Annotated in this window: 37 protein-coding genes and 2 riboswitches (1 of these 39 running past the window's edge); of the genes, 16 read left to right on the top strand and 21 right to left on the bottom strand. The window is 41.7% G+C overall.

Going from position 1 to position 57,671, the window contains the following annotated elements:
* The 10 genes from BSCG_RS11820 to mutA all read right to left on the bottom strand — a co-directional run.
* Positions 1-1,400, bottom strand: partial view of a hypothetical protein gene (locus tag BSCG_RS11820; RefSeq protein WP_004312406.1) — the 5' portion only. 640 nt of this gene lie to the left of the window's left edge; 1,400 of the gene's 2,040 nt are visible here — the first part of the coding sequence; its start codon is at positions 1,398-1,400; its stop codon lies off the left edge, out of view.
* Positions 1,401-2,177: 777 nt separating this feature from the next.
* Positions 2,178-4,352, bottom strand: a complete 2,175-nt coding sequence (locus tag BSCG_RS11825; RefSeq protein ID WP_008776282.1) for a DNA topoisomerase 3 — start codon at positions 4,350-4,352, stop codon at positions 2,178-2,180.
* A gap of 256 nt (positions 4,353-4,608) precedes the next feature.
* A complete protein-coding gene (locus BSCG_RS11830; protein ID WP_004312404.1) occupies positions 4,609-6,168 on the bottom strand; it encodes an endonuclease/exonuclease/phosphatase family protein in 1,560 nt (519 codons plus the stop codon).
* 24 nt (positions 6,169-6,192) lie between these two features.
* Positions 6,193-7,950, bottom strand: coding sequence for a RagB/SusD family nutrient uptake outer membrane protein (locus BSCG_RS11835; protein WP_004312403.1), 1,758 nt, complete (start codon positions 7,948-7,950; stop codon positions 6,193-6,195).
* 19 nt (positions 7,951-7,969) lie between these two features.
* The gene (locus BSCG_RS11840; protein WP_004312402.1) at positions 7,970-11,491 is read right to left on the bottom strand and encodes a SusC/RagA family TonB-linked outer membrane protein; all 3,522 of its coding nucleotides are present in this window, start codon (positions 11,489-11,491) and stop codon (positions 7,970-7,972) included.
* A 179-nt stretch (positions 11,492-11,670) separates the two neighbouring features.
* Complete coding sequence (locus tag BSCG_RS11845; RefSeq protein ID WP_008776280.1) at positions 11,671-12,816, bottom strand: hypothetical protein; 1,146 nt, start codon at positions 12,814-12,816, stop codon at positions 11,671-11,673.
* 32 nt (positions 12,817-12,848) lie between these two features.
* Positions 12,849-13,832 carry a FecR family protein gene (locus BSCG_RS11850; RefSeq protein ID WP_032849561.1) on the bottom strand — a complete coding sequence of 328 codons (984 nt, stop codon included), beginning with the start codon at positions 13,830-13,832 and terminating at the stop codon, positions 12,849-12,851.
* Positions 13,833-13,951: 119 nt separating this feature from the next.
* A complete protein-coding gene (locus BSCG_RS11855; protein ID WP_004312400.1) occupies positions 13,952-14,572 on the bottom strand; it encodes an RNA polymerase sigma-70 factor in 621 nt (206 codons plus the stop codon).
* A 227-nt stretch (positions 14,573-14,799) separates the two neighbouring features.
* Positions 14,800-16,947 carry a methylmalonyl-CoA mutase gene (gene scpA, locus BSCG_RS11860; protein WP_004299440.1) on the bottom strand — a complete coding sequence of 716 codons (2,148 nt, stop codon included), beginning with the start codon at positions 16,945-16,947 and terminating at the stop codon, positions 14,800-14,802.
* Position 16,948: 1 nt separating this feature from the next.
* Positions 16,949-18,850, bottom strand: a complete 1,902-nt coding sequence (gene mutA / locus BSCG_RS11865) for a methylmalonyl-CoA mutase small subunit (protein WP_004312399.1) — start codon at positions 18,848-18,850, stop codon at positions 16,949-16,951.
* 269 nt (positions 18,851-19,119) lie between these two features.
* Between mutA and BSCG_RS11870 the strand changes: the two genes are divergently transcribed.
* Positions 19,120-20,784 carry a putative transporter gene (locus tag BSCG_RS11870; RefSeq protein WP_008641106.1) on the top strand — a complete coding sequence of 555 codons (1,665 nt, stop codon included), beginning with the start codon at positions 19,120-19,122 and terminating at the stop codon, positions 20,782-20,784.
* A gap of 94 nt (positions 20,785-20,878) precedes the next feature.
* Here the strand turns inward: BSCG_RS11870 and BSCG_RS11875 are convergent, their stop codons facing one another.
* Both BSCG_RS11875 and BSCG_RS11880 read right to left on the bottom strand, forming a co-directional pair.
* On the bottom strand, positions 20,879-21,511 hold the full coding sequence (locus BSCG_RS11875; protein WP_004313556.1) for an AAA family ATPase: 633 nt from the start codon (positions 21,509-21,511) through the stop codon (positions 20,879-20,881).
* Positions 21,512-21,563: 52 nt separating this feature from the next.
* A complete protein-coding gene (locus BSCG_RS11880; RefSeq protein ID WP_008776276.1) occupies positions 21,564-24,320 on the bottom strand; it encodes an outer membrane beta-barrel protein in 2,757 nt (918 codons plus the stop codon).
* Between the two features lie 136 nt (positions 24,321-24,456).
* Here BSCG_RS11880 and cobU point away from each other — a divergent pair, with 136 nt between their 5' ends.
* The 14 genes from cobU (at position 24,457) to BSCG_RS11950 (ending at position 42,211) form a co-directional block, all read left to right on the top strand.
* Positions 24,457-24,966 carry a bifunctional adenosylcobinamide kinase/adenosylcobinamide-phosphate guanylyltransferase gene (cobU, locus tag BSCG_RS11885; RefSeq protein WP_008024847.1) on the top strand — a complete coding sequence of 170 codons (510 nt, stop codon included), beginning with the start codon at positions 24,457-24,459 and terminating at the stop codon, positions 24,964-24,966.
* 2 nt (positions 24,967-24,968) lie between these two features.
* The gene (gene cobT, locus BSCG_RS11890; RefSeq protein WP_008776275.1) at positions 24,969-26,006 is read left to right on the top strand and encodes a nicotinate-nucleotide--dimethylbenzimidazole phosphoribosyltransferase; all 1,038 of its coding nucleotides are present in this window, start codon (positions 24,969-24,971) and stop codon (positions 26,004-26,006) included.
* Between the two features lies 1 nt (position 26,007).
* A complete protein-coding gene (locus BSCG_RS11895; RefSeq protein ID WP_004321880.1) occupies positions 26,008-26,754 on the top strand; it encodes an adenosylcobinamide-GDP ribazoletransferase in 747 nt (248 codons plus the stop codon).
* Between the two features lie 8 nt (positions 26,755-26,762).
* Positions 26,763-27,296: an alpha-ribazole phosphatase gene (cobC, locus tag BSCG_RS11900; RefSeq protein WP_004312393.1), complete on the top strand. Its 534-nt coding sequence runs from the start codon at positions 26,763-26,765 to the stop codon at positions 27,294-27,296.
* A gap of 681 nt (positions 27,297-27,977) precedes the next feature.
* Positions 27,978-29,111: an ABC transporter substrate-binding protein gene (locus BSCG_RS11905; RefSeq protein WP_008776274.1), complete on the top strand. Its 1,134-nt coding sequence runs from the start codon at positions 27,978-27,980 to the stop codon at positions 29,109-29,111.
* Positions 29,108-30,124, top strand: a complete 1,017-nt coding sequence (locus BSCG_RS11910; protein ID WP_004321883.1) for a FecCD family ABC transporter permease — start codon at positions 29,108-29,110, stop codon at positions 30,122-30,124. Before BSCG_RS11905 ends, BSCG_RS11910 begins: the two co-directional genes overlap by 4 nt.
* Positions 30,121-30,876 carry an ABC transporter ATP-binding protein gene (locus BSCG_RS11915; protein WP_004299412.1) on the top strand — a complete coding sequence of 252 codons (756 nt, stop codon included), beginning with the start codon at positions 30,121-30,123 and terminating at the stop codon, positions 30,874-30,876. The genes BSCG_RS11910 and BSCG_RS11915 overlap by 4 nt, the downstream gene beginning before the upstream one ends.
* Before the next feature lie 78 nt (positions 30,877-30,954).
* Positions 30,955-31,166, top strand: a riboswitch (cobalamin riboswitch).
* 213 nt (positions 31,167-31,379) lie between these two features.
* Complete coding sequence (locus BSCG_RS11920) at positions 31,380-33,065, top strand: putative transporter (protein WP_004312390.1); 1,686 nt, start codon at positions 31,380-31,382, stop codon at positions 33,063-33,065.
* A gap of 131 nt (positions 33,066-33,196) precedes the next feature.
* Positions 33,197-33,415, top strand: a riboswitch (cobalamin riboswitch).
* A gap of 136 nt (positions 33,416-33,551) precedes the next feature.
* The gene (locus BSCG_RS11925) at positions 33,552-35,615 is read left to right on the top strand and encodes a TonB-dependent receptor (protein ID WP_022199253.1); all 2,064 of its coding nucleotides are present in this window, start codon (positions 33,552-33,554) and stop codon (positions 35,613-35,615) included.
* Complete coding sequence (locus BSCG_RS11930) at positions 35,612-36,769, top strand: DUF5074 domain-containing protein (protein WP_004312388.1); 1,158 nt, start codon at positions 35,612-35,614, stop codon at positions 36,767-36,769. Before BSCG_RS11925 ends, BSCG_RS11930 begins: the two co-directional genes overlap by 4 nt.
* 34 nt (positions 36,770-36,803) lie before the next feature.
* Positions 36,804-38,423: a PL29 family lyase N-terminal domain-containing protein gene (locus BSCG_RS11935; protein WP_004312387.1), complete on the top strand. Its 1,620-nt coding sequence runs from the start codon at positions 36,804-36,806 to the stop codon at positions 38,421-38,423.
* Positions 38,423-40,135 (top strand): PKD-like domain-containing protein, encoded by a 1,713-nt coding sequence (locus tag BSCG_RS11940; RefSeq protein WP_004312386.1) that lies wholly within the window; start codon positions 38,423-38,425, stop codon positions 40,133-40,135. The genes BSCG_RS11935 and BSCG_RS11940 overlap by 1 nt, the downstream gene beginning before the upstream one ends.
* A 128-nt stretch (positions 40,136-40,263) precedes the next feature.
* Complete coding sequence (locus BSCG_RS11945) at positions 40,264-41,619, top strand: MATE family efflux transporter (protein ID WP_004312385.1); 1,356 nt, start codon at positions 40,264-40,266, stop codon at positions 41,617-41,619.
* Between the two features lie 13 nt (positions 41,620-41,632).
* Positions 41,633-42,211 carry a Crp/Fnr family transcriptional regulator gene (locus BSCG_RS11950; protein WP_008776272.1) on the top strand — a complete coding sequence of 193 codons (579 nt, stop codon included), beginning with the start codon at positions 41,633-41,635 and terminating at the stop codon, positions 42,209-42,211.
* Positions 42,212-42,320: 109 nt separating this feature from the next.
* On the opposite strand, the gene BSCG_RS11955 is transcribed toward BSCG_RS11950, so the two are convergent.
* From BSCG_RS11955 to BSCG_RS11990, 8 genes are read right to left on the bottom strand one after another with little or no spacing between them, the layout of a single operon-like run.
* A complete protein-coding gene (locus BSCG_RS11955; protein WP_008776271.1) occupies positions 42,321-45,059 on the bottom strand; it encodes a GH92 family glycosyl hydrolase in 2,739 nt (912 codons plus the stop codon).
* Between the two features lie 10 nt (positions 45,060-45,069).
* Entirely contained in the window at positions 45,070-46,254 is a 1,185-nt protein-coding gene (locus tag BSCG_RS11960; RefSeq protein WP_004312382.1) for an MFS transporter, read from the bottom strand.
* Between the two features lie 5 nt (positions 46,255-46,259).
* Positions 46,260-47,363 (bottom strand): DUF4185 domain-containing protein, encoded by a 1,104-nt coding sequence (locus tag BSCG_RS11965; RefSeq protein WP_004312381.1) that lies wholly within the window; start codon positions 47,361-47,363, stop codon positions 46,260-46,262.
* A gap of 16 nt (positions 47,364-47,379) precedes the next feature.
* Positions 47,380-48,873, bottom strand: a complete 1,494-nt coding sequence (locus BSCG_RS11970) for a RagB/SusD family nutrient uptake outer membrane protein (protein WP_004312380.1) — start codon at positions 48,871-48,873, stop codon at positions 47,380-47,382.
* 13 nt (positions 48,874-48,886) lie between these two features.
* On the bottom strand, positions 48,887-51,988 hold the full coding sequence (locus BSCG_RS11975) for a SusC/RagA family TonB-linked outer membrane protein (RefSeq protein WP_004312379.1): 3,102 nt from the start codon (positions 51,986-51,988) through the stop codon (positions 48,887-48,889).
* Positions 51,989-52,012: 24 nt separating this feature from the next.
* Positions 52,013-52,885, bottom strand: coding sequence for a hypothetical protein (locus BSCG_RS11980; RefSeq protein ID WP_004312378.1), 873 nt, complete (start codon positions 52,883-52,885; stop codon positions 52,013-52,015).
* Positions 52,886-52,906: 21 nt separating this feature from the next.
* On the bottom strand, positions 52,907-54,007 hold the full coding sequence (locus BSCG_RS11985; RefSeq protein ID WP_004312377.1) for an ROK family protein: 1,101 nt from the start codon (positions 54,005-54,007) through the stop codon (positions 52,907-52,909).
* 29 nt (positions 54,008-54,036) lie between these two features.
* Positions 54,037-55,767: a class I mannose-6-phosphate isomerase gene (locus BSCG_RS11990; protein WP_004312376.1), complete on the bottom strand. Its 1,731-nt coding sequence runs from the start codon at positions 55,765-55,767 to the stop codon at positions 54,037-54,039.
* Positions 55,768-55,908: 141 nt separating this feature from the next.
* Here BSCG_RS11990 and BSCG_RS11995 point away from each other — a divergent pair, with 141 nt between their 5' ends.
* Positions 55,909-56,637, top strand: a complete 729-nt coding sequence (locus tag BSCG_RS11995) for a GntR family transcriptional regulator (RefSeq protein WP_004312375.1) — start codon at positions 55,909-55,911, stop codon at positions 56,635-56,637.
* 119 nt (positions 56,638-56,756) lie between these two features.
* On the opposite strand, the gene BSCG_RS12000 is transcribed toward BSCG_RS11995, so the two are convergent.
* Positions 56,757-57,548 (bottom strand): hypothetical protein, encoded by a 792-nt coding sequence (locus BSCG_RS12000; RefSeq protein WP_004312374.1) that lies wholly within the window; start codon positions 57,546-57,548, stop codon positions 56,757-56,759.
* Positions 57,549-57,671 lie beyond the last annotated feature (123 nt).

Genomic DNA, 57,671 nt, shown 5'->3' with positions numbered 1-57,671 from the left:
TCGTTATTGAAATCCTGACGGATAAGTACACGACACTGATGCTGATAAACCTCATGCGGCAAGTTGAGCCCTAATGAGAGACTCAAATCGGGATCATGCACACAAATAGCCACTGTAAGCATACAGTGTTTATTTTGTGCCCATTGTTGTAAACGGGTGCGCATAGCAGTACTACAAATGTCGTCATGGCAATATTCGACCTCTATGTCGTCTATCTGACTCTCTATATAAGGAAATTGAGCTTTGAAGTAGTCTTTCTGTGACTCCATCTCTCGATCTACTAAAGTGATGCGGGTACGTATGCGTTCATCTGTCGGCAGACGGTCATCGTAATTGGCATAATGGCAGATACGTAGTGCTTCAAGCAGCAACGAGCGTCCCATCCGATTGAATCCCACAATAACCAGATGCACATAGTCTTGGCTAGTAGCATTCCAGCTTCCATCAGGTTGTTGCGTTATGCTTATGGGGCGATAGTCTAGCGGATCATAATACCTTTCACTATCGGCAGCATAGAGACTCCATAGTTGCCGTGCCAAATTCTCGTGGAGGTTAAAGGGACGGAAAAAGATATTAGGTTTCCCCTCAATGCAAAACACCTCCGGCGGCAGATTCATTTTCTGTATGTTAGAGTATGAAGGGATACTGTCAAACTGCACATACACAGGCATCACCTTGCCATCGGGGCATTTGCCACGCAGAGCACTTACCAAATGCACAATCGCTATATTTTTAGCATCGCGTCCGCAACGTTCTTCATCACCCAGTACATACACTTCACTCGCGCTCGCTATGTTCAACCGCTGAAGTTCTTCGATCGACTCTATGTTGCCAAAGTAAACAAGCACTTGCCGCTCTATTTCGATGGGCAAGGCAGACTGTATGCGATGACGTACCGTTGCCGCCTCTATACCGCTCATCAGTAAGATACGTGCCGAAGAACATTCGTTATATAGTTCGCGTATCATATTGATAGATAGTTCATTGAAGCCTATCAATACATAATGTTGAGTTATGTTGCGGTAAGTCATTCGCCCCGTGTTTACTACATCCACACGCCGCTCTATAATGTTGGAAGTGGTAGAGATGAGCACACCGCCCAATAAAATGGATCCCGAAAAGCTAACAATTCCCAGCAATAGCCTGCTGGACCAAGCTGTCTCGTTCATTTGGTTACCAGGATCCACAAAGTTGTTGTACACCACCCAGAGCCTTTCGCCCCATTCCTCATGTCCATACAATTGGATAGAAAAGAACATCACGATGATAAAGAAGATAGCCAGCACCGTAGCAATAGTAACGAGTAACAGGGTGAGCTGCGACTTGATACCTCCCGAAATGGTGCGATCCATATACTCTTGTGAGAATATCTTCTTGTAGTAGTTTATAAAACGGTTCATGCTTATAACTTATTGATAGCAAAACATACAAGTCCTGCCCATATTGTGTACATTTCGAGCTATTTGTTCTGATAATCGTACCATATCATGCACCAATACCATATAATCCGTATCAATGGGATTTGGTTGACAGTCGTGTTTCATAAATAGAATATTTAGAGTTGTGTACAAATATAGTATTTTTCAACAAATCAAATAGTTTTTCACTTAACTATTTTCAGCAGTGTACTTTACCTTGTTATCGTATGGCAGTATATAAAATGAAATTCACCAGTACAAGAAGACATTAATCGCAAGATAACAGCTATGGAACGAAGTAAAATTCGTATAAAAATGGAGTAAGATATTCTACTTCCATAAAGTAATATCTCCATAATCTTTATTGTATTTAAGATTATTCAGTGCATAGATTTAAGATTTTCTATGCAGAAAACTAGAATCTTTTATGCACTCAAGTAGTTGTCACCTTACAACGGGATAATAGTCACCTTATAGAATGACAAACGTCACTTTATAAGGTGATATTAATCATTCTATAAGGTGACCATCTATCTCTGAAAGGATGAAAACCACTAAAGATACAAAATAAATCAGTAAAAAGCAATAGTAAGATAGGAAATTTGCCTGGAATGCAAACATACTTAATTTATTTCAATACAGCATAATAAAGAGGCCGCATTCATATCATGCAGATTAAATCTAACCTGCTAATTGCAGCACCTCCATCTCTCACTCTCTTCGTGATATGACGGACTTTTTACTTTTATCCCTTTTCTATTAGAAATTTTTCCGGAAAGTACATCCATTTCTCCATTCCGAACATCCGTAAGCGGTTTTTCCTTTAATAATAATTCCCTTACCACAAAGCGGACATGGCTGACCTACAAACGTATCTACATCACCTGTAGCAGAAGGAATTGAAGCAGGAGTAGTAACCGGAGCCGGAGAAGGTGCCGAATTAGAACTCACTTCACTTACCGCTTTTTCTGTTTTCGGTTTCTTTTCTTTCGGTGCACTCGGTTTACGTTCTCGCTTTTTAGTTTCTTTCTTTTCTTTCTCTTCAGCCTTTGCAGCTACTGCATCCTGAATAGTAATGCGTCGGTTTGTATTATCAGAAAGTACACTCATCACTATTTCCGAAACCATCTGTTTCAGTTCTTCGAGAAACTGGCGGGCATCGTATGTCTTCTTTTCAATTTCGCGAAGCTTCTTTTCCCAAATACCTGTCAGTTCCGCCGATTTCAATAATTCTTCGTGAATGAGCTGCACCAACTCCACTCCTGTCGGGGTGGCAATCAGGTTCTTTCTCTCCTTACGGATATAATTTCGTTTGAACAGTGTTTCAATGATGGCAGCACGGGTAGACGGCCGGCCGATACCATTCTCCTTCAAGGCATCACGAAGTTCATCATTATCCACCAGTTTTCCAGCTGTTTCCATTGCACGAAGCAAGGTCGCTTCGGTATAAGGTCTAGGCGGCTGCGTCCATTTTTCATTCAAGTCCGGAATATGAGGACCACTTTCGCCCTTCACAAAAGCAGGAAGTACATTTTCATCCTCTTCTTCTTTTTCTTCGGTAGAGTCTTTTACTTCCTTGGCAAACACGACACGCCATCCCGGTTCCAGGATTTGTTTTCCGGTCACCCGGAATTCTATCTTATCCACTTCTCCCATGACGGTAGTAGTAGAAATCTTACAGTCCGGATAGAATACGGCTATAAAACGACGGGCTATCAAGTCATAGACACGACGTTCCATATCCGTCAGGTTTTGAGCATAGACTCCGGTGGGGATAATGGCGTGGTGATCCGTCACTTTCGAGTTGTCAAATACCTTTTTCGATTTAGGAAGTGTAGTGCCGGCTAACGGAGCTGTCAAGACTTCGTAATCACGGAGTCCTTTCAGGATAGCAGGACATTTCGGGTAAATATCGTCACTCAAGAAAGTAGTATCAACACGCGGATAGGTAGCTACCTTCTTCTCATAAAGAGACTGAATCAGTTTCAGCGTTTCATCAGCCGAATAAGCGAATTTCTTATTACATTCTACCTGAAGAGAAGTCAAGTCGAACAAACGTGGGGCGAACTCTCTCCCATCTTTCTTGCCAACACTAGTGACTACAAACGGAAGATCCTTTATGCGTTCTACCAATGCCTCGCCTTCTTCCCGGTTAGAGATAGGGTCGATACCCGGATTATCTATTTTCTTTTTTCCACCGTTCTTTTCTTCTTCCGCAGCAATTTCTTCATCACTTTTGCGGATAAGTGCGGAAAAAGTGGTATCCCGATAGTTGGTTTTCAGTTCCCAGTATTGCTTGGGTTCGAAATTGGCTATTTCCAACTGACGGTTGACAATCAGTGCCAGAGTCGGTGTCTGTACACGACCGATAGAGAGTACCTGTTTATTTTGACCGTATTTAATGGTGTAAAGACGGGTGGCGTTCATTCCTAATAGCCAGTCACCCATCGCACGAGAAAGTCCGGCTTCATAGAGTGACTGAAAATCTGTCTGATCTTTCAGCTTCGCAAACCCTTCCCGGATAGCTTCTTCTGTCAATGAAGAAATCCACAGACGTTTCACCGGACAGCGTGCACCTGCTTTCTGCATCACCCAACGCTGAATCAATTCTCCCTCTTGCCCGGCATCACCGCAGTTGATGATTTCATCTGCGTTCTGCATCAGTCCCTCGATAATGTGGAATTGTTTTTCGTAGGTAGGATTCTCTATCAACTTGATGCCGAAACGTGGAGGAATCATTGGCAGGCTACCTAAATTCCATGATTTCCAGTTAGGCGTGTATTCATGCGGCTCTTTCAGGGTACAAAGATGCCCGAATGTCCAGGTCACCTGGTATCCGTTTCCTTCTATATATCCTTCTTTTCTGGTATGAGCGCCGAGTACTTCGGCTATATCGCGTGCTACTGATGGCTTTTCGGCTATGCAAACTATCATTTTTTCTCTTCTTGTTTTTACACTAACAGCTTACAAAGTTACACGATTATTTCTCATTGACCGCATGAAGAGAGAAAAAAGTCCATAAAGGCATAGATCGGAGAAAGAATGATAACTTCAACTGAATAGTTTTCAAGATGTACCGCTTTCTCCTTTTTTATACCACTCCATTTGATGTTTGATAAGCTATATAATGAAGCTGCACAGTTCTACACACGATATGTGCATAGCTCTGTGCAGCCTCTCTATAACGTTTCTATTTTAAACCGGAGAAATCACAAAAAAGAGGATAATGTGTAGAAGCAACGGTCACATCTACTCCCGACAGACTTTCTATCACATCAGCCTGTGTCACATTTACGTTGTGACTCTTCAAAGACACGATAAAGTCAAGGCGACGTTTCTTACCACTGACTTCGGTAGACTTATCGGCACTAAGAAGATTCCAGTTACTCTTCACCATTTGGAAAAATTCGCTTTCCAAGTCGCCCTCATTGAAGTATCCTAACAAGAATGCAGGTTTATTATAGGCAGACAGTTTCGTTTCTAACGTTTGAAGGGCCTCTATACGCTTTGCCATATCCGTATCGAAGTTGGTACTGGCTACTACAAACTTTTCATATTCCACTACCATGGCTGCACGCATCTCGCTCTTTCCCGCCATTTGGTATCTGTCTACACTTACAGGTTCTTCTTTTGTCAGTATACCAACACCGAATTCACCGCCTTTATAATCAATGGCTTTAGCAAAGTAATCATGCATATTTGCTTTCTGTGCCAGTACGTTCAACTGGTCGATACCTTCCGAACGTTCCGTCTCCTTATCCAGTCCCTGCAAGCAGACAATATCCGCATTCATTTTGGCGATAATACGTCCTGTCCGGTCGTAATCAATCACGCCATCTGTACCTTTACAATAGGTCAGGAAATAGTTACCTATGCGCAGGTCACCTTCTGCCTTCGGATATTCTCCAAGTCCGGTCGGCTTCTTAAAATCACAATAAAGTGGATAATGGTCGGAAGTTATTGCTACGTTGACACCATCCAGGTTGTATATTACATTCGATTTTACCACAATGGTAGGTGGAGTTTTCAAAGTAACGACAAAATCAATCCGTTTGGTAGCCTGTCCGGTAGGAAAAGTGTTTTCTGTAGAACTGACAACCTCCCATTCTTTCTTCAGTTCTGTAAAGAATGTGCCATTCATCAAGTCCTCATTAAAGTCACCAGCCATATAAACCACTTTATTATATGTTTTGGCAAGGTCTGTGAGCTGTTTTGCAGATTCAACTCTATTATTCTCTTCCAAAGCCAAGTGGGTGGAGATAACTACATAGTTCTCAAATTCGGCTATGGCAGCAGAACGGAGTTCGGCACCGGGAAGGGGATAAGTCTTCGTGCTGATCGGCGTCCCTTTGAACAAAAGGCCATTACCGTATTCACCACCCTGGTAAGCGATTGACTTACTAAAATAGTGATTCATGCCTGTTTTATCCGCCAAGGTTTTCAGTTGGTCGACTTTATTACTGCGGGTAGTCATGTAGTCCACTTCCTGCAGGCAAACGACATCGGGTTCCATTCCGTTGATAACAGCGGCTGTCCTGTCATAATTAATCACGTCATCGTTACCGGCACAATGCCTTATATTAAAGGTCAACACTCTAAGGTTCCCCTCCCCTTTCGGATAAGTATAGGAAACTTCCTGTTTACCGTAAGGTATCATATTATCAAATTTAGAGTTGTCCATGTCGTCGGCACAGGACAAGTTGGCAAACACGGTTGCCAAAAGACATATATAAGAAATCATATTTTTCATAAGAATTTATATTTCTGAATCTAATTAATTAAAGTTCAATCCGTCATTCCAACCGGGATTCTGTGTTATCACACCATTGGACAAAGTACGTTCGCTGATAGGAACAGGGTACAAATAATCTCTGTCTTCATTCCATTTCTTGGTAATCAGACTATGACAGATGATATAACCACTTTCGCCATTCGACAAGCGAATCTGCTCGCCGATCTCTAAATATAAAGGTACATTTCCGGCAGGTTTTGTTCCTACGTAGAAACAGACATCATCCGTACCGTCTTTATCTAAATCGTAAGTTCCGGGCCCGGGAACATAGATTCCCAGCAGATCGTTCTCAAATAGTTTACCTTCTTTCCAACGCATGATGTCGTAATAACGGAAACCCTCCATTGCCAGTTCGATGGTTCGTTCGCGACGGATTTCAAGGATTACTCCCTGATTGGCTCCTTTCACATTCGGATAACCTGTGGCGGCACTCATCAAATACGGGTCGGGTTTTGAATTTGCCAGTTCCATATCCAGGTTAGTCATTCCTACCCTGTCTCTAAGTAATTTAATAGATTTATTGATGTCGGCTTGCTTCAAAGTGCCTAGTTCGGCTTTTGCTTCTGCAAAATTCAGATACACCTCTGCCGTGCGGAACAGGGGAATATCGTTGCACGATTTATTATATTCATCGTAGTTAGCCGTCATCGAATATTTTATCAGGTGATATCCGGTCATAGTATAAGCCAGGTTCGGGGCTTCTTTCTTTGTACTTCCGATTCTCGTATATCCAGGGGTACGAATGGTTTGTGCCAGTCGTGGATCCCGATTCTGACATTCCTGATCGAATGTCATCGTTTCATAACCGGCTTTATCCGTGAAACGGCTTCCGTCCGCCATCAGATAAGAATTCACAATCTTCTTGTTCATTCCCGGACGTCCCATTGTGGTGGAGTTCTCATAATTCTGCACATTATGAAGCACAGAAAGAGAAGCTTCATAGTCACGCCCGAAAATCACTTCATCCGCTTGTAGATTTATGGAAGCGAATAAATCCCTGTAAGGTGTGCTGCCCGATTTATAGAGTGTATATCCGCTTTCGTTCATAAAGGTTTCAGAAGCCGAGACACAAGCATTCAGGTATTTTTCATAATCCTCCAGTCCATGATATTTACGGAAAGTACCCTCAAACAGGCAGACACGGGATTTCAGAGCCAATGCCGTCCACCGGGTCAGTACATACGCATTCTTCGTTTTCGGAAGATTGGCTATCGCAAAATCCAGGTCCTCCAGCATTTTCTGCATGACAAATTCACGTGAGTCCCGGGCTTTATACAATTCGGGATCATCCGAGTCGAGTGCTTTGTCATACCAGGGAATATCGCCATATCTCTTCACCTTCTCAAAGTAGAAATAAGCTCTGAAAAAACGGGCAACACCATCGTAACGGTTACGGGCATTCACTTCCGTGCAGTTATGGGAATACTGCAGATAGAAATTAATATCGCGAAGTGCCGTAAAATTCCAACCGTTTCCTTCATCGGGTATGATGCGCTGTCCGGACATTTCGAGCATCAAGTCGGACTTGACAATCAAATCGGACGACTCGGAATAAATATCGACAGCGGACGGAACCAGATTGTTATAAAACTGATTCGTAAATAATCGCAACTCATCTTCAGTCTTGAAATATACATCCGGATACAGGCGGTCTTTGGGTGTCTTATCCAACCAATCGTCGCAAGATACGAAAGATACCGCCAACGCGAACAACCAAGATACTATATAAACAAGTTTCATAATTCAAATATTAGTTAGTTTAAAAAGTTACGTTCACTCCAAAAGAATAGGTCTTTGACCAGGGATACAACTTTGCGTTACCATTTGCCGATTGGATGGAATTTTCTGCCGACGCTTGTTCCGGATCAATGTAGTCGCTCTTTAGTGGAGAGAAGGTAAACAGATTCTCACCACTGAAATAGATATGCAGGCGTTCTATCTTTACCTTCTTCGTCCATACGGCGGGAATCGTATAGCCTACTGTGATATTCTTCACTCTGCAATAAGCCAGATTCTGCAAATAACGGTCGTTCACCACTCCCAAAGAACGGTTATTGCCGAGGGCAAGATACCCTATCGGACGTGGGAAATAAGCATCGGGATTTTCCGGGCTCCATACCTGGCTCAAGAAATCGCGTGGAATGAACGATGAATACGGACGAGCGTATGGTCCCCAAAAGAATACAGAATTAGTACCCGGATACCAGTCTTGATGTCCTACTCCCTGAAGATAGATGGAGAAGTCGAATCCATACCAGTCGAAACCACCTTGAATACTGTATGTATAGCGCGGCAATGAGTTTCCGATTATTTTGCGGTCGCCCGGATCATCTGCCGTGTTCGAGCCGGAAGATATTGTATGGTCGCCGTCCAAATCAACAAATTTCATATCACCGGCGTGAAGTCCCGGATTCACCTGCGCTGTATTGATAACGAAGTTGACTGCTGTTTGGTCGACATTATAGTTTGCCGCTTCTTCGTCTGTCCTGAAAAGTCCGTCTACTACATATCCCCAGATATCTCCCAATTTCTGACCTACATAATAATCACTCAATATCTTGGAAGGATTATCGAATTTGGTTATTTCCGATGTATTATCTGCCAAGCCTACGGACAGGTTATAACGGAAAGGTTTGTTTGCCAGTTTGAAAGCATCATTCCAAGTCAGCATCAATTCCCAGCCTTTGGTACGCAAGTTGGCTGCATTTTGCTTGGGCTCGTTGGCTCCATAAGCACCGGGAAGCTTTTTGCCGGAAGTTTGCATACCTTTAGTATCACGAACATAGGCATCGGCAGTCAGGTTCAGGCGGTTGTTCAGGAATCCGAGATCCAGTCCTACGTTCCAAGTCGAAACGGTTTCCCAGGTCAGGTCGGCGGAATTCGGGTCGGAGACACTTGCATAAGAGCCTTTCTTCTGATCGCCAAAGATATAATTCATTGTACCGTTGGTATTAATGGTTTGGATATAATCGTAATATCCTACCTGCTGATTTCCTAACGAACCGTATGAGAGACGCAATTTCACATTATCAATATTCTTCTTTAAATTCCCGAAAAACGGTTCTTCACTGATTCTCCATCCTACGGAAGCCGAGGGGAAGAAACCGAAACGGTGTCCGCTTCTGAAACGTGAACTTCCGTCATAACGTCCGCTTGTCTCAAATAGGTAACGACCTCCTTTATAGGAGTAATTAAGACGATAAAATGCTCCCAAAAGCGCATATTCATTCTGTCCGCCGGACATAGTCATCGCATCTCCGACTGCCAGATTTAAGTCATTCAAGTCATCGGAGAGCAAACCCTGGCGGGAGACTTTGATATCTTTCAGACGCTTGGTTTCATAATTGTAACCTGCCATGATTTTTATCTGATGGTCGGCAATATCCAGCATATAATCACCATAAACATTGAAAGCCTGATACCAATGATTGGTCTGTGTTTCCTTCAACTGATTCACACCGCTTCCGGTAGTCAGATAGGATATCTCACCCGGATATTTGGAATATGGTACATTTACTGTTCTGTTCATGGTCTGATAGTTATAGTGCAGGTAGCTGTAGTTTGCACGGACATTCAGGTTCTTCATTACATTGAAACTTGCTTCGAAAGTCGTGGAAAACTCATATCGCTGGTCTTCATTCTTATGTTTTCCATAAGCAAGGATAGCTCCCATGCCATCCAAAACAGCAGAATTGCTCAACGAAGTCAGATACACCGCACTGCCATCCGGATTAATGGGTACAAAGCTCGCCAGTGCATGATTCACCGCAGTATTGAAGTTGTTATTAATACCCGATAATCCCGGATAAGAGTAACTATTATAATGGTACTTCGTGTTATTGCTGATTGTCAGTCGTGGAGTGATCTTTGCCGAGATTTTACTTCTGAAATTATACACCTTGTATTTATCAGGATTCTGTCTGAAGATACCCGTTTGGTCAACTGTATTTCCTGATAAATAATAGTTCAACTTTTCATTTCCCCCACTGACACTGATATTGTGCTCCCACATCGGTCTGTTTTTACGATAAAGATAATTATACCAGTCGAAGTTACCGTAATAGACGTATGTATCTCTTCCGTCACGTTGGTCGGTAACTACCCAGGGACGTTCGGGATTCTCCGTTTTATCATTCCGGCGCAACCAAAGCTGGCGGTAGTCTTCTTCCGTATAGTTGGTATAAGGCTTTCCGTTATAATTGGTATAAAACAAGTCGTTGATGCCTGCCGAATAATATCCCCTGGTTTCAAAATCAGTAGAAGTCGTCTGATTGCTCCATGAATATCTTCCATCATACGAAACGGTAGTCTTGCGGGCGGAGCCTTCCTTGGTAGTCACGAGGATAACACCATAAGAAGCACGAGCCCCGTAAATAGCGGCCGAAGATGCATCTTTTAATACGGAAATAGAAGCGATGTCATTCGGATTCAAGCGGTCGATATCCCCTTCTATTCCGTCAATCAGCACTAATGGCGATGCATTGCCACTGATAGAATTCACACCACGGATATTGATAGTTGCCGAAGCTCCCGGATACCCAGACCCAAAAGTTACATTCATATTGGGCACAGTCCCTTGCAACATCTGTGAGGCTCTCGGCACGGGTCTGTCTTCCATCGCTTTACTGTCTACTACTGCAACAGCTCCCGTCAGGTTTATTTTCTTTTGAGTACCGTAGCCTACCACCACCACTTCTTCCAGCGTAGCCGTATCCTCCCGGAGTATTACTCTCGAAGATTTCTGCAAGTCGGAGACTTTAATTTCTTTCTTCTCAAATCCAATATAGGACACAACGACTAGGGCATTGGCCGGAACCGAGGATAATGTAAATTCACCATCCAAATTCGTGATCGTTCCCATAGACTGTCCCATCACCTGTACACTGGCACCGATTACCGGGTCACCGTTCACATCGACCACTTTCCCCGTAACCCGATGTAAAGGCTGCGATGGGACGGCAGTAGTATTACGTTCTGTTTTCTTTGTGATGATAATCATCCGGTTTTGTAGTTTATACTCTACATCCTTATCCAAAACAGTAGCAAGCACATTATTAACAGTTGCCTGCTGAAAGGAAGCCGTTATCTTCTTGTTTTCATTAACCTCGTCCGTTTTATAGATAATGGAGTACTTCGTCTGCCGCTCAACTTCTTTCAATACCGCCTTCAGCGGCTCATTTTTAAAGACCTTTGTAACTGTCTGCGCCCGTAGTGACTGGACGCCCAAACACAACAGAATCAGGAGAAACAGTCTAAAAAATGAGTTTCTTCGGTCATTCATAATTTTATCAATTAAGTTGTTACAATTTAAAGTGATTTATATTTAAGGATATATATATTCGATTGTAGTATTTCTCTGAATCGCTTCTATAAGATAAAACAACTCATCATTCATCTGCCCAACCCCTATAAAAGCAAAAAAGCAGATTATTTCTGCTTTTTTGTATCGACTGGCTTTATTTATTCAGACCACTGGAATATCGGATAACCGTTCGTTCCTTTTTTCCAAAGATTCGGATTCCAGGCTACGATGATATTCCCCAGTTCTTCCGCTGACTTCGCCACTCCGTGAAAAGTTGTTCCCGTGGCTGATGATTCGTCTGATGCGGTAATCGTTTTTTCATTCACTTTGAGTACAATACTTTCGCAGGCGTAACAATTCTCATAACTGCCTAATGAAGCAGAGACCCCAACAATGCGTCCTACGGTTGACGAAGCATCCACTCCGGTCAAGTTACTCCATGCTGCGCTGTTCTTGATAGCAATGTCACAACTTTTGTCGATTTGTCCCAAAATACCGCCTACGCCTCCTTTAGTTGCACTGACTGCTCCGTATGCATAGCAGTTCTCAATAAATCCGCCGACACCTACTTTCCGTCCGGCAATACCGCCTGCTTTTCCGCCACTTGCCGCCTGATCGCTGACCGTTGCATTTGAATAACAGTTCTTTATATAACTTTCTTGCCCATCATAGCTATTTGCCAATACACCGGCTATTCCACCTGCCGCACCAGAACCGATTACTTCGCCGGTCGTATAGCAGTTCACAATTCTTCCTGTCTTATTTCCGTTACCTTTATCTTTAAGTCCGAGATAACCGGTAATAATTCCAATCCCCTGCCGAGCAGATGATACAGAAGCATTCACAAAGCCCACATTACGACAATCACCGCACAATACTCCGAAGAAACTTGGATAATCACCGGCAGAACATTTGAAGTTCTTAATGACATGGCTGTCTCCGTCAAAATCTATTTCATAAGGAAAATCACCGGAACCATTCAACGACTGCCAGTCATCAATGCCTGCCATATCAATATCAGCACCTAACTGGAAATAAACTTTCATTCCCGATTTCAACACACTACGCATATTTCTGATCTGCGTAGCATTCATTATCATATAAGGTTTGCTGTCCGTTCCGTTTCCTTTCTCGAACAAACCGCCGGCACCGTCTCCGTCACCATCACCATTTCCGTCATCCGTTTCCGTTTTTTCGAACGGAACACGAGTGTATGAGTCCAAAGGATTAGGGTCAGAACACGAGATTGCAACAGATGCCATCATCAACAGCATCCCAAATCTGCCTATTTGAGTAATATTCATACTTGATTTCTTTACAATTAAACATTGAGTTCTTATCTTATATATATATCCTTTTCCTTATATTCTACTTTGATAGGTATGATTTCTTTCAGTGCATCCATTACATCTACGATTGTCTCTTTATTACGCAACGAAACACGGAACTTCATATCGCCCAATTTCTCCGACTCTAACTGAATATGCACATCGTACTGACGTGAAAGCTTCTTCACCATCTCTCCTAACGTAATGTCATCATATTCAATCCTGTCTTCCGCCCACGCCATTGCCTGACGTGCATTTACTTTCTTTCCTTTCAACTGTCTTGTTACCAAATCCAAAGAAATAGATTCTCCCGGAGACATCCGTATCTGATCTTCTTTATAATTCAACTCTACTGCTCCTTCCAGCAAGGTGGTTGTTATATACGAATCGTCTGAATAGGCAGATACATTAAATTTCGTACCTTTTACCACCACATCATATTCATGCGTCTTTACTGTAAATTGCTTTCCATTCTGTTTAGTCACCTCAAAATACCCCTCTCCTTCCAGCTCCACCACCCGGTCGGCTGTATTAAAATGATTCGAATATTTTAATACGGAACCTGCATTCAGCCATACAACTGTACCATCCGAAAGCTGTATCTTACTCTTATCCCCCAACGGAGCTTCGCAAACAAAAAAAGTCTTTGGCGTAAACAAGTAAATAGCCTGTTGAATACCCAACGTAGTACCGACAATCAATGCTATAACGGCAGCGATACGGGCTATCTTCCATATACCAGGTTTCGACTTTTTCAATAACGGGACAATCGCTTCCTGCGTATACATCTTATGCTTCAAAGCTTCCCATTCGGCATCTGTCTCCGAATCGGTATTCCGGTGATTCATCCATTCTCTCTCCCATTGACGGAACCTGCCATAGCCACCTTCCACCTGTTCGATATATTCGAACAGATTCTTTTCGTCAGCTCTTGATATGCGTCCTTCAAAATACTGAATAGCCAATTCACGGATATTTTCTTCTTGCTTCATTATATTCACTTTCTATAAGATGTAACAACCCATATTTCTTTTACCCAACCTCTGAAACAAAAAAAGCAGAAAAAAACTTTCCTGCTTCTTATTCTTTATATAATCGAAGAGTGCATTGATTATTTCTGCTCCATCATCAGCCATGCCAATATCACTATATACAGATCCACCGGATAGCGTTCGCTGAAATGCCGGGAGAAATATTGCAAAGCCCTTGCTATATGCTTTTCGACTGCTGTGGTAGATATTTGTAGTTTTTCTGCGATTTCTCTGTTCTTCAATCCCCTGAAACGGCTTAACAAAAAAATCTCACGCGACCTGTCCGGCAACTGATTAAGCACAAGGGCAATCTGCTCCTGCAATTCTTTGTATAATAATTTATGTTCTGCATCCTGCATAAAGTCTGCATAGTAGAGTCTTTCTTCCCCATCCACCTTTGCCAAGTACTCCACCCGGTACTTTTCAACAATCGAGCGATGCTTCAGATAATTTAGACATCCATTGCGGACCATAGAAAAAAGAAGAGAAGTAAGTGAGAAGGCAGATAACATTTCGCGACGTTCCCAAAATCGTAAGAAACACTCTTGAATAATATCACGAACCGTTTCTTCATCTTCTATAAAACGAATAGCATACCCTCGCAAACGAGGATAATAACTCTTGAACAGAAACTCAAAAGCTGCATTATTGCCTCTTTTCAGCTCTCCCAATAATTGTTTATCATCCATGAAATCTACCATAGTTTAGAAATTTATGCGCAAAGGTACGGGTCAACAGTTAACAAAGTGATGACAATATTATGAATATTTTTTCAATAAATCAAATTTGAGGTACTTTTTTATAAAACGCCAAAAAGGAAGTTTTCAATAATAGGATACAAAAAAAGGGTCAGTTACTGACCCTTTTTTCTATTAATTCATGGTTTCCCACTTATTGCATATACAATCTGTCAATAAGAAAGTTTTCCTTATTCTTCATCCATTAGGATTTCCAGAATCTGACAAGCAGCTTTCGCTACCGGAGTACCCGGACCGAAGATAGCAGCTACACCTGCCTTATACAAGAAATCGTAATCTTGTGCAGGAATAACACCACCGGCAATCACTACAATGTCTTCGCGACCCAGTTTCTTCAGTTCTTCAATAATTTGCGGAACCAATGTCTTATGTCCGGCAGCCAGTGAAGAAACACCTACTACATGAACGTCGTTTTCAACAGCCTCGCGAGCAGCTTCCGCCGGAGTCTGGAACAACGGTCCCATATCCACATCGAAGCCACAGTCAGCATAACCGGTTGCTACGACTTTAGCACCACGGTCGTGACCGTCCTGTCCCATCTTTGCAACCATGATACGAGGTTGACGTCCCTCTTTCTTCGCGAACTTCTCGGCCAGTTCACAAGCACGTTTGAAGTCGCTATCGTTTTTACTTTCTGATGAATACACGCCTGATATCGTTCTAATTATTGCTTTATAACGTCCTACTATCTGTTCACAAGCATAAGAAATCTCACCCAATGTTGCGCGAACACGAGCTGCTTCCACAGCCAATTCCAACAAATTACCCTTGCCAGTCTTCACACATTCGGTAATTGCTGCCAATGCTTTGTCCACTTCAGCCTGGTTACGTCCATCTTTCAAACGTTTCAGGTTTTCGATCTGTTCAAGACGGACTGCAGTATTATCAATTTCAAGAATATCAATCGGAGCTTCTTTTTCCAAACGATACTTGTTCACACCGACAATTGTCTGCTGACCACTGTCGATACGAGCCTGTGTACGTGCAGCAGCTTCTTCGATACGCATCTTTGGAATACCTGTTTCGATAGCTTTCGCCATACCACCCAATTTTTCAATTTCCTGAATATGCTCCCAAGCCTTGTGTGCCAGTTCGTTCGTCAGAGATTCTACATAGTAAGAACCACCCCATGGGTCAACGTTCTTGCAGATGTAAGTTTCTTCCTGAATGTAAATCTGTGTATTACGGGCAATACGTGCGGAAAAATCTGTTGGAAGAGCAATAGCCTCATCCAATGCATTGGTATGCAAAGATTGAGTATGCCCCAAAGCTGCAGCCATAGCCTCAATACAGGTACGTCCTACGTTATTGAACGGATCCTGTTCGGTCAGTGACCAGCCTGAAGTCTGCGAGTGAGTACGCAACGCCAGTGATTTCGGGTTCTTCGGATTGAATTGTTTCACAATCTTTGCCCACAACATACGTGCAGCACGCATCTTGGCTATTTCCATAAAGTGATTGGTTCCAATCGCCCAGAAGAAAGACAGACGCGGTGCAAATGCATCAATATCAATGCCTGCTGCCGTTCCTGCACGAAGATATTCCAAACCATCGGCCAATGTATAAGCTAACTCGATATCCGCGGTTGCGCCTGCTTCCTGCATGTGATAACCGGAGATAGAGATAGAGTTGAACTTAGGCATCTTCTGCGAAGTGTATTCGAAAATATCTGAAATAATCTTCATAGAGAATGCAGGCGGATAAATATAAGTATTACGCACCATGAATTCTTTCAGAATATCATTCTGGATAGTACCGGCCATTTCTTCGAGTTTAGCACCTTGTTCCAGACCGGCATTGATATAGAATGCCATAATCGGAAGTACAGCTCCATTCATTGTCATAGACACAGACATCTTGTTCAATGGGATACCATCGAACAGCACTTTCATATTTTCCAATGAACAGATAGATACACCGGCTTTACCTACGTCACCCACTACACGTTCGTGATCGGGGTCATAACCGCGGTGAGTAGCTAAGTCGAATGCCACTGACAAACCTTTCTGACCGGCAGCCAAATTACGGCGATAAAATGCATTTGATTCTTCGGCGGTAGAAAATCCGGCATACTGGCGGATGGTCCAGGGACGAAGAGTGTACATTACTGAATACGGACCGCGCAGATAAGGAGGAAGTCCGGCAGCATAGCCAAGGTGTTCCATTCCTTCGAGGTCTTCTTTTGTATAAACAGGCTTCACTTCAATGTGTTCCGGTGTTTTCCAGTCAGCGGAGATACCGTTAGCCTTTTGCCATTCAGCACCATTAGTCGGCTGAAATGCGGCATATATATCGATGTTTTTAAAATCTTTTCTCATCTTACTTCAATAGTTTAGCGTTAAACTCTTTCAAGGTATCCAATACATTGACACGAACATGGATGAAGTTTTCGATACCTGCAGCTTTCAGGTCGTCCATACAAGCCGGAGCACCGGCAACGATAAACATAGCACGACCATTCAGTGCTTTGAAAGCAGGAATTGCATATTCAGCATATTCATCATCGCTGGAACAGATAACAACAATATCAGCTTTTGCAGCCATAGCTGCCTCTACTCCTGCTTCTACTGTCTCAAATCCCAGATTATCAATTACTTCATAACCGGCACAAGCCAGGAAGTTACAAGAATATTGAGCACGTGCCTGACGCATTGCCAAATTTCCGATGGTTAACATGAACGCTTTCGGACGTTTGCCTGATGCTTCTGTTTCGAGACGCAATGCTTCAAACTGACTGGCAGCACGATCGAACACCAGAGTATCCACCTCTTTTTCGCAAGTATGAGAGTCACCTCCGCAACAACACTTACCTTCAACAGGTTGCTTATTGCCAGCCTTTTCATTGAAGTTCGGGAATTGGTTGGTACCCAACAGCACTTCACGACGCTGTGCAACTGCTTTATGACGAGCTTTGTTGCTCTCATTCACAGCAGCCTGAACAGTTCCTGCTTTCAATGCCGCATAGAAGCCACCTGCTTCTTCTACAGCAAGGAAGAGTTCCCAAGCCTGTTTTGCAATAGCCACAGTCAGATTCTCGATATAATAAGAACCGGCAGCAGGGTCGATCACTTTATCAAAATGAGATTCTTCTTTCAGCAGCAGTTGTTGGTTACGAGCCAGGCGTTCTGAGAACTCGTCCGGAGTCTCATAAGTCTTATCAAACGGAGTTACCGTCATAGAGTCTACGCCTCCTAATGCAGCACTCATGGCTTCAGTCTGTGTACGAAGCAGATTTACATGTGCATCAAACAAAGTAAGATTGAAAGTAGAAGTTTCGGCATGAACCGCCATTTTTGCTGCGCAACGACATTCTCCGTTAGGACCTTTATTCTCGCAATCACGCACACATTCAGGATTGTAAGAAGCTACAATATTTGCCCAAAGCAAACGTGCCGCACGGAATTTCGCTATTTCAAGGAAATAATTGGAACTGATACCAAAATTAAATTTGATTTTCTTAGCTACTATGGCAGCAGGAATACCGGCATCAGTCAATTGACCCATATATTCATTTCCCCAAGCCAGAGCATAACCCAGTTCCTGAGAAATATAAGCGCCTGCATTATTCAATGATAAAGCGTTTACATTCAGCACACGATAGAAAGGAAGCGGCTGAATGGCTTCAATCAAAGATTTGGCTGTTTGTACCATATCACCTTTCTCCTTGCCACGAGTCAGCATCTTGTTGAAGAAATCATAGTTGATAGAACCTTTCAGTTTCTTCACATCATAATCTTTCTTCTGGAAATAAGCTACCAGCAGATTAGCCAACTCAACCACATGCCCCTGACAGGTTGAGAAATTCAGTTCAACACACTCTGCCTGAATATCACTTAACAGTGTTTCAATATATTCCGCATTAAGTTCTTTTGCTTTCACATGGAAAGAAAGTGAGTCAACACCCTTATTTAGGATATCCAGTGCTTTCGCATTGGCTTCTTTCGGACATTCTACTCTAATTTCCTGACGAACCAACCATGCATTGTTGTCTTTTTTAGTTCCTCTTAAATAAGGGAACTCTCCAGGAAGTGCATCAGTAGTTTTTAAATCCTCCAGATCTTCCATCCGGTAAAAAGGTTTCACTTTAAACCCTTCGTTTGTTTTCCAAACGAGCTTCTTCTCAAAATCAGCACCTTTTAAATCGGCTGTAACCTTCTCCATCCATTGTTCGGTGGAGGCAGGAGAAAAGTCTGAGAAGAGTTTTTCTTTTTTGTCTGCCATAGTTTATTTAAAATTAAAACAAGATTAATATTGTCTTTATTTTTATCTATCTCTTTCTAAATGTCAGTCGTTCGACCTGCAAATATAACCAATAAGTTAAAACGAATCTCTTTTTTAGGGAAAATTCGCACAGGACGCCCCGATTCGTCAAGTGCATACAATCTGCATAGAAATTCTTCATTTTTAGTTCTTCTTTTATTTGATTAGCTCCAATGTTATGAGTAATTTTGCACTCGTTTTTAGAAAAACATTATAAAAACTGCTATATTATGGATTGGTTACAAAGTTTATTGTGGGACCCCAGCTCCGTAGCTCACATCGTGCTTCTCTACGCATTTGTAGTGGCAGCCGGAGTGTATTTGGGCAAGATAAAGATATTCGGAGTATCTTTGGGCGTCACATTTGTTTTGTTTGCCGGCATCCTAATGGGACATTTCGGCTTCACAGCCGATACACACATCCTACATTTCATCCGTGAATTCGGATTGATCTTGTTCGTATTCTGTATCGGTCTTCAGGTGGGGCCATCTTTCTTCTCTTCTTTCAAAAAAGGAGGAATGACATTGAACCTGTTGGCTGTAGGCATCGTAGTGTTAAATATTGCCGTTGCACTGGGGCTTTACTACCTCTGGAACGGCCGAGTAGAACTGCCGATGATGGTAGGTATCCTCTATGGAGCTGTCACAAACACTCCGGGACTTGGTGCCGCCAATGAAGCATTGAACCAGCTTAATTACACTGGTCCACAAATCGCACTGGGATATGCGTGTGCTTATCCGCTGGGCGTGGTAGGTATTATCGGTTCAATCATTGCTATCCGTTACATCTTCCGTGTCAATATGGCTAAAGAGGAAGAAAGTCTGAAAATCCAAAGTGGAGATGCACATCACAAACCTCACATGATGAGTCTGGAAGTACGCAATGAATCAATCAGCGGAAAAACTTTGATTGAAATCAAGGAATTTTTAGGCCGCCAGTTCGTTTGTTCCCGTATTCGTCATGAAGGTCATGTAAGTATCCCCAACCATGAAACCATATTCAATATGGGGGATCAATTATTCATTGTCTGTTCAGAAGAAGATGCTCCTGCAATTACCGTATTTATCGGTAAAGAAGTGGAACTCGACTGGGAGAAACAAGACCTTCCCATGGTTTCCCGCCGTATTCTGGTGACTAAACCGGAAATCAACGGAAAGACTTTAGGATCTATGCATTTTCGTAGTATGTACGGAGTGAACGTTACCCGCATCAACCGTTCCGGTATGGACTTGTTTGCCGATCCAAATCTGGTACTTCAGGTAGGTGACCGTGTAATGGTGGTAGGTCAGCAAGATGCAGTTGAACGTGTGGCAGGTGTTTTGGGTAATCAGTTAAAACGTCTGGACACACCGAACATTGTGACTATTTTCGTTGGTATCTTCTTAGGAATTCTCCTGGGTAGCCTTCCTATAGCATTCCCCGGTATGCCGACTCCTCTGAAATTAGGTTTGGCAGGCGGACCGCTGGTAGTAGCTATTCTTATCGGACGTTTCGGTCATAAGCTCCATTTAGTGACTTATACAACCATGAGCGCTAACCTGATGCTTCGCGAAATCGGTATCGTGCTCTTCCTTGCTAGTGTCGGTATAGATGCCGGAGCCAACTTTGTGCAAACGGTAGTTGAAGGTGACGGATTACTATACGTAGGTTGTGGTTTCCTTATCACCGTTATCCCGTTGCTTATAATCGGTGCTATCGCAAGATTATATTATAAGGTAAACTACTTCACCCTGATGGGATTGATAGCCGGTAGTAATACCGACCCGCCCGCATTGGCTTATGCCAATCAAACAACATCCGGAGATGCTCCGGCAGTAGGGTATTCTACAGTTTACCCATTATCCATGTTCCTCCGTATTCTGACGGGGCAGATGATATTATTAACGATGATGTAAATCATGTTTTATTTATAAATAATAAAGCCGGTCATATCCTTCAATGGAATATACCGGCTTTATTTCTTTTTCTTATAGACTTCTTCTACGCCTATTATATAAGCTGTAGTTTCTTCACTACAAATTCTTCTATAAACCGAACTGTCTCTTCAACTCCCAAAGAAGAAGAATCGACACACAAGTGATAAGTAGCAGCTGCTCCCCACGTTTTATAACTATAATAATTATAATACTCCGAACGTCTCTTATCCGCTTTTTCTATCATTTCTTCTGCAGCTTCCGCATCAATATGATGCATGGCGCATAATCGCGCAATACGATCTTCCTTAGAGGCCGAAATAAAAACATTCGCACAACGGGGATGTTCACGCAGAATATAGTCCGCACAGCGTCCGACAAAGACGCAAGATTTTTCTGCCGCCAGATGACGAATCACATCACTTTGCACTTTAAACAGGGCATCATTACTCAAACAGTTATTACATGGCATAGCTCCTTCACTGATAAAAGGGAAACGCATGCCGAACAATCCGCCAATAATACCTTGCGAAGCTTTCTCATCCGCTTTTTCAAAAAATTCTTTGCACAACCCGCTTTCTTCAGAAGCCAGATTAATCAATTCTTTATCGTAGAAGTCAATCCCCAAACGGGCTGCCAACTTCTCTCCTATTTCTTTTCCGCCGCTACCTAGTTGCCGACCGATGTTGATAACATAATTACCGCTCATAGTACATTTTGTTTTATGGTTCTGTAGCAAACATACGACTTTTTTCTAAAAATCACATCATCAAACGAAAGTTATATTTGAAAGTAACGATGAAATACCCTTTTATTTCCTGCGTACGATACTCATAAAAGCCGTCGGAAGTTGCCATACGGTTATAACTTTTCCTCTTTCCTAAAATGTCTACCCAATAAGCAGACAGTTCTGCTTCTTTCTTTTTCAAGAATCTCCAGGTAGCACTCGCATTCCATAACATCTCATCATCTTCTCCTTTACGGATATTCGTACCATTACGGAAAGTATAAGCCCCATCCGTCCGTAATTGTATGCCCAAAGGAAGATCAACATATCCTTCCAAACGGAAATTATAATAACGGGTATATGTATTGTTATCATTCACAGAGTTGAGCGAATACTGATAATTCCAGGAAGTAGAGAAGTCAATACCTCCCCAGGCAGGCTGATAAGAAACATTCGCTTCACAATTCAAGCCAGTGTCACGCGTTGTACTTTTCACCGGCTCAAGACTTCTATCTTCATTAATCATGCTGACACTATTACTATGATTACCGTTCATATCCAACCGTAAAGAGAAATGTCCTAAACGTTTCCACCAGTTAGCACTTCCATACACATTCCAGTTACCGTTTATATTGACAGGATATGTCTCACGTCCGCCAGTCTGTGCATCATATATCATTACTTGTGTAACGCTATTCTGTTCCAACTGTCCTCCAAGATTCGCAGATATGCCTTTTTTAGAATGTTGAAAGCTTATACGCATACTATGAGCAAACATTTGCTTCAAATCCGGATTCCCTCGAGTAATATATAATGGATTACTATTATCTGTAAGTGGCATTAAGTCCGATAAAGAAGGTTGCCGGGTTCTACCGTCATAATTGAAAGTAATTCGTGCCTCTTTCTTTTTCCAGGCCAGCCATATCATAGGCTGAAAGTCGATAGTATGCACAGTGGTATCCGCATACAGTTTCCCCATTTTCCGTTCAATGGTTCGCCTTTGCGGAGTAATCCCTAATGATGCATTCACCATCCATGTATCATCAGAGTAATTGAAGCCTACATTCAGATCATGTCCATTAGTACGACTATGACTTCGATTACTCAAACTATCTACATACCCCGTTTCATAGTCAGGAGGCAACTCACCAAAAACATCCGACTTCGCCAAAGAAGACAATTCATAAGTGTCGCGATTATCGCGTTCATAATGAGTGTTCCAGTTATACGCTGCACGAATATGCATTTTCTTACCGATAGGTTGGGTGAAGTTAATCCCTACCCGCCACGAATTATTTTTCTGGGGTGACTTCAAATACTGGTTACGATAAAGTAAAGAATCGTTGCCCTGCTTATCTTTAAGACGGAAATAAGTAGTTTTTGAAAGCGAAAAACTTTCATTATCCCCCCAAGAATCCGAACTTTGAATGTTCAATCCTAAAGTTGTACCTTTTTCATTCAGCCGCCTCATAATCCCCATCATCCAATTATAACGGTTCGATTGTCCTTCCGAACGCGACCGGTTTTCACTACGATTTACTTTGATATCTTGGGAAATCGATTCAAAATCATCGAACAAGCTTTCATGATTGACGTTAGGAGGAGCGTCAAAAGAAGCATTCTGGCTATTACTTTCATTCCGGTTAGGAGAAAAGCTGAAACCACCGTTAAAATGTATGCGTGTACGTTTATCCACTTCCCAACTACCCATGATATTAGAATTGAACGACCGGCTTTTAGAGTTACCTTCATTAGTGGACGCAGAATATTGGTTACCAGCAGTTAAATATTGCTCCTGATACATGGAAGAAATATTTCCGTTCCGATTGAGATTATAGTTCATGCTTCCGGTCAAAGAAAACTTCTTTCCGAATTTATGAGTCATATTCATTCCCACCGAATTATTAATATTATCCTTGTAAGTGCTATTCTGATATCGGTTGGTGGAACGTCCTATGAAAGAAAGATTTTCCCCGTCTTTACTAAAATAATTCACCTGCCCTTCCAAATCCTTCTTTTGATTGTTTCCATATCCCACAGTGGCATTTGTCAGCCAGGTTTTATTCAATTCATCCTTAGTCTGCAAGTCAAGTACATATTTCTTTTCTCCTGAACTAATTCCGGTAAATTCTTCTTCTTTTGATTTTTTATCGTACACTTTCAACTTACTAATCAAATCTGCCGGCAGATTTTCGAGTGCCGTCTTTTTATCTCCGGAGAAAAAGGCTTCGCCATTTACATTGATTTCACTGATGGGCTGTCCGTTGTATGTCAACGAATTATCTTTCTTATTATATACCAATCCGGGAACACGCTTCACCAAATCCTCCAGATAAGCTCCTTCACGAGTTTTAAAAGCGGCAGCATTGATAACCGTAGTATCTCCCTCCATCACTACTTCCTGCAATTTTCCCGTTATCGTCACTTCACTAATCTGAATATCATCATCTTTCAATACCACTGTACCGATATTCACCAATACAGAGTCTTCCAGTGCCCGGTATACAGATTGCATTCCCATAAAAGAGACCTTTAACAGGTATTTCTTTTTCTTCTGCGGTTGATAATTAAGAACGAAACGCCCATTCTTATCACTTGTTATTCCCTTGATAAAAGCAGAATCGCTTTTCGCCAAAATAACAATGCTGGCAGATGGTAATGCCCGCTTCTCATTACTGCCGGCTTCCACTGTCTGCACTCTTCCTCGCACAGTTCTCACTTGTTGAGCATACAAAGTAGTATGTCCCCAAAGTAGCAGCAAAAGCAATCCCACTAACTTACAAGCGTTCATATCCAATAGTAGTTAAGTCTGATATTTATGTTGATCTAAAACAAATCGGGACAAAGTTAATAACTTTTACGTAAAACGTTTAATCCCAGAGTTATTTTTTATACCTTTGTCCATCCATTATTCAATCAGCAACTTAATGAAAAGGATTATATTAATCACAGGAGGACAACGATCCGGTAAAAGTTCGTTCGCGGAAAAAAAAGCGCATGAACTTACTACGTCACCGGTTTACTTGGCCACTGCCAGGATATGGGACGAAGAATTCAGAAAAAGGGTGGAACGCCATCAAAAGAACCGCGGTCCTGAATGGACAAATATAGAAGAAGAAAAAGAATTGAGCCGTCACAATGTAGCGGGCAGAGTCGTAGTGATAGATTGTGTAACTCTTTGGTGCACTAACTTCTTTATGGAGTTTGATTCTAATGTTGCCTCCTCATTGGAAGCCGTCAAAAAAGAATTCGACAAATTTACCCAGCAGGACGCCACTTTCATATTTGTAACTAATGAGATTGGTTGGGGGGGAGTTTCCGAGAACAAACTGCAACGTAAATTCACAGACTTGCAAGGTTGGACCAATCAATACATCGCATCGCATGCCGACGATGTATATCTCATGGCAAGTGGTATTCCCGTAAAAATAAAATAAACATGAAAACGTTTCATATTCAAAAGCCGGATGAAGCTATCAAAGAAGCTCTGATTGACAAAATCAATAATCTGACCAAGCCTAAAGGATCGCTTGGAAGACTGGAAGAAATCGCTTTGCAAATCGGACTGATCCAACAATCCCTTTCTCCACGATTAACTCATCCTCAAAATATAATCTTTGCCGCGGATCATGGCATCGTAGAAGAAAAAGTCAGCCCATCTCCTAAAGAAGTAACCTGGCAACAAATCAGCAACTTTCTTCATGGGGGAGCAGGGATCAATTTCCTGTGCCGACAGCACGGTTTCACTCTTAAAATTGTAGACGCAGGAGTCGATTATGATTTACCTTATGAAAAAGGTATCATTAACATGAAAGTCGGAAGAGGAACACGCAATTTCCTTCATGAAGCAGCCATGACACCTGAAGAGATGGAACTTTGCCTGGAGCATGGTGCCCAATGTGTAGACACTTCTCACCAGGAAGGCTGCAATATCATTAGCTTCGGTGAAATGGGAATCGGAAATACTTCGTCCTCTTCTCTATGGATGACTTGCTTCACCGGAATCCCATTAGATCAATGTGTAGGTGCAGGAAGCGGACTCAATCACCAGGGAATAAACCACAAATACGAAGTTCTGAAAAGATCTCTCGAACAATATCCGGGAGAGCATTCCGCAGAAGAAATCCTCTGCCGTTTCGGAGGTTACGAAATGGTAATGGCCGTAGGAGCAATGCTCAAAGCTGCAGAACTGGGAATGGTTATTTTAATTGATGGATTTATAATGACCAATTGTATTCTTGCCGCTTCACGCCTTTATCCGGAAGTGATGAGCTACGCCATATTCGGTCATCAGGGAGACGAGAGCGGACATAAGCTATTATTGGATTATCTCGGAGCACGTCCCCTACTCAATCTCGGATTAAGACTTGGAGAAGGAAGCGGTTCCGTTTGTGCCTATCCCATTGTGGATTCCGCTGTGAAAATGCTGAATGAAATGGATTCATTTGCTCATGCTTCCATCACTAAATATTTCTAAAATGAACCAGATACTTGCCGCCCTCATATTCTTTACACGATTGCCTTTCTGGAAAATAAAAGAAGTTCCGCAGGAGTGTTTCAAACACGTTGTCAATTATTGGAGTTTCAGTGGCTGGCTGACCGGGGGAATGATGGCATTGATTTTCTGGGGAGCCAGTACTATTCTACCTCACGGAGTAGCCGTAATCCTGGCACTGACTTCACGTTTACTTATCACAGGAGCATTGCATGAGGATGGATTGGCCGATTTCTTCGATGGATTCGGAGGTGGGACGAACAGAGAAAGCACATTACGCATCATGAAAGATTCCCATATCGGAAGCTATGGAGTTTTGGGATTAATCATCTATTATTTATTTGCTTACAATCTACTGGTCGCACTTCCCTTAGCAGTTACTCCTTTCTTATTACTAAGCGGAGATACCTGGAGTAAATTCATTTCTTCCAATATCATCAATTACCTGCCCTATGCACGGAAAGAAGAAGATAGCAAATCCGGAACAGTATATACAAGAATGAGTTTTGGAGAGATCGTAATGTCTGCGATGGGTGGAATACTACCTCTCCTATTACTTCCTCCAAGCTACTGGCCCGTATGTATATTTCCCATTCTGGTATTCTTCTTTATCTGCCGGATGATGAAACGACGTCTGAACGGATATACCGGAGATTGTTGCGGTGCATTATTTCTCTTAAGCGAAATGAGTTTCTGGCTGGGAGCAGTGATGTCTATCTATATAAAATAAGTAAACCTATGAATATTTATCTAATCAGACATACCTCTGTCGACGTTCCTAAAGGTCTTTGTTACGGTCAGTCAGACGTTCCTTTACGTCCTACATTTGAGATAGAAGCAGCCGTAACCAAAGCTAAAATCGAATCCATTCACTTTGATATGGCTTACACCAGTCCTCTATCCAGATGCACCCGTCTGGCACAGTATTGCGGATTCGGAGATACCATCCGTGACCCAAGAATACTGGAACTTAATTTCGGAGATTGGGAAATGCAGTATTTTAATAAAATCAAAGACCCGAATCTCCAATGCTGGTATGACGACTACATGAATGTAAAAGCAACCAATGGAGAATCGTTTGCCGACCAATATAGACGAGTAGCCGCATTTTTAGACGAAATCAAACAAAAGGAGGCTGAAAATATAGTAGTATTTGCTCATGGCGGCGTATTGATTTGCGCACAGATTTATGCAAAGTTGATTCACCAGGAAGAAGCATTTCAGGCAGTACCTGCCTACGGAGGAGTTTTTCTATATCAAGAGTGCCCGTAAACAAACAGGTGTAGATATCTCTAATAAGTTTGCGATGTCTTTACCCTCACACCCTGTTTAATAATTACTTACTGGAGAATTTTCGGTTGACGGCAGTTCCACTTTATTTCATTACTTGGGACAAAGTGTTTCGCACCGAGAAACGAAATGTTTCAAGTAATGAAACGAAGTGTTTCACACCGAGAAACAAAATGTTTCGCTACTTGAAACTAAGTGTTTACCTATATGAACAAGCCATTATCTGCATAGATTCTGCAAATAACTACATACTTTCGATGGATTTACTATATCCTTATAAACTTCAGGTTTAACCTATCAACCAAATCAAGACGAGACAGGGTGAGAGTAACTGTTTACCCTCACCCTACTCTCACTCTTACCCTCACACCTGTAACTATGATGAATAAGCGGTTTGAGTCAATGGGTGAGAGTGCGAGGGTAAAAAGCATCTCCAAACTTTTTCTGAATCTTTAAGGTGCAGAAATTCTCTGAAGTAATCAGCAGACCGATAAACTTAATCCATTCTGCCTGCCTAAGGGGAGGATACATAAATAGGAATGATTTCGGAGAAAATGCAATAAAAAAAGAAAGAATATCTCCAAAGATACTTATCTTTGCCCCGCAATGTCAATCTTCAGACACCGAAAATTATTTATTCATTTAAAAGATACACGAATAAAGATGAAATCTCCTATTTCAATCCTCACATGGCTATGTCTTCTCTTCCTGGCTAGTTGTATATCCAACAAGAAGACTTCTCTCGAGGCTTTCAAACAGGATGTCTATACACCTGAATACGCAACCGGATTCAAGATTCTGGGTGCGGACAAGGCCGCCAGCACACTTATTCAGGTTTCCAATCCATGGCAGGGAGCCAAGGACGTAAAAATGTCTTATTTCATTTCCCGCAACGGTGAACAGGCACCTGCCGGATTCAACGGACCTACCATCCCTGCCGGAGCGAAACGTATCGTATGTATGGCTTCTTCCTACATCGCCATGTTCGACGCTCTAGGTCAAGTGGACAAAATTGTCGGAGTATCGGGCATCGACTATGTATCCAATCCATATATTCTCGCACATAAAAATTCTATCAAAGACATGGGCCCCGAAATGAATTATGAGTTATTATTGGGACTGAAACCGGATGTTGTCCTGTTATACGGTATCGGAGATGCGCAAACTGCCGTAACAGACAAACTGAAAGAACTGTATATACCTTATATGTATGTAGGAGAATATTTGGAGGAATCACCGCTTGGTAAAGCCGAATGGCTGGTAGCTCTTGCCGAATTAACAGACAGCAGGGAAAAAGGCATCGAAATATTCCGTGAAATCCCTAAACGTTATCAAGTTTTGAAAGCACTCACCGAATCGGTAGAGCAACGTCCTACCGTTATGCTCAATACCCCGTGGAACGACAGTTGGGTGATGCCTTCCACACAAAGTTACATGGCACAATTGGTAACTGATGCAGGTGCGGATTACATCTACAAAGAAAACACTTCTAACAGTTCCACTCCCATCGGACTGGAAACGGCTTACAAACTGATACAAAAAGCCGACTACTGGATTAATGTAGGCATGGCTTCTACGTTGGATGAACTAAAGACGGTCAATCCTAAATTTGTAGACGCCAAAGCTGTACGCGAAAAAACTGTTTACAACAACAATTTACGAACAACACCGACAGGAGGTAATGACTACTGGGAATCTGCAGTGGTACGTCCCGACGTCGTATTGCGTGACCTGATTCATATCTTTCACCCCGAACTCGTATCCGATTCACTTTACTATTACAGACACCTGGAATGAAACAGCCTGATAAACGTACTCCCTTTTTATTCATTACACTGGGTATAGTTACCATACTGTTATTACTGATAGACATGGCAACGGGAGATACATATATTCCTATCACCAAGGTATGGGCTGTACTCACCGGAGGCGAATGTGACGAAATGACACGGAATATTCTCCTTTCTATCCGTTTCATACGGGTAGTGGTAGCGGCTTTGATAGGAATAGCACTCTCCGTTAGCGGTTTACAGATGCAAACAGTATTCCAGAATCCGTTGGCAGATCCTTACCTGCTGGGAGTAAGTTCCGGTGCAGGACTGGGCGTAGCTCTGTTCATACTAGGTGCTCCATTACTTGGATGGGCGGAGTTTCCAATTCTTCAGTCGCTGGGTATCGTAGGTTCGGGCTGGATAGGAACTGCCATAATCTTATTGGGAGTAGCCATTATCAGCCGGAAAGTAAAAAACATTCTCGGTGTGCTGATTATGGGAGTTATGATAGGCTACGTAGCAGGCGCTATCATTCAGATACTCCAATACCTAAGTTCTGCCGAACAACTGAAAATGTTCACACTCTGGTCAATGGGATCTCTTAGCCACATCACAGTCACCCAACTGGGAATTATGATACCGATGTTATGTATCGGTTTACTAATTTCCGTAGCCTGTATCAAATCGCTGAACCTGTTACTGCTCGGTGAGAATTATGCACGAACGATGGGAATGAACATTAAACGTTCACGCACGTTCATCTTCGTTTCTACCGCACTGCTGACAGGAACGGTCACCGCTTTCTGTGGTCCGGTAGGATTTATCGGCCTGGCAGTACCGCATGTCACACGACTGCTATTCAACAATGCCGACCACCGGATACTGGTCCCCGGCACCATGCTGACAGGGCTTATCAGCATGCTTCTCTGCGACATCATCGCCAAGAAGTTCCTACTTCCGGTTAACTGCATCACCGCCTTGCTAGGTGTTCCGGTTATTTTATGGGTAATTGCTAAAAACTTGCGTAGATTCAAATGATAGAACTTAAAGAACTGACATTAGGATATGGACAGCGCACGCTGTTGGAAACGGTAAATGCCCGAATCACAGGCGGACAACTCGTTGCCCTGTTAGGACGTAACGGAACGGGAAAGAGCACCCTGCTCCGTGCTATGATGGGGCTGGAAAAGCCTCAATCAGGAGAGATTACTCTGCAAGGAAAAAACATAGCATCATTGAAACCGGAAAAATTAGCCCGGAATATAAGCTTTGTCACCACCGATAAAGTACGTATCGCTAATCTCCGCTGTAAAGATGTAGTAGCTTTAGGGCGTGCTCCCTATACCAACTGGATCGGCCAACTGCAACCGGAAGACCAAAAGCGGGTGGATGACGCTATGCAGCTAGTCGGTATGTCCGGTTATGCAGAAAAGACAATGGATAAAATGTCCGATGGCGAATGTCAGCGAATTATGATTGCCCGTGCTCTTGCACAGGATACTCCCGTCATCCTGCTTGATGAACCGACCGCCTTCCTGGACTTACCTAACCGCTACGAGCTCTGTTTGCTTTTAAAGAAACTGGCACAGGAAGAAAAAAAATGTGTCTTATTCTCCACTCATGACCTCGACATCGCCTTATCGCTTTGCGACTCCATCATGCTCATAGATAATCCGCAGATGTACACGCTGCCTACTCCGGAAATGGTGGCCAGCGGACATATAGAAAGACTTTTCCGAAATGAATCCGTCACGTTTGATGTGCAGGAGATGAGAGTACGCATCAAATAAACAAACAGATATCCGACAAGAATCAGACTGTGTATAAAATAAATAGGTAGCATTCATTTGGGTTCCTATATAAATTCGCTATCTTTGCCCCGAATTGGTTTCAGATAGCCATATCAACTATCTGAATTAAAAGGGAATCGGGTGTAAATCCCGGACAGTCCCGCTGCTGTGAAACTCCATTCAACTTCTTGATATTTACTTTTACCACTGACCAGGTATCGATAGTCAAGGTCGGGAAGGCATCAGGAAGGGAGTCAGTCAGAAGACCTGCCATTCATACCTTTATAGTTGTTTTTACTCGTGGGATAGGAAAACGGCAGACTGTAAAAAAAGAATCGAGTAGTCATGACATCGGAAATGATTGAAGGAGGATAAATTCTCTCTAGCTAAAATATCAAAAGGACGGCATTAGACCGTCATGCTCAATGTGTGCGTATCCCCGCAGAAGTGATTTCTCCGGGGTTACTTTTAGCTAAACTAAATATCATCATATAATAATCACAATGGAAGTTCTAAGAAATTTATTTGAAGGTTACCCCAATCTTTGGGGCGGCGGAGTGGCACACTCCGTACTGATTCTGTCACTAACCATAGCGTTTGGAATCATCCTTGCAAAAATCAAAGTGCGGGGAGTATCTCTGGGAGTTACCTGGATACTCTTTGTCGGAATCGTATTCGGCCATTTCAACATGAATCTGGACGAACACCTGCTCCACTTTCTAAAAGAATTCGGATTGATTCTGTTTGTTTACTCAATTGGTTTGCAGGTAGGACCCGGCTTTTTTTCAGCATTCAAAAAGGGGGGCTTTACCCTGAATATGCTAGCTATGCTCGTAGTAGTATTAGGAGTAACCATTACTATTATCCTGCACTTCACCACCGGAACTCCGATTACCACAATGGTAGGTATTTTGTCCGGAGCCGTCACCAATACTCCGGGACTGGGAGCCGCACAACAGGCCAACAGTGATTTGAATGGCATAGATGCTCCCGAAATTGCTTTAGGATATGCTGTCAGCTATCCGCTGGGTGTAGTAGGTATCATCCTTTCCCTGCTTGCTTTGAAATATCTCCTTCGCATCAATACTGCTCAAGAAGAAAAAGAAGCAGAAGTCGGTCTGGGACATCTCCAGGAACTTACCGTACGCCCTATCTCCATTGAAGTGAGAAACGAATCGGTAGATGGCATCAGGATTAAAGAACTCCGCCCGTTACTGAACCGTAAGTTTGTCATTTCCCGCATCAAACACCGCGAGGGTGGAGAAACCGAATTGGTCAATTCCGAAACAATTCTACATGTAGGGGATATCATATTAGTGATCTCTACCCCGATTGACGTGGAAGCAATCACTATATTCTTCGGAAAGGAAATCAAAATGGAATGGGAACAACTGAACAAAGAGCTCATTTCACGCCGTATCCTGATTACTAAACCGGAATTGAACGGGAAAACGCTTTCACAACTCAAAATCAGAAATAACTTCGGAGCAAACATCACCCGCGTCAATCGTTCGGGAGTAGACTTGGTAGCCTCTCCACAATTACAGTTACAAATGGGAGACCGTGTCACCATTGTAGGTTCCGAACTGGCTGTTGCCCATGCAGAGAAAGTACTTGGCAACTCCATGAAACGCTTAAATCATCCGAACCTGATTCCTATCTTTATAGGTATCGCTTTAGGATGTATTCTGGGAAGTCTTCCTTTCGCATTTCCCGGAATTCCGCAACCTGTGAAACTAGGATTGGCAGGCGGTCCGCTCATCGTTTCTATCCTGATTAGCCGTTTCGGTCCGAAATACAAGCTGATTACTTATACCACCATGAGTGCCAACCTGATGCTTCGTGAAATCGGTATTTCCATCTTCCTCGCTTGCGTAGGTTTAGGAGCAGGCGAAGGCTTTGTAGACACAGTCATTCATGGCGGAGGATATATATGGGTAGGCTACGGAGTAATCATAACCATCCTGCCACTTCTGATTACGGGATTGATAGGACGGTATTATTGCAAGCTGAATTATTTCACGCTTATCGGAGTTCTGGCTGGTTCTACCACCAATCCGCCGGCATTGGCTTACTCCAATGACCTGACCTCCTGTGATGCGCCTGCCGTCGGCTACGCTACGGTGTATCCGCTCACCATGTTTCTGCGAGTATTGACGGCACAAATATTGATTCTGTCGTTGGGATAACATATTAATATATCCTTTTCCATCCAATTGATTACTAACAAATGGAGAGAATAGGATCAGATGCCGGAATATTTGTTATTGGTCAATGGGATATTTTTTTAGAATAAAACAAACTAATTAATAAAAACTTTCTAACTTTGTGCCGTTAAGGTTTCCTTGAACAACTTTTGCGTTGTAAAGGAATGAAAAGGGAATGCCGTGTAAACCGGCAACAGTACCTGCTGCTGTAAATCTCCGCTCCTTGTAATCAAAGAGCAAAATTGCAACACAAAAGTCACTGGATAGTTTATCTGGGAAGGCGTTGCAAAATGGGATGAGTCAGAAGACCTGCCTTGATGCTCTGATTTACACCTGCGGGATTTCGGGTAGTAGTCAAATAGAAAATAAGCAATTATCTTTTATTTGGTATAATAGCTATATGTCCGTTTGTGTAGATTGAATTCAGATCTGAACAAACGGATTTTTTATACCTATAAAATAAAAGACATGCTTTCTATTCAAGTCCATTCATACAATAAGCATTATATCCATTTACGGTGGATATTATGTTTGATTCTATCTCTATTTACCACATTACCGGCCATTTCCCAGTCCAGGGTTCGGCATCAGACTTCTCTGTCTGATACACTTCTCAAACTCAAAGAAGTTACTATCTACAGCAACCGGATGCAAAAAAAGATGTCTCCTGTACAGATTCTGTCCGGCAAAGAACTTGAGAAGCTCAATGTTTACTCCGTTGCTGATGCTTTGCGCTACTTTTCCGGAGTACAGATAAAAGATTACGGAGGTATTGGAGGACTAAAAACCGTCAATATACGAAGTATGGGCAGTCATCATGTCGGAGTATTTTACGATGGTATTGAATTAGGAAATGCGCAAAATGGAGTCGTCGATCTAGGCCGTTTTTCATTAGATAATATGGAAGTCATTTCACTATATAATGGTCAAAAAAGTGCCATCTTCCAACCTGCCAAAGATTATAGTTCCGCAAGTGCCATATATATGCAGACACGAAAACCCCTATTCAAAGGGGAAAAGAAAAACAATCTGAACATCGGGGTGAAAGGCGGTTCATTCTCTACCATCAATCCGTCACTACTTTGGGAACATCGTTTCAACGAACGAATAAGCAGTTCCATCAGTACGGAGTATATGTATACATCAGGACGATATAAATTCACATACGCCAAGAAAGATGGTTACGACACAACAGCTGTTCGTCAAAATGGAGACGTAAGAATGTTACGTTTGGAGAATGCATTCTTCGGAAAAGTCCCCAAAGGAGAATGGAAAGCCAAAGCATACCTATACAATTCGGAACGGGGATACCCCGGAGCTGCGGTAAGAGAAGAACCGGGTAAGTTTCGCCATCAGGACCGGCAGTGGGATACCAATCTGTTTGTGCAAGGCTCTTTTCAAAACTATTTTAAGCCTTGGTACAGTCTGCTAGCCAACGGAAAATATGCTTATGACTATCTCCACTATTTATCCGATCCCAGACTGGATGTCACCACCATGTACGTAGACAATCACTACCGACAGCAAGAAATCTATGCTTCGGCCGCCCATTTATTCACCATCTATCCCTGGTGGAGAATGTCATTATCCAACGATTTTCAATGGAATGCATTACGGGCCGATCTCATAGATTTTGTCTATCCAACCCGTAATACAATCCTGACTTCTGCTGCCACGTCCTTTGACTTCAACCGCCTCATGTTGCAGGCGAGCCTGTTATATACTCATGTCGATGACAATACACGTACCAAAGGAGCCAATGCAGGCACCAAAAACAAATACACTCCGTCTGTCATAGCCACCTGGCAACCATTGACCAAGCTCCCTCTGAATGTACGGGCCTTTTATAAGAAAGTCTTTCGCATGCCAACTCTCAATGATTTGTATTATACTTTTATAGGCAATAAGGACTTAAAACCAGAATATACCACCCAATACGATGTGGGTATCACTTTCTCTCACACCTGGAATAACCATTGGCTGAAAAGCCTGGACTTACAAATAGATGGTTACTATAATGAAGTAGATGATAAAATCATTGCCATGCCTACCTCCAACCAGTTCCGTTGGACTATGATTAATCTCGGACATGTGGAAATTCGGGGATTAGACGCAGCCATACGAGGAGAATGGGGCTTCGGAAAGGTGGAACTTAGCACTCTCTTCAATTACACCTATCAAAAGGCACAGGATTTTACCGATCCTACCAGTGAATGGTATGGAGGCCAGATTCCTTATATACCTTGGCATGGAGGTTCCATCATCCTCAATGGAAGTTACCAAACATGGTCCTGTAACTATAGTTTCATTTATACAGGTGAACGTTATGAAGCAGTCGCCAATATCCCGGAGAACTACGCACAGCCCTGGTATACCCACGATTTTTCCCTATCCAAAACTTTTCAATGGGGGAAAACGGGAATACGTGTAACGGCAGAAATTAATAATATCTTCAATCAGCAATATGAAGTAGTGCAATGCTATCCTATGCCCGGTACAAGTTTTAAAATCAAATTAAACGTCATGTTATGAGAATATCTGTTCTATCCATCATTATCTGTTTTGTTCTTCTATCGACTTCTTGTCGCGAAGATGAACGCATTATTCCGTCAACTCCCAACCAAGTTACTCCCGGAGTAAGCGGTACCTCTGTCAAAGGTTTCTTTCTACTCAATGAAGGAAATATGGGAAGCAACAAGGCTACCCTTGATTACTTTGATTACGAAACCGGTATCTATCATAAGAATATCTATGCGGAACGGAACCCGGGAGTCGTACAAGAATTGGGGGATGTGGGAAATGATATCCAAATCTATGGAAATAAGTTATATGCCATCATCAACTGTTCTCATTTCGTAGAAGTGATGAATGTAGAAACAGCAAAACACATCACGCAAATTTCCATACCTAATTGCCGTTATATCGTCTTTAAAGATAAATATGCATACGTCAGTTCGTATGCAGGCCCTGTCAAAATAGATCCCAACGCCAGACTGGGGTATGTAGCACGTGTTGACACTACCACACTGACTGTCAAAGATACCTGTGTGGTCGGCTACCAGCCGGAAGAAATGGTGATTGTGGGCAACAAACTCTATGTAGCCAACTCCGGCGGGTATCGCGTACCTAATTATGACCGCACGGTATCCGTCATCGACTTGAACACATTCAAAGTTATCAAAACCATTGATGTGGGAATCAATTTGCATAGAATGGAATTAGACCAATACGGAAATATTTATGTCTCATCCCGGGGAGATTATTATGACACTTACTCCGAAACATTTGTAATAGATTCCAATACCGATAAAGTAATCGAAGAATTACCGCTTCTTCCCAATACAGAAATGGCTATTTGCAGAGATTCACTGTATGTATACAGTACAGAATGGAGTTATTACACCAACAGTTGGACAGTCTCTTACGCCATCTATAATACAAAAACAAAGAAAACTGATACCCGCAATTTTATTACAGATGGTACGGAAAAATCTATCAAGATACCTTATGGAATAGCAATCAATCCGGAAACAGGTGAATTCTTCGTCACCGATGCCAAAGACTATGTGACTCCCGGCACATTATACTGTTTCTCCCGGGATGGAAAAAAGAAATGGTCAGTCATCACGGGGGACATTCCGGCACATATTGCCTTTACAGATAAGAAACTAAAAGAGATTCAATAATTCACAATTCTATTAATAATTAAAAACAAAAGCAATGAAGAAAATTCTATTTTTACTGCTCACTGTCGTTACAGTATGCAGTTGCTACAATGACGATGATCTCTGGGATAAAGTCAATGATCTCGACGGACGAGTAGAAACACTAGAAACAACAGTCAAGAAAATGAACTCTGAAATTACAACTTTACAGAGTTTGGTAGACGCATTAAATCAAGGGAAAGTAATCACCAACACGGAACAGACATCTGATGGCTACACATTAACTTTCAGTGATGGAAGCACCGTATCTATCAAAAATGGAAAGAATGGTACAGATGCTCCTGTGATTGGAGTGAAAGCTGACGAAGACGGAATATATTACTGGACCATTACTACCAACGGTACTACAGAATGGCTGCCGGATGCAACTAACAAGTTAAAAGTGACAGGTACAACTCCAGTTATGGGAGTTGACAGTGACGGATACTGGACCGTTGATACAGGCGAAGGAGCCAAACGTATTAACGGAACAGACGGAAAACCTGTGAAAGCGGAAGGACAAGACGGAGACTCTTTCTTCAAATCTGTTACAGTTAATGACAATCATGTACTAGTTACTCTTGCAGATGGAACGTCGTTCACATTGCCCAAAGGGGAAACATATACATTTGACATTGCCAATAGGGATTATACCTTGTTCTCGTCTAATGAAACAAGGACGTATCTTCTTACAACTGCCAATATAGACGACGCAACATTAATTGCTATTCCGCAAGGATGGACAGCGGTTCTTAATGATAAAGACTTAAGAATCACAGCTCCGGCAGTTTCAGGTGATGATGTCAAAGATGGTGAACTTAAAATACTTGTCACTCCGTCCAAAGCTTTCGGTAAAGTAATAAAAATGCAATTAAGAGCAGTGCGTGAAGCACACTTCTTGACATTCGAGGATGTTGATTATAAAGGTGATGCTAACATGGTAGGAGAAAGAAACTGGTCATCATTAATTGACAGCCAACAATATGGTGGCCCACTACTTTATCCTAAGAATAACCAACTCTATAACTGGAGTGATGCAAACAACACTTTTCTTGCTTCCGAACTTCCTAACGGATGGGGTGATTACCAATACTGGGGTGGCGGACACGCAATTTCCAATTATCTGGATATGGATCTTACTCATGGAGACTTCCAGCACCAACTAGCCGTTTATTATCAGGATGCAAAAACTGGTTTTGGAGGACATAATGGTTCCAAAAACTTCTGCGTACATTACGGCTATGCAGACAATTCCGGATATGCCAACGGTCCATTACCCTATATTTACTTTGGAGACGGAGTTGCTCGTGTAGTTGACCATATGTATGTGACTATGACGACCTACCTAGCCAACTGTGTGGCCAACGGTAACGGTTTGACCGCACCCGCAGGCAAAGATGATTGGGTGAAACTGGTTGCTATCGGTTATGATGAAGATGGAAAAGAAGTAGCTACACGTCCGGAATTTTATTTGGTTGGAGCCGAGGGTAATATACTTGAATGGACAAAATGGGATTTATCCGCATTAGGCAAAGTGGTCAAAATAGACTTTAATGTCACTGGAAGTAATGATAACGGATATGGTTTCAGCCAACCTGCCTATTTTGCTTATGATGATGTAGCAGTGAGATTCTAATGAAACATATTATACTTTTTTTATTTGTTCTGTTAGCATTAATATCATGCGTGAAAGAAGAGGAGGACTCTCCTCTTCTTTCCGCTCCTGTCATTACCTTGAAAGAAGAATCCCCCATCTATAAAACAAAAATTGGTCGGGAGATAACCATCGCTCCTGTTTATGAAAATACCGATTCGGAAACGACCTTTAACTGGACAATAGATGGAAAGAGTATCTGTACCACTTCCACCCTGACATTTTCAGCCGATGAAGCAGGCAGGTATTTCATTCTGATTTCTGCCACCAATGCCGGAGGGACAACAGAAAAGGAGATACGTATCGATGTCTTTCAACTTGATGTACCGACTATCTCTATTGCGGATGCCGACAAAGGTTTCAAAGTGCTTCAAGGCTCTGAACTAACCATTACACCTATAGTAGATTCTTTTCTGGAAACCAGTTACTCCTGGCAAATAAACGGTGAAGATATTTCGAACGAATTAACCTGTACTCTCCCCACAATCGAGCTTGGCGAATATCAAGTTCGTTTTGCTACTCACAATGAAGATGGCGATGACGAAGTAACTTTCAAAGTAGAAGTTTGTTCACCGGATCAAGTAGATTTCAACTGGACATTCCTGCAAACGGAATATAACATGTCAGCCGGCAGAACTATCCGTATCAAACCGGTTGACGTGAATAATGCACTGGATGCAGTCTATACATGGACCGTGGACAATGAACAAGTGCAATCCGGAGAAAATGATACTTATCTGTTTACATCCGAGCAGCAGGGAGAACACACGGTAAAGGTCGAAATGAAGAACTCATATATACTCGCTACGCAAACATTAAAAGTCAATGTTTGCCCTCCCGCAGGAACATACCAGCGGAAGATTAGCGCCACAAGTTCTGCGTCAATGAACAAAGTATATGAATATTTACCGGCTCCCGGTCAATTCATCAATGAGAATCATAACACAACAACTATGGCAGAAGCCTGCACCTATGCAGAAGAACGAATCAATCAGACGGCTTATGTTTCCCTAGGCGGATTCGGTGGATACATCATCGTTGGATTCGATCATAGTATCGTGAATGATGGAGATTACAACATTGCTATTACAGGAAACGCTTTTGATGGTTCGTCAGAACCGGGAATTGTATGGGTAATGCAGGACGAAAATGGTGATGGGTTACCTAATGACACTTGGTATGAATTGCGCGGATCCGAATATGGGAAAGCCGAAACCTGGCAGGACTATGCCGTCACCTATCATAAACCAACTGGTATTCAGCTTCCCACCCCATGGACAGACAATCATGGTCAAAGTGGGTCTATTGATTATCTGGGTGCTTTTCACCGGCAAGATTATTATTATCCCGCCTGGGTAAAGGAAAAACAATATACTTTGCGAGGTACTCGCCTGAAAGAGCGTAATTACGATCAATCCGGTAATGGTACTTATTGGGTAAATGATAGTTATGAATGGGGATATGCTGATAATTTCAGCGCCATTGATCGTCTGACAGATGATGACAACTATAATGCCGGACCGTCTGACAATCATTTCAAGATATCCCATGCTGTAACTTTCGACGGTAAGGATGCAAACCTGAAGTACGTTGATTTTATCAAAGTACAAGTGGGTGTTAATAGTAAAAGCGGTTGGTTGGGTGAAATATCCACTGAAGTTTTTGGAATAAAGGATTTCAACATGCTCAAATAATTGATAGAATATACATAAGAGATTCTTTTCCCTATTAAATATAGAGATAAAAATTACCATTTGGTAATTTTTATCTCCTCCCATAACCCTACCTTTGTCGCCATTTTCAACGACAAAGGTAGAAAGTTATGAAAGATAGTATTGATTTCGGCAGTATGAACATCTCCACGTTGTTCCGTAAGTTACTAATTCCTACGGTACTTGGGATGGTATTCTCGGCTCTGTTCGTTATTACGGACGGGATATTTGTAGGAAAAGGAATTGGCAGTGACGCGCTGGCGGCAGTAAATATCACTGCACCGCTTTTTATGATCGCAGCGGGTATCGGACTGATGTTCGGAGTGGGAGCTTCGGTGGTGGCTTCCATTCATTTATCTCAGGGAAAACGCAAAGTAGCAAGTATTAATATCACTCAGGCAATTGCTTTTTCCACATTGCTCATACTTATCCTGTCTGCTCTGTGCCTTTATTTTATAGAGCCATTAGCCAGATTATTAGGTAGTTCGGACCGATTGTTGCCGTTAGCTGTAGAATATATGGCATGGTACATTCCTTTTCTCGTATTCTACGAAGTCTTAAATATAGGTATGTTCTGCATCCGTCTGGACGGTTCACCCACCTATGCCATGATGTGTAATGCGGTTGCAGCCATACTCAATATCATACTGGATTATATATTCATCTTCGAACTTGGTTGGGGAATAATGGGAGCTGCTTTTGCCACCAGTCTGGGAACTGTCGTGGGAGGGTTGATGACACTGATTTACTTACTCCGTTTCTCTCGTACCCTCCATCTATGCCGGATAAAGTTAAGTATCAAAAGTCTGTTACTGACTCTTCGCAACATCGGTTATATGATTAAACTGGGAAGTTCTGCTTTTATCAGTGAAGCCTCCATTGCCTGTATGATGTTTCTGGGGAACTACGTTTTCATCCGCCATCTCGGTGAAGACGGAGTGGCAGCATTCAGTATTGCCTGTTACTTCTTCCCTATCATCTTCATGGTCTATAATGCCATTGCACAATCCGCACAGCCGATTATCAGCTATAACTTCGGAGCCGGACAACCCGAGCGTGTACGAAAGACACTGCATCTCGCCATTCGGACCGCTTTAATCTGCGGTATCAGCTTTTTCATTCTTACCGCACTATGCTGTCAGGACATTGTTTCGTTATTCATTGACCGCAGCTACGCTGCATTTGATATAGCAGTAAACGGGCTTCCTTATTTCGAAGTAGGATTCATTTTCTTTGCCGTCAACATGATTGGCATTGGTTATTATCAGAGTGTCGAAAGAGGTCAGCGGGCAACAATTATCACTCTTCTCCGGGGAGTCGTATTTATGTTGATCGGATTCTTTGCGCTCCCTCCGGTATTGGGTATACCGGGTATCTGGCTAGCCGTACCATTGGCAGAGTTATTAACCACTTTCTATATTTTCGGAATTTATTTGAAAGATCGTTTCATTGTCTGCCGACGATAAGTATCTTTGCAATATGAGAACATTCATTGAAAAACTTTGCGATAGATACAAGGTATCAGAAACCGATGTACAGTCTCTACTGAACTGTATGGAAGAGGTACATTTCAAAAAGAGAGATTTAATAGTACGCGAGGGGACAAAGAACTGTAATCTTTATTTTATCAAGACAGGAATATTGCGAGCCTATTATCATAAAGACGGAGTGGATACTACCATCTGGTTTGCTTCAGACGGAGAAGCTGCTTTCTCCGTCTGGGGCTATGTAGATAATGCCTACTCATTAATAAATATTGAGGTCATGTGTGACAGTGTGGCCTATTGTATTTCCCGAACAGCTCTGAATCAGCTATTCGCCTCATCCATCGGACTCGCTAATTTGGGGCTCCGCCTCATGGATCATCAGTTTCTTCAACAGGAGAACTGGCTTATCAGCTCGGGAAGCCCACGGGCTAAAGAACGCTATCTCAACCTTATCAAAGAGACTCCGGAATTATTGCAATATGTACCTTTAAAACATATTGCGTCTTACTTGTGGATAACTCCGCAGTCGCTAAGTAGGATTCGGGCGAAGATAGCATCTTCTTCTCTTTAATAGACGCCTCTAAAAGAAGTGGTTCTGTCAACATGATTAGTTATAACAGAACCACTACTCGGCATTATTCCAATCACTTAATAGAGAAATAACAACTGTTTTATTTCAATTATAAATCTGAGTCCGGAGCCAAATATTTAAGTTTTCCCCACGATTTATTGGGTTCATTGCCTAACCATAGCTCAAGCTTTCCTCCTTTCGTAAAGTCTGCATGATTAAATTGTGCATAATTCCATTCCATACCGTTCAATTGCGCACGTTGGATATAACAATTTTCAGCAGAATTATTGTGGGTAGTTATAGTAAATGTACTTCCTTCATAATAATCCCCATTCAGTTTGATTGTGATCTTATCAAAAATAGGTGAAGTAATATCGTAGTATGGAGTATCAGATTCCGTACCTGTTACACTAAATAGTCCAAGTGCCATCAATGCACTGACCCCTCCCATTTGACCTTCATCTTCATCATGACCACCGTACCCTTTATCTGGAGTAATTCCTCCATACGCACGTTCTTTTACCTGACGTACCCAATATTGTGTCAACCAAGGTTTTCCACCATAAGCAAAGATGTGTGCATTAGAACATCCGGGCTGATTAGCATAACTTACGTATCCTCCACTGTAAGCATAAACAAAATCTAAATCTCTTGCCTGCTCAAATGCGAAATTTAATTTCTCGCAAAACTTATCTGCTCCTCCCATCATCTTTACCAGCTTAGGCAGTTCATGAGACAAAGACCATGTGGCCTGCCAGGAATTCGCTTCCACCCAACCGTTTCCACTCAATGCATCCTGATGCAGCCATTCACCATTTCTCTTTTTCGGAAATACCAAGCCCAGTTCCGCATTGAATAAAGGAGTCCATGCTCGTGAGCGTTTTTCAAACATACGTGCATCCGAGTGTTTTCCCAACCTTGCAGCCATCCGGCTTGCTCCCCAATCTTGAAATGCCCATTCCAGAGTTTTACTTGCATTGTCCGGACAATAACCATGACTGATATAAAACTTTAAATCATCAGCACTCTCATAGCTCATCATTCCGCCAGGCATATGATTACGTTTTATGACATCAAATGTATGCAAAGGATCGGCTTTTTTCATAATTCCTTTCATATATGTACTTACCAGCAAGCTGGTAGCCGGACAACCGCTCATAATAAATGAATATCCACCCGAACATGCCCCACGAGGCAACAGCTTACCATTATCAGCATACTGAACTAAACAAGCAGATAAATCATCCATGACTTCGGGCCATGCCAGACCCCATAATACGTTTAAATTCCAGTGTGTCAACCAAAGCCCGTCAAAGCCATACATATTAAACTTAGGTTTTCCATCCGCCGTAAGTGGAAGACGACGTACCTTCATAGGTTCAGACGTACGTTTATTGACGTATTTATTTCCGGCATAATCCGGATAATAGCCATTCACATCATTTATTTTATGTCGCCCTAGCAATACATGCCAAAGGTCAGTGTAGAATTTGATGCGTTGAGCATCCGTACCACCTTCAACAGCTATACGTCCTAAAGCCTCATTCCAGACAGAACGGGTTTCTTTACATACCTTGTCAAAATCCCAATGGTTCAGTTCCGCATCCATATTGGCTATTGCATTGTCTACGCTTGTATATGAGAATGCCATTTTAAAAAGCAACTCTTCAGCATTCAATTGTCCAAAGTTCAAAACCATACCGGCAGCATTCCCCGCAATAGCCTCAACATCGGGCAAGACACCTTTCTCATTCCATCCGTCAATGCTTTTTATGGGACGGTTACAATCTAGTACAAAGCTTATTTTTATGCTGTCAGGACCACCCCAAAAGCGTTCTGTCGTGAAAAATTCTCCTACAACACGTGTATTGCTGACACGCAGTAAGGTAGCTTTATCCATAGAGCAATTCCCTAAAACACTACCTACATCCACCAATAATTTGGCATTTACATTTTCGGTATAATTCAAACGGTAGAATGTAGCCCGCTCTGTTGCCGTATACTCCACCCAAGTCTTATACCGGTCCAAATACAGACGATGATAGCCTGGCTGAATTATTTCACTTTCATGTTTAAAAGGTGATTTCCATCCTGCCATACCTTCAGTAGGATTTATTTCCCCTACAACCGGCATAATGTTCGGACCGGAAATCATCCATTCATTTATTTGAGAGAATCCTAAGATATCCGGAAAATTATAATTATATCCGCCACCTCCCTGATTTTTATTGCGGGTGAAAGCATGAGCAGCCACCATACCAAAGGGACGTCCGCCCGGAGTACAGAAAAACCACCGTCCCCGGGTAGTTTCAATATAAGGGTCAACCCACTCTACATAGTCAGTTTGATTACCATGTGCGGCAAAAACTTCGATTTCAGACAACCCCAAATTCTTTCCATTCCCATCTGTTGCCTCAAAACGAATCCATTTCACCTTTTTCTTAGGGAAAGAGATACTTTTCGGGCTTCCATCATTGGGAATAGCTGTTACACTAAGCTGAGATCCATCACTGAAATGAAGAGTTCCACCGGCAAGGTGTTCAGCAAGAGATACCCGGTCATACAGCACCACTCGATCCACACACACTTCTTCATCCCATTCCAACTGTGCCCACGGGGTATACATGACTCCCCACGATGTAACACTTCCCTTGCAAGCCCACTCGCCCTTATCATCATACATTATTTTACCGTCAACCAGGTTGTCGGCAGCATAATTCTCATTCAACACATTAGATACCGTGACATGCGCCCGTGGGGCTATATTATCTTGTGCTGCCTGAAGTACAAGAATATTGCTGCACCATATAGCAGCTACTAGCAATCCTTTTATTATGTTTTGATTCATCATTATATTTTTATTTATTATATGTCTGCTCTCCACATTTCCGTTCTCCTACCGCAAAAGCACAATAGGTGAGATACAACACACAAAGTAAAATGACAATAACTCCAGCCGTAATTCCGGCGTTATCTATTGCAAACCCAATAACAGGAGTTACCACTCCCCCTCCGGCTACAGCCGTCAGCATTAACCCGGAAATCTGATTCATTTTTGTGGGACACTCTTGAAATGCCATCGAGTAAATAATAGAAAATACAGACGAAGCAAAAAAGCCAATTCCGCCAATACATAATAGACTAACAGCGGGATTCTGAACACTAATCAATAATACAAGCATCATGATACATGCCAGAATATTGACTTTGAAATAGCGGGCACCTGCAATGCGGGTCAGCAAGAAAGCACCGAGAAGAGCACCAACCGTTCTACTAAAGAAATATACTTGTGGAGCAAACTTCACTTGTTCCGCAGTCCAATCATACCGGATGCTCATTAATTTTGAACTGACATAATTTGTAGCGACATCCACACCTACAATAAAGAATATTCCCAAAAAAAGAATGAGTATGGTTCTATTTTTCAGCAGGTTGAAAGAATCAGAAACAGATACTTTACTCTCTTCCACCTGCTCTCTCCGAATGGGAGTAAACGTCAACCATAAAGCAAAGAATAATGTAATAGCGCCTAAAATGGGGAAACAATAATACCATTTATCATCACCAAAATGCAGGGTAGCAAATAATACAATTTCAGGACCTACCAACGAAGAGACAGCCTTGATAACCTGTCCGGCCGTCAGACTGCTAGTCAATAGCCGAGGGCTGGAAATAACATTATTCAATAACGGATTTAAAGAGATCTGTAATATGGCGTTCCCTATACCTAGCAAAACATACGCAATAACACATGTTACACTACTGTAGACCAACAATGGCAAAAACATCCCAACAACTGTTACCGCCATACTGGCGAGTACTGTATTTTTCCGTCCGTATTTACTCATTCTGTTACCAACAGGAATCCCTAAAAATAGAAACCAGATAAATACCATTGAAGGAACAAAACCTGTCATAGTTGGAGACCAATTAAAGCTCTTCTGCATATAGTCGGATGAAATACCGACTATATCACAGAATCCCATAACAAAAAAAGCGGCAAGCACGGGAATGGCTTTCAAATAAGAGTTATTCTTTACCATAACTATCACTTTAATATATGATCTACGGGTACCCAGAAGAAACGAGGCTGGTACAATGATGCCTTCTCAAATACCTTCTTCAAATCATAGGTATTAACGTTATAACACATCAATATTTTATCATTTTTCATGTATTGAGGATGTACCATTGTATTATAAGTCATCATACTGTCTTTTTCAAAATTAGGTTCATCGACCGTATAGAGCAATTTCTCATGACTAAATGCACCTTCAGGGCTGTCGGCAATATAGGAATAAATTTCTTTGGCATTTCCCGAACGATTTTGGGAAACCAACACAATTTTTTCATTTAGACTAAATACATTGAATTGCTCAGAGATATTTTTCTGAAGTCCTTCAAGTTTCGCTGTTTTAGTAGCATCCGCCTGCCAGCTAGCCCCATCCCAATACACAAAGTTCGCCAGCTTATTATCAACCAATTCAGCCTTCGCCACATGAACAACTGCCTTTGCTCCTGTCGAGTCCGACTTTGTTCCGTAAATGTAGATTGCATTTTGATAAGGCATCACTGCATGTCCATAGTGTACACCATTCTGATTGGCAGCAGGGATATTCATCTTATCAATGATCTTCATGGTTTTCACATCCAGACGAAAATAGTCACAACACATATATTCAAAACCAAAAGATCCCTCACCCACTTTCCTGAACTTGGACATGAACAAATGAAGAATACCATCTTTCACAAATCCATCTCCAGGCCAATACCAACGGGGTGAATCCCCATCCTGCTCTGCCAGTATATATGCAGAAGGATTCTTCAAATCACCACTATACAAGGTCTCCAGTTCTCCTTTCTCATTGATAATCGTAAAAGTGTTACCCATCACAAATTTAGAGTCTTTACTCCTTTTATCATCGACAACATCTCCAAAAAACGAGTCACCCCACATAAAAAGATTCCGTCCATCCTTCAAGTCTATTGATATAGCACCGTCACCTCCTGTCACTCCACTGCCAAGTCCAGGCATCAACCGTGTACACCACATTGAATCCAGTTCGACTTCCATCTGTGTTACAGATGACTTATTGTTGTTTTGGCAAGATACAAATAATGTACAGGCCAACAAATAGATAAACTTATTCATAATTCTATCTTTTTGGTTATTGTCCATAGCCTTCATTCTGCGTAATCATGTTTTGTGACAGGTCTATTTCTCTTTGAGGAATAGGAAATTTCACATGGTATTCTTTAGGAGTAGATTCCGGTTTGGCAGCCTTTATGATAGACACAAATTCTTGCGGTGTACACATCCTGGTCAAATCAAACCAACGATGTCCTTCCATCACAAATTCATGACGATACTCATTCAATACGGTCTTCTTAAATCCCTTATAGTCAGTAGGTACAGCCGTGGTCAGTCCGGCACGGTTCCTTACAGCATTAATTGCGATTACCGCCTCCTCATTAGCTCCTTGATTTATTTCATTCAAAGCTTCGGCTATAATCAAATACATCTCTGCTGTACGAATTGCCGGAAATATAGCCTCTGTATTATTCCCTTTAGGTTCGGCTTGACTATCCCAATACTTAAAAACATAGGGCTTATCGAAATCCTTAATGCTACCATCACTATAAGTAAAACTTCTCTTCAAAGTAACATCCAGGCGCTGGTCATTCTGCCGGTCAAAGCTATTCCATAAATCTTCGGTAGCATTTTCCCATCCTTGGGCATTGCTTACTCCGTCAAGGGCAGGCAATAAACGTACCAAAAACTGTGCACCTTTCCAACCTTCACTCAACGTTGCGCTAAAGTTTACTCCCCAGATTATTTCCGTATTAAAACGATTGGCCACTTTAAATAAATCACCGTAGTTTTCAAGCATAGGGAAATTCGGGATGACAGATTTAGCCTTGTCTACAGCAAGCTGGTAATGCTCCTGACTATGATGTTCTGCTGCATAAGTTAGATAAACCCTGGCTAACAAAGCTGATGCAGATGCAGGATAAGGTCTTCCTCCGCCAAAGCGTTCAGTGTACTTCAAATCGGTTTCAGCAGTCTTAAGATCCGAAAAGATCAATTCATAAATTGTCTCTTTGGAGGTCCGGCTAGTTGCATCTTCCTCTGCACTTTCAACATTATGTTCGCGTAAAGGAACATCACCAAACATCCGGATCAAATCAAAATACATCATTGCTCTAAAGAATTTTGCTTCGGCCACCAACTGATTTCTTAAAGTCACATCCATATCAATAGATGGAACTTTATCAATCACGACATTACAACATTTTATCGTTTGATAAAAATCTCTCCACAGCAATTCTACAGGCTGATTATATTGGTCTATTTGCATATTTTCCACCGATTGGTAGTCAATGCTGGTCTGATTAGTTTCCGAATTATCAGCAAACATATCCTGAAGAACCCAATAATCATTGTAGAAAGTACCACCATAGTTTTTATCCCATAACCCATTCGGAGCATATCCGATAATCAAATAATCATAAATAGCATTGGTGGCGGATATAGCATGCTGAGCTGTTTTATAATATCCTTCACTTGTAATATTCCCTTTAGGCACTTCGTCGAGGAAATCCGAACAAGCAGTGAACATGAATGCTCCACTCAATAAAATGCTTAATATGTATTTTTTCATAATCTATTCTTTTTTAAAAATTCATTCTTAAACCAAACTCATACGATTTAGACATCGGATAAGAACCATAATCAGCTCCCATTGAAAGATTGTCGTTAGAAAAACGACTTACCTCAGGATCATATCCGGAATAATTGGTGAACGTATAAATATTCTTTAATCCGGCAAAGATTGTAAGTCCCTCACAATAAAATTTCTGAAGGATGCTTTTGGGGAAAGTATAACTTAACGTGATATCTTTTATTCTGAGATATGAACCGTCTTCCACATAATGATCGGACAAAATAGTACCAGATGATTTAGTCGTGGCACGAGGATATTTATTAGTAGGATTCTCAGGAGTCCATCTTTCCAATGCTGCCACAGAATTATTTTTATGTCCGTCAAAACTTTCCAATGAAAACTTATTGAAGTTCACAATCTCATTACCTACCGCACCTTGCAAATAGACTGTCAGCCCAATGGATGAATGATCGCGCAGGTTATAAGTAAAGGTATTATTGAATCCGAAAGTAAAATCCGGATTAGCATTTCCCAACTCATATAAATCGTCCTCATTAATCACATTATCACCATTCTTATTGACATATTTACGATCACCATGTTTCAAGGTTTTTCCAGAGAAATATGGAATTTTAGACAAGTCTTCGCTCAATTGTGCTATTCCATCAGTTTTATATCCATAAATTGTACCGATAGGCTTACCCTCATTTATTTTAGTCCAATAGGTTACTCCCAAAATAGATGCCCCCGAAAGATTTTCCTGGCTTCCAGCTAAATCTGTAATTTCATTCTTATTGTAACCGAGAGTAAAATTCATATCCCAGCCGAATTTACCGGCAAAAGGTACTGCACCCAAAGCAAATTCAAAACCCTCATTACGCAGACTGCCAACATTCTTTACGGCTGTATCATAACCGGTATTAAACGACACAGGCATAGCAAGCAGCAAGTCGCGCGTATTTTTTCGGTAATAGTCCGCAGTTAAGGTAAGACGATTATTAAATAAACCCAAGTCAAAACCAAGATTCACCTGCGAAGTTGTTTCCCACTTCAAGTCTTGATTACTCAATGTATAAGGCACCACGCCGGTTGCCACTTCACTATTGCCAAAATACGCTTCTGTGTTATACATCAGCCCTTGCGAACTATATGGAGGAATTCCTTCATTGCCCACAATACCATAACTTACTCTCAACTTCATATTTGAAATGGCTTGCGCCCGCTTCATGAAATTCTCTTCTGAAATTCTCCATGCACCCGAGATTGAAGGGAAAAAGCCATATTTATTGCCCTTACCAAATTTTGAAGATCCGTCAATACGACCGGTCAGACTCATTAAATAACGACCACCGTAATTATAATTCACACGAGCCAAATAAGATAACATCTGCCATTCGGAGATACCCGAACTTGCAGCTTGACGCAACGCTCCTGATTGTATTGAGTTGAATCCTAAAAATCCGTCTGTAAAATCAGCTGTTGAAACTGCCGAATTTTCCGAGACAAAAGCTTGCGCTGTCATACCGGCCAAAGCGCTAATCGTATGCTTCTCAAAAGTGTTTGTATAGTTGACGGTATTCTCCCATACCCAGTTGTAACCGTCACGATTTCCTATGCTGGCATAGCCACCATTCGATTCTGCACGTTTAATCTCCCCGGGAGCAAAAGCCTGATCCTTTATATAGAAATAGTCAACACCGATACTAGTCTTAAAGGTTAGATTTTTAATTGGAACCCATTCTAAATAAGCATTAGCCAATGTCCGGAATGAAGTATTTCTATTTTTCGCTTCATAGGCATCTTGCACAGGATTACCCACATTATTAGTTGTAGTCAAATTGTTTTCATAAATGTAATCTCCGGATTCATTTCTCACGGGAAGAGCCGGATTCATTTCCAACGCCCAAGAAGTGATAGAAGAAGCAAATCCTCCTTCCGAGTTCGTTACTACACCATTTGAACGGCTATAACTCAGATTTACAGAAACGCCAGTCTTCAGCCATTTATTTATTTGCTGCCCCAGGTTAATACGAAAGCTTCCTTTTCCAAAATCTGAACCAATAATTATACCATCTTGCAACAGTAAATTACCGGAAACAAAATAAGTAGTTTTATCATTTCCACCTGATACTGAAATATCATAGTTCTGCATAGGTGCTGTACGGAATATCTCATCTTGCCAGTCCGTATTTAGTTTGGACAGATTATTCAACCCAGCAAAAACGGGATTTCTTTCTTCACCAGCATTGTCCGTTGCCTCATTTCCCAACTCGGCCAATTGGACCGCATTCAGCATATCCATTTTTTTAGTTACCTGCTGCAATGTGTATTTAGCTCCGATAGAGACTTTAGGCTTTCCATTCTTACCTTGTTTGGTAGTGACCAGCACCACACCATTCGCCCCACGGGCACCGTATATGGAAGTTGCAGAAGCATCTTTCAAAATTTCAATAGATTCAATATCATTGGGATTGATATTAGTCAAAGGATTAAGAGCCGGATTCTTTAAAGTCCCGGTGCTGAATGTATTTGCATCACTAATCACAGGAACACCATCAATCACATACAAAGGTTCATTGTTTCCATTAATAGAACTGGTACCTCTGATTCGAATAGAAGTTCCGGCACCTGGCTGACCCGAAGTGTTTAAAACAGCCACACCGGCTGCTCTTCCCTGAATACCCTGATCTAAAGAGGTTATCGAAGTGGAAGATAATTGTTCTGACTTAATAGTAGAAATTGACGAAGTCAGATCACTTTTCTTTTGCACACCATATCCTACCACTACCACATCAGCCAATACTTGCATATCATCTTCCAGCACTATGTGAAATTCTCTCTTTTGTGCGGTAACTTTAACGATCTTTGTTTGGTATCCTACAAAAGAAATCTCAAGTACTGATTTGTCGGGAACAGATAATGAAAACTCTCCATCCTTATTAGAAATGGTTCCATAAGTTGAACCTTGCTGTAAAATAGTAGCTCCGATAATGGGGTCACCCATTGCATCACGAACTGTACCCTTGACGTTCAAACTTTGATTCTGTGCACTAACACTTCCCAGAATAAACATCAACAACAATAAAGTTATGCTCCTAAATAAATTATTCATGTGTTTTTATGATTAGATTGTTTATTAATAAGATCCCGGATTACAAGACGCTACAATATAGTTATCCGGATTTTGTCCCCGATAAGGAGTAAAATCTTCAGTTTTGGATACTGGCGTATAAACTTCCAACACTCTTTCATTTGAAGAATAGCCATCCCCCAGCCCTGAAAGGTCTTGATAACTTTCCAATATCATTTTACGATCCGACAACTGTAATACATTATAATGAGTCATCAAAGCTTGGGACGGTGAAAACACATTATAGTGAATGGTAGATAGAGTCTTGACAGTAGCGCCGTCCATGGTAACCTGCCATGCACAATAGGAGTTTAATGTTTCCAAAGCAGCACTTGAGAATATGAATCCCCAATCAACCTGCCAAGTCAGGTCTGAATTAAACCGATGTATATCATCTTTCAAATCGGGAGTAGCTGTATCTTCTCCTTTAATAGTTTGTGATGCCAATACCCAGTCATATTTTAGCAATAACGGAATCTGCGCCAGCTCCACTGTTAAAACCAGATCTGCGGCATCCACCACACTATTATTCTCATCCATTCCATAAAAGGAGTACACTAATATTCCATTTTCATCACCGGCGATAATCTCCTCAGTGAATGTATATGGAAAGCTCAATTCCTTCACATTCAGTTCCTTTAAATAAGAACTGACTTCTTTTCCTTCGATACTTTTCTTAACCACAATTTTTGAAATCAAATCAGGATGAGACAATGACAGTTCTACAGAAACATAATCCCCAATCTTAATTTTCCCCTCCAAAATACTTAAGGTCAGTAACCCTGTCTGTTGCTTATCATCACTCTTACACGAAATAATTAATGATGATATCATTCCTAATACAATAGAAATGAAAATGATTTTTTTTAGTGTTTTCATATGATATTTAGTTTACGAATATTACGTTAAATCTATTTTTTGTAGCGCATAGGCATAAGCACCTCGCATAATAGAGCGGCTAGCACCTTCTTTACTGCACAGCACCAAGGTCTGTTTTAATTGATGATAGGTAGTAGTCAAATGAGTACCAGGAATGACAACCTGACTATCAGATAAACTCAAGAAACGAGCTCTCTCCGATTCATCTTCTCCATTATATACTTGCATAGAAACGCATGGAAACTTATTTCCCGAAAAAGTTGTCAGTTGTGCCCTAAGTTCTGTTATCAGAGCTGGTAATATATATTTTGAGGCTCCTGCGACTCCTCCACCTATAACCACCAGACCATCCACAACATTCAGTACCGAAGCAATAGCAGCACCTGCCATTATACCAAGTTCATTAAAACTTGCGATTGCTGCATGACTGTCACCTTCCTTTATACCTTCAGCAATGTCATAAATATCTTTTGGACTTAATGAAGCAGAGCTTTGTCCGGACAAATCGCTGTATACTCTTCTCACAGCGCGTATGCTAACACTTTCTTCAGCAAGCATATCCGGATATTTCTTATTTCTCATAAGCCAGATGTCCCCTCCACAACCATTATCTCCGGTCAACAAGACTTTATTTATAACAACTCCTGCACCGAATCCGGTTCCCAATGTTATACCAATCAAATTTTTATATTCCCTGCTGCAACCAGCTAAAGATAATTCCCTGTTTATCATAGGCAATGCACCCGATAAGGCTTCACCGTAAGCAAACAGATTTCCATCATTTTCTATAAAAACCGGAATTCCGTATTTATGCTTCAAAAAAGGACCTAATGCAACACCTCCTCTAAATGAAGGAAAATTGGGCAAATCTCCTATGATTCCATTCTCATAATCAGCAGGGCCCGGAAAAGCAAAACTGATCGCAACTGGGGGAACTGGTATAGCAGCTATCACTCTATCAAATCCTTTCACCAATACTTCCAGGCACTCGTCTAAGTTATCAGAAACTGCCGGAAGCCCTATTGGACTTATCATTTCATTATTCCCTTGAATGGCAGAAAATACAAAATTTGTTCCTCCTGCATCCAGAGTCAAAACTACCCGTTTATCATATTCATACATATACTATTTTAGGTTTAAAAGTTCAAGTACTAAAATCTGACATATGCCTTGATAGTGACACATTCCTTATCGCGACACTTTCCATAAGGTTTGATTGTATATTCGCCAACAGAAGCAGGAATGATAAATGTTTCCGCATAATGCACCACGAAAGGTTCAAAGGCGTGAGTAGGACTCTCAACGACGGCCTCTTCTCCCTCCAGCAGATTCAGCACATTTACACTGTCGTTTGTGTGATGCAGCACCGGTGACGAGAAACGGTGACGGCGGGTTTCGATAAATTCATTCGGATGCAATCCGGTACGTTCCTCAATCCACCCATCTCCGGAAGCCACTTCTTTAAACTGGTTGCGAAGATGTTCATTTACATATTCCGTATCCCGGTTCCAGTTGATTACGCATTTACCACGTTCCACATTGATTGGGCGTGGTTTTCCATCCAGTCCCAGACGTTGCCAGTCCCATAGTTTGAAAGTAAAGAGGTTCGGAGTCGAACTGATTTCAAGTACCATACTATTCGCACCGGAACAATGAATCGTTCCTCCCGGAATCAGGAAGTGATCGTGTTTCTTTGTCGGAATCTTGTTGACATACTTTTCTGCGTCGAACACCAATTCGCCTTTTTGTGCCTTACGCAAATCGTCGATCATCGCTTCTTTATCAACGCCCGTTTTCACTCCCAGATAAACTACGGCATCTTCTTCCGCATCTACCATGTAGTAACTTTCATCCTGTGTATAGTACATACCGAAACTATCACGGATAAATTGAGTGGTAGGATGCACCTGCAAACTCAAATTACCTCCACCTATCGTATCCAAAAAGTCGAAACGGATGGGGAAGTCTTTTCCAAAGCGTGCTTCCACCGGTTCACCAAGCAACTCTTTACTTTTCAGCAAAACCAAATCGACCGAAGGAAGTTCGAAGCGCACTCCGTTCACCTCAAAATAGAGGCTGTTTTCTTCGGGCACACAGTCAAAGCACCAGCCAAAATTTTCGCGTTCACGATCCAAGTCGCAAACTTCTTTCATCCATTGACCACCCCAGGGAGCCGGATCGAAGAAAGGAACTACCCGGAACGGTGTTTTCACCGTTGCCTCTACCCCTTTAAAGAAAGTATCCTTATCAATCATCTTCGGTGTTCCGGCCACATGGGTGTCAATCCAGAATTCTACCCTGTCAAACAATCTTTCCTTATACCTATCACATACTCTCCAATCATTGAAATAGCCTCTCTTGTATTGCAAAGAAACGGCATCTTTCCGATTGTCTATCCCTAAAGCTTTTACCTCATGCCGACGGAAACGTTGTTGAATTTCCCAACGTGCCATATCCGCATATACAATCATCGCATCCTGCGGAGCCACCATGGCAGCTCCCGTACCTATTATTACAATAGTATCCTCCGCTTCACTAATTTGCTTTTGCGCAGCAGCCAATTTATCCGCATCAAAATAATCTTCCAGCTTCAAATTGGTCACATAGCCAAACAACACATCTTCCGTCATGAAGCGTTCCGTCAAAGTTTGGATCTCTTGTTCCGGTTTCATCAAATCACGTACATTCATCACCTTTCCGGAGAATTCTTTTGAAAAAGCATCCAGCACTTCTTCTTCATATACTCCAGTATATAAATCCACTGCCAGCACTTTTCTTGCATCCATTTGCTTTTTTAACACAGAAATGATAGCATCCCAACCCTGAACAAGCATCCCCGCCAACTTCGTAGAAGGAAATTTATCATAATTAGCTTTTCTCATATTATAGTTGTTTTTAATTTTATATGTTCATACATATTTTAGATTGTGCAAATATATAGATTTTATTTTTATTCCAAACAAAACTTGGATTATTTTTTGATAAATCTTATATTTGCTGAAAATAAACCAATCCGGATAGATATGAAAATAGACCATAATAGTGATAAACCTCTTCATATTCAAGCAGAAGAGATACTTAGAAGACTCATAGAATCTGAAGAGTACAAAAACGGGAAGCTATTTCCCAATGAAGTCGAATTGTCTGAACAATTACACATTTCAAGGAACACATTAAGACAAGCTATCAACAAACTCGTATTTGAGGGACTTCTAGTACGAAAGAAAGGATACGGAACGAAGGTGGTAAAGAAAGGTATCGTAGGCGGAGTAAAGAACTGGCTTAGTTTCTCGCAGGAAATGAAGATGTTAGGTATCGAAATTCGTAATTTCGAACTACATATCAGTTTGAAACGTCCGACTGAAGAAATCGGCACATTCTTTAATTTAGGTTCTAACCCTGATGCCCGCTGCGTAGTAATGGAGCGCGTCAGAGGAAAAAAGGAATACCCGTTTGTCTACTTTATCTCTTATTTCAATCCGAACATTCCATTGACTGGAGAAGAAGACTACACACGCCCATTATATGAAATGCTGGAAACTCAATATAACATAGTGGTAAAAACCAGCAAGGAGGAGATTTCAGCGAGACTTGCAGGGGAATTTATCGCAGAAAAACTGGAAATAAAATCCAGCGATCCTATATTAATAAGGAAAAGATTTGTTTATGATGTGAACGGAGTGCCGATTGAATACAACATCGGATACTACCGGGCAGACAGTTTTACTTATACAATAGAGGCGGAAAGATAAAGAGTATGTTCATACATACACGATATAAAAAGACTATTTTAAAGGCCGAAATTCTTATCTTCCTTTAAAATAGTCTTTTTACATTCCATTTCTTTGCATTATGCTTTATCCATCATTTATCATCTCTTCTCAAACCGACCAACAGAGTGTCCGGCAAGAATCCGGTCCAAACTTTCATCCACAACACCTATCATCTGAAGCTTGGACAATAAATGATAATAGGAGATTTTTCCTACTCCTTCTATTCTCAACAGGCTTTTCCACCCTCTTCCCGATACGATTTCCAATAAGTCCTTTACCGTTCGAACATCTTGATTATACAAGACATTAGCCAACCGCGTATCAGCTACTTTACAAACGGGTAATTGAAGTATCCACTCCTCCTGCTCAATATTTATATTCTTATTATTATCTGCCAAAGATAAAAAACGGGCATTGATAGCACGTTTTCGATAAGTAGCCAATATATCTTTCTTCAGTTTTAATCCTTTAAGTATAGAGTTATAAATTTGCAATGTCTTTTCATAGGTAATTCGATGCCTACCAGCCACTTTCTCTACTGATTCTCCTATAGAAATAGAATAGAAAACATTGCGGGCAACAGGGTGAAGAATCAATGCTGCCAGTTCACGAATGATTATTTGATATAGAGGTTTACAAGTCTTCTGTGTTCTCAATACATATAGCAGATCATCGTATTTGGAAATGATAAAGTCACGTTCCAATTTCTTTTCTTCTACGATTTTGGAAAGGTAACCTGCTTCTAAACCAAGTCTTTTGTGAGCTTCCAGATAAGCATCCAAACTCTCATCATCCAAAAACAACTGATCGTTGATTCGGGAACTCGTAATATATCCAAGATTTGCCCAATTCTTTAAAATAGCTTCTTGGATGTCGCGTCTTTCAGACATCTGTTTTGTTGTGAGCCAATTTGACATAAAAAAACGGAACTAGATTAATAATATCAACTAGTTCCGTACCTTTTATTATAAAAGAGTACGGAGCTGTCACAATCCCGCAAACAGGAGGTAGTA

This window comes from Bacteroides sp. 2_2_4, assembly GCF_000157055.1.
In the GTDB taxonomy this organism is placed as follows: Bacteria; Bacteroidota; Bacteroidia; order Bacteroidales; family Bacteroidaceae; genus Bacteroides; species Bacteroides ovatus.
Note: the sequence above shows the minus strand (reverse complement) of the source record. Positions and strands in the feature narration are given on the sequence as shown.

Excerpts from the sequence above, each read along its gene's own strand:
- BSCG_RS11925 (WP_022199253.1), top strand. The coding sequence starts at position 33,552 with ATGCTTTCTATTCAAGTCCATTCATACAATAAGCATTATATCCATTTA.
- BSCG_RS11990 (WP_004312376.1), bottom strand. The coding sequence starts at position 55,767 with ATGAGAAAAGCTAATTATGATAAATTTCCTTCTACGAAGTTGGCGGGG.
- BSCG_RS11920 (WP_004312390.1), top strand. The coding sequence starts at position 31,380 with ATGGAAGTTCTAAGAAATTTATTTGAAGGTTACCCCAATCTTTGGGGC.
- BSCG_RS11895 (WP_004321880.1), top strand. The coding sequence starts at position 26,008 with ATGAACCAGATACTTGCCGCCCTCATATTCTTTACACGATTGCCTTTC.
- BSCG_RS11930 (WP_004312388.1), top strand. The coding sequence starts at position 35,612 with ATGAGAATATCTGTTCTATCCATCATTATCTGTTTTGTTCTTCTATCG.
- BSCG_RS11915 (WP_004299412.1), top strand. The coding sequence starts at position 30,121 with ATGATAGAACTTAAAGAACTGACATTAGGATATGGACAGCGCACGCTG.
- BSCG_RS11960 (WP_004312382.1), bottom strand. The coding sequence starts at position 46,254 with ATGGTAAAGAATAACTCTTATTTGAAAGCCATTCCCGTGCTTGCCGCT.
- BSCG_RS11985 (WP_004312377.1), bottom strand. The coding sequence starts at position 54,007 with ATGTATGAATATGATAAACGGGTAGTTTTGACTCTGGATGCAGGAGGA.
- BSCG_RS11945 (WP_004312385.1), top strand. The coding sequence starts at position 40,264 with ATGAAAGATAGTATTGATTTCGGCAGTATGAACATCTCCACGTTGTTC.
- scpA (WP_004299440.1), bottom strand. The coding sequence starts at position 16,947 with ATGAGAAAAGATTTTAAAAACATCGATATATATGCCGCATTTCAGCCG.
- BSCG_RS11835 (WP_004312403.1), bottom strand. The coding sequence starts at position 7,950 with ATGAAACTTGTTTATATAGTATCTTGGTTGTTCGCGTTGGCGGTATCT.
- BSCG_RS11840 (WP_004312402.1), bottom strand. The coding sequence starts at position 11,491 with ATGAATGACCGAAGAAACTCATTTTTTAGACTGTTTCTCCTGATTCTG.
- BSCG_RS11995 (WP_004312375.1), top strand. The coding sequence starts at position 55,909 with ATGAAAATAGACCATAATAGTGATAAACCTCTTCATATTCAAGCAGAA.
- BSCG_RS11980 (WP_004312378.1), bottom strand. The coding sequence starts at position 52,885 with ATGAAAACACTAAAAAAAATCATTTTCATTTCTATTGTATTAGGAATG.
- BSCG_RS11950 (WP_008776272.1), top strand. The coding sequence starts at position 41,633 with ATGAGAACATTCATTGAAAAACTTTGCGATAGATACAAGGTATCAGAA.
- mutA (WP_004312399.1), bottom strand. The coding sequence starts at position 18,850 with ATGGCAGACAAAAAAGAAAAACTCTTCTCAGACTTTTCTCCTGCCTCC.
- BSCG_RS11875 (WP_004313556.1), bottom strand. The coding sequence starts at position 21,511 with ATGAGCGGTAATTATGTTATCAACATCGGTCGGCAACTAGGTAGCGGC.
- cobT (WP_008776275.1), top strand. The coding sequence starts at position 24,969 with ATGAAAACGTTTCATATTCAAAAGCCGGATGAAGCTATCAAAGAAGCT.
- BSCG_RS11905 (WP_008776274.1), top strand. The coding sequence starts at position 27,978 with ATGAAATCTCCTATTTCAATCCTCACATGGCTATGTCTTCTCTTCCTG.
- BSCG_RS11825 (WP_008776282.1), bottom strand. The coding sequence starts at position 4,352 with ATGATAGTTTGCATAGCCGAAAAGCCATCAGTAGCACGCGATATAGCC.
- BSCG_RS11880 (WP_008776276.1), bottom strand. The coding sequence starts at position 24,320 with ATGAACGCTTGTAAGTTAGTGGGATTGCTTTTGCTGCTACTTTGGGGA.
- BSCG_RS12000 (WP_004312374.1), bottom strand. The coding sequence starts at position 57,548 with ATGTCTGAAAGACGCGACATCCAAGAAGCTATTTTAAAGAATTGGGCA.
- BSCG_RS11850 (WP_032849561.1), bottom strand. The coding sequence starts at position 13,832 with ATGAAGCAAGAAGAAAATATCCGTGAATTGGCTATTCAGTATTTTGAA.
- BSCG_RS11955 (WP_008776271.1), bottom strand. The coding sequence starts at position 45,059 with ATGAATCAAAACATAATAAAAGGATTGCTAGTAGCTGCTATATGGTGC.
- BSCG_RS11845 (WP_008776280.1), bottom strand. The coding sequence starts at position 12,816 with ATGAATATTACTCAAATAGGCAGATTTGGGATGCTGTTGATGATGGCA.
- BSCG_RS11975 (WP_004312379.1), bottom strand. The coding sequence starts at position 51,988 with ATGAATAATTTATTTAGGAGCATAACTTTATTGTTGTTGATGTTTATT.
- BSCG_RS11965 (WP_004312381.1), bottom strand. The coding sequence starts at position 47,363 with ATGAATAAGTTTATCTATTTGTTGGCCTGTACATTATTTGTATCTTGC.
- cobU (WP_008024847.1), top strand. The coding sequence starts at position 24,457 with ATGAAAAGGATTATATTAATCACAGGAGGACAACGATCCGGTAAAAGT.
- cobC (WP_004312393.1), top strand. The coding sequence starts at position 26,763 with ATGAATATTTATCTAATCAGACATACCTCTGTCGACGTTCCTAAAGGT.
- BSCG_RS11855 (WP_004312400.1), bottom strand. The coding sequence starts at position 14,572 with ATGGTAGATTTCATGGATGATAAACAATTATTGGGAGAGCTGAAAAGA.
- BSCG_RS11830 (WP_004312404.1), bottom strand. The coding sequence starts at position 6,168 with ATGAAAAATATGATTTCTTATATATGTCTTTTGGCAACCGTGTTTGCC.
- BSCG_RS11940 (WP_004312386.1), top strand. The coding sequence starts at position 38,423 with ATGAAACATATTATACTTTTTTTATTTGTTCTGTTAGCATTAATATCA.
- BSCG_RS11910 (WP_004321883.1), top strand. The coding sequence starts at position 29,108 with ATGAAACAGCCTGATAAACGTACTCCCTTTTTATTCATTACACTGGGT.
- BSCG_RS11935 (WP_004312387.1), top strand. The coding sequence starts at position 36,804 with ATGAAGAAAATTCTATTTTTACTGCTCACTGTCGTTACAGTATGCAGT.
- BSCG_RS11970 (WP_004312380.1), bottom strand. The coding sequence starts at position 48,873 with ATGAAAAAATACATATTAAGCATTTTATTGAGTGGAGCATTCATGTTC.
- BSCG_RS11870 (WP_008641106.1), top strand. The coding sequence starts at position 19,120 with ATGGATTGGTTACAAAGTTTATTGTGGGACCCCAGCTCCGTAGCTCAC.